A 57671-nucleotide genomic window follows, 5' to 3' on the forward strand; every position below is an offset into this window, starting at 1 on the left:
AAAACGTATCATGATTTATCATTTGTATTCGAGAAAAGAAAATGGACTCCTTCTTAAATTCCTAATTGTAAAAATTAGACATGCGGAAAGTCAGTAACATATTGAAAAACAGGGATTATATTACATTCTAATGTCAGTTTCTTTAAGAAGTTGACTTATAATACAAAGTTGTTATATTTCCCTTCCTAAAAGCGGGATGAAAGGAAAAATATGAAGGGATACAATGTTATAATTCTCAATATTTGTTATAATTACCCAATAATGAAAGAAGATAGATAAATAATTTTTATTTCGTTAGAAGGAAGAGTGAATAAAACGATGGCCATTCTTACAGGAAAGCTAGTTATAATTTCATTGTTTTTAGTCATTGTTACAGCCATTGAAACGTTAGCTTACTCCACTCGGTTATCCGGGGCGAGAATCGGACTGATTGCTTCAGCTCTGTCCCTGTTCAGCACGATGATTATCGTGTCCAGATTTTCTACGATGTTTCAGCAGGCGCTGACAGGAAAGCTGCTCTCAGCCGCCCCGGCTGCTCACAAGCTGGAATTCATTGAGAGTCAGTATCGTGTATTGATTGGTGTGACATCGTTAGGCGTATTGATTGGCATCTTTTTGTTTCCTACTTTCATCGCTATTTTTTCCCGGGCGATTATTCAGCTGGTGGATGAAAAAGGGTCAATGGTCAGCTTGGCAAGAAAGTGGTGCAATATAAGAGGATTGAAAAAGGCTATCCGCTATCTGCGTCTGCCGCGACTGTCTTATTTGGAGGGCATTACGCTGCGCAATTTTCCGAAAAGGATGTTTTGTATCAACATCGCCATTACGGCGGTGTATACAGTAGGTGTTTTATCTTCTCTTTATGCCTCTTTGCTGACGCCGGAAAATGCTGCGGCCGCTATTATGTCTTCCGGGATCATTAATGGCATGGCGACAATTTTGCTGACTTTGTTTATCGATCCGAAAGCATCTGTATTGGCAGACCGCGTCGTTAGAAAAGAACAGCGTTATGCCAATCTGAAAAGCTACTCCGTGGCAATGATAGGATCTAAATTTGTAGGAACAGTGGTCGCACAGCTTATTTTTATCCCGTGTGCGTATTATGTAGCCTGGTTTTCTGAATGGCTTTGAAAGCGGAGAAGACGGCTGATTTCCGGAAAAGGAGCTTGCTTTTATGCCGGTAATTGAACATCAATTATGGATTAAGGCCCCAATCGAGGTCTGCTTTGACTTGGCAAGACATGTAGATATTCATGCTCAAACAGTATCAAAAACAAAGGAACGAGCGGTTGGAGGAGTAACGGAAGGGCTGTTGGAAGCGGGCGACACGGTAACATGGGAGGCGGTGCATTTCGGCATTAGGCAAAGGCTGACAGCCCAAATAACAGAGATGCAAAAGCCTTATCGGTTTGTTGACATTATGGTGAAAGGGGCGTTTCGTTCGTTCACGCATGTTCATGAGTTTAGAGAAGAGACCGGAGGCACAGTGATGATCGACCGGTTTGACTACCGTGCACCGTTCGGTCTGCTTGGTGTAATCGCCGATAAATGGTTTTTAGAAAATTATATGAGACAGTTTATTGCTTCGAAGGCCATCGAGTTAAAAAAGATAGCGGAAGCTTAAAGGCTGGTGAAGAGGATAAAGAGTAGAGGGGGCTGCAGGATGAGAAAACGGATGTTTCATAGTTGGTGGCTTCTATTGTTTATGTGGGTGCTTGCCGGATGCAATGCCGATCAAAGGCAAGGCTTCTTATTTAAAGGAGAAGGGGACAACTGGCAGACAGAGATATATACCGGCCAGACAACAGAGTCCCCGGAAAAAGGGAAGGACCCCTACATGCATGTAAAATTTAAAGGCAGCCACCCTAAAGAAGTAAAAGAGTTAATGTATGAGGCAGAAGCAGAGGAAGGGGCTTTTAGTGCAGGGGACATCGTTTTAGACGAACAAGGAGAGGAATCTCTTTCTGCGGAGGGCATTAAGCAAATCGGGGCCTCAGCAGCAGATCAATTAACAGTCACTATTAGCTGGGTGGAACAGGGCAAAGAACAGCAAGAAGTGATCGTGTTGGAGAAACAAGCCGCGCCTAATTGAACAAACAGAGATGAAGAGGATCATTTTTATGAAACATGGGTAGGAGAAAAGCAAGATTTGAAAAAGTGGACAACAGCGGCTGGAATAAAGGAAGGATGCGGGCTGCACACCTTAAAGAGAAAGTGAAGATTTTTCTGGTGACTAGTGGGTGAACATCACACAAGCGAAAATAAACAGGCTGGATAAATGATAAAAGAGCAAGGATAGTAAGGAACGCATGGTTCCTCACTATCCTTTTTGGTTGCCGCCCTTACTTATTTTTCAACCTGCCGGCCAAGGAAATCGCAAACGGATGGAACTTATAAAATCTCAGCCAATTTCTTGATCCCTTGCTCAATCTCATCCAAGCTGGGTTCTCCATATCCGAGCATAATCTGATGGGCTGGTTTTTGGCGTTCATACAAAACAGAAACCCGATCCAGCAGGATGCCGTGTTGCTCCGCTTTGGCTATGACAGCATCTTCTGTCAGACCATTTGGCAGCTCCAGCACAACATGTAATCCGGCCTCTTCTCCTTTCACTTGAAAGTCCGGCCCTAAATAGCTTTTTATGCTCTCCAACAGGCGGGCTCGTTTCTTGCGGTAAAGCACCCGCATTTTGGCGACATGCTTACTATATAAATCTTCCCTCATAAATTCCGCTAACGTTTGTTGATCTACTTTAGAAACCGTCGATTTCGAGTGCTTATTAAATTCCTCAAAGGGCTGAACGAAGTGAACGGGCAATACGATGTAGCTGATCCTTAAAGAAGGGATTAGCGTTTTAGAGAATGTGCCAAAATAAATCACATGCTGAAGGCGGTCAAGATTGGCCAATGTTGGAATGGGATGACCGGTATAGCGGAATTCTGAATCATAATCGTCTTCTATGATCACGCTTTGATTCTGTTTAGCCCAGTTCAGCAGCTCGATCCTTCTTTGAATGGGCATTATTTGTCCATTTGGGAACTGATGTGCCGGGGTGGTATAAAGACAGCTTAAAGGACATTCCGGCACTTGGCACCCGTTTTCATCTATGGGTATAAGCTGGTAGGGGCGTTCAAGCTGCTGAAGGATGGACTTCGCCCTGATAAAGCCCGGCTCTTCCATCCCCATTGTTCCGTTCTTGAAAAACAATATACAATTCATGAACTGTTGTTGAAAGCCGCTAAAGATAAATATTTGCTGTTCACTGCAGCTTAATCCTCTGGCCGTCGCCAAATATTGAGCAATGGCACGGCGCAGAGACTCCTCCCCTTGCCATGGAGCATTTTGAGGGGAGAGACACTTTAGTGTTTCGCGATAAATGGGCAGCCACTGCTTATAGGGAAAGCTTTGAGCATCTACTTGTCCATTTTTAAAGTTATAGGCAGGTATAAATGCTTGTTGCTTGGCCGGCAGCTCTCCGGTGAGGGATTCCTTTTCATGCCATTCCTCTAAAAGAGCAGCCACAAAATAACCTTGTCTCTCTATTGAGTAAATATATCCTTCACTGGCCAATTGATCGTATGCTTGCTGAACAGTGATGACACTTACATTTAATTGAGCAGCTAATGTTCTTTTCGCAGGCAGCTGTGTATCTGTTTGAAGAGTGCCTATGAGAATCTCCTGCCGGATGCTTTCATAAATTTGAATGAACTTGGGCTTTCCAGCAGAAAAGCGTACTTCTAATTCCATGTTTATACTCCTTGGTATTATAAATTTGGGCATTTCTGATACTATTCATAGTATCAGAAATCGTCTTAAATAGTCACAAGGAGGGAGACAAATGAAGAAATTAGAACATACCATCGTTTCACTTATGCCGCTGGAATGGGAACATATAGACGGAATTCATGCCGCTGCTCAACACGCGAATATCTGGAAGCATATGTCCGTTGACTTAACATCTAAAGAAGCCTGCCGCCAGTATGTGAAGGATGCCCTAAAAAAACGTGAGCAGGGCACGGATTTTGCCTTTGTTGTTTTTCATCATGAAACAAAGCAAATCATTGGCTGCACCTGGTTTTTAGATCTTCAACCGGTTCATAAACGGGTAGAGATCGGCTCAACATGGCTGAACCCAGATTATTGGCGCACGCCTGTTAACACACACTGTAAGTGGCTGCTGTTACAATACTGCTTTGAAGAACGGGGTTATCACCGCGTCCAAATTAAAACGGGGCATTTAAATGAACGTTCCCAGCGAGCGATTGAACGCATCGGCGGTGTAAAGGAAGGGGTTTTGCGCAACCATATGATTCAGCGGAATGGCAGCATCCGCCACACAGTTGTATACAGTATCACACGAGAAGATTGGCCGAAAATCAAGCGGCTGTTTCTGGAGCAGTTGTTATAAATAAAAGCTTGTTTCTGAAAAGGCGGCGCTTGCTGAATAGATGATGTACATGAAAACAGCCTAAATAAAAGCGGCACACCTGTCCTTAAATAGTAGATAGATGTGCCGCTTTTATCTATTAATGACACGGGCTATTAGTTCGTCAGGCCGCTGTCCGATCGTCCAATTAGATAAGAGCTGTACGCTTAAAAAATTTTAACTATCACTAGGCTGCGTCGATTCTATCGACTTTATAATAGGAGAGATAGCCGATGAACAGCCCGAATAAACAAAGGGCGACCGGTACGCCGATGAACTGAAACAAACTAACTTGGCTGTTTCCGTCAGAAACCGTTGAGTTGATCACAAGTCCAATTAAAACAGCGGAAGTGATAGTCGCAGAAGTCGATTTCTTTCTCATGCCGAAAAACAAAGGAATAAAGCTGATTCCTGCAACCATAAAGGCGCTGATTAGAACAGATGGAGCTGTAGCGATCATGTCGCTGGCATGGACAGGCGCATCAAAAAAATGAATCATTGGGTTCAAGAAGAAAATCAATAAGCTGAGGACCAATGTGGCCAATAAGATGCTGAAGAAACAAAATATAAAGACCACCGCTAATTTGGCTTTCATGATTTTCTTGCGCTCAATTGGATAGCTAAACAGCAGCTGCATCGTCTTGCTTCTGTATTCATCGATCACTAAGCGTGATAACAGAACAGCAGAAAAGATAATGAAGGTGACTCGAATTAAAATATTCGTTAACAACATAAGGTCGTCATAATTTGAAAACATTTCCTCATTTTCTGCTTTCGCCCCCCATGCCATTAAGCCAACAGCTGCAAAAATTCCTGCAATACAAAAGAACAATCCTTTAAAATACCTCGACAGTTGGTGCTTTTTCCACTCTAATTTCATTAATTTCAGCACGGATTCTCACTCCATTTAACAAATTTGGGGTAAGTGGACGGCACGTTTAGAGCGGAAGCCCGTTCTCTATCCCTGTCCACTGTATGTATTGATTATACGGAACAAACCTCTCCTTTTTCTTACACAAACCTTAAAAATTTCTTAAGCGAAACCATTTGCCAGCTGACTGCTGCACTAGTCAGTGAATGAAGAGGCTTCTAATGATCATTAGCCTTTGGCTCATTTTCTCTTCTGTAGGTCCTTCGAACAATGAATAATCTTTCTTTTGTAATATTTTACTATTTTTTCCAAAAATGCAGTTTAATAGATGTTGATGAAGGTAACTGTAGTAGATCCTGCTAATTTTGATTCTTTCTTCTAGTAAGAGTGAGGATTCAGGATTAAACATTTTAGAATGGAATAAAGACTTACAAATCAAACATCAAAAAAACTTAAAATTTCCCTATGTAGAGGCCTTTGTGAGAAATAATAAGTTATATATCATTGGTTCATTAGATCATGGAAGCGGCAATTCAGGCACAATAGGCGAATTTGATATTAAAAAAGATTATAAAAAAGTAGCGCAATTAATGATACCTTATGCTAAAAACAGGGATTTATGGATTGCCGGTGGGGAAATGCTGCCCAAAGATTTCTAATCAACTTGTTTTCCCGCAGGGCTTAGGGGCGGTTTTCGCTATGTATATAAAAAAGCGATTGGCGATTGAAGTACAGCCTGTGCATGGGAACAGTTGATTTCTAGCAACAGCGTGTCAGTCGCCCGCTGGTTCTTGTTTTAAAATTGATGCAGGTATGCTTGCTTTGGCAGGGGGCGGGAATTCCCTGGATTATGATGAGCCTGAAGAGGCAGGCTATTCTTTTCAATTAAACAAAACTGAGAAAGGGGTTCGGATCAGGTTGTCCAAACCCCTCTTATTGACCAGCTGAGAGATCCTTTTTTCATGAAAGGAGATCTTTTTTGGCTGCAAATAGGCTAGGGTCTTTTTTGATCAGCCCGTTCAGCCATGCCTGACACGCCGGCAAAGTAGCTTGAATGATTTTTCCCAAGAAAAAAGCGATAATAATCGTGCCAATGCCGACTGGTCCCCCCAGCAGCCAGCCTAAAATAAAGACGGTGATCTCCATGCCATTTCGCACATAGGCAATGCTCCAGCCGGTTTTCTCAACGATCAGTAGCATTAAACTGTCCCGCGGTCCCGCTCCGAGATCAGCAGACACATATAAACTGATGCCGAAGCCTAATATAAAAACGCCAGCCATGAAAAATACTAGCTGCACTAAAAATGTTTCTGGCGCCGGCAGCAGCGCATTGAAGAGATCAATAAAGAGACCGAGCAAAAGCATATTCACAATAGCCCCAATTTTCGGCGGCGTCTTTGTCCCTATCCATGTCGAAAGAATAATGATGACGCCGGCAAGGATGGACCAAGTGCCGATCGTTAATCCCAGCTGCTTGTATAATCCGTAATGAAACACGTCCCAAGGTCCGATGCCCAGCACTTTTCCTTTAATTGTTAAAGAGATGCCAAAAGCCAGTACAATCAAACCCAAAATAAAAAAAGTCCACCGCAAGCGATATTCCCGGCGCATACGCACCCTCCATTCCTATCAAACTGCTTAGTTAGTATTCTGAAATAACGTCCCCATCCACTTTAGCATAGACCATTCATTAGTTTAAGAAGTTTTTTAAGAAGGCCCATTTGCATTGTGAACGCGGTCCGGCCCGTTCAGTGCTTTTTTGCTTTAGAGATCAGGGGAGACGCAACAGCCCCTGGATTGGTTGGCTGCTTATTTGCCTAAAATGACATGAAGAATATTCCTTTATAAACACACATTGACATTTGAAGAATTTTCAGTATATTATGAACGAAGTCGACTTAGCGTCTTATTAGCGACACCTTATTTTCAGGGGAGGAACATGAATGGAACAACGAGCAACCACTTTACAGGTCAATGAGGAAAGGAAAAAGAGAATACCGCATACCTATGCCATTATTTTTACCATTATTATTCTCGCAGCGATTGCTACTTACCTCATTCCGGCGGGACAGTTTGAAAGAGTAGAACAGGGCGAGCAAACGGTTGTGGTGCCGGGCAGCTACGAAAAGGTAGACAGTGATCCTGTCAGCTTTTTTGAAATCTTCAAGTCTATTCCTGAAGGGATGACAAAAGGTTCAACGATTATCTTTTATATCTTTTTGGTAGGAGGGGCCTTTGGAATTCTTCGGGAAACCGGAACCATTGAGGCAGGAATACATAAAGCCGTTGTTAAATTAGAAAACAATGAAAAATTGCTGATTCCGATCACGATGATTTTATTTTCGTTTGCCGGAGCTACAACGGGGATGGCAGAGGAAAGCATTATCTTCGTTCCGATCGGCATCGCCATTGCCAGAGCATTGGGCTACGATGCCATTACGGGGACAGCCATGATCAGCTTGGGAGCTGCGAGCGGTTTTATCGGCGGAATGATGAATCCCTTTACAGTCGGCGTAGCCCAATCCATTGCTGAAGTCAAAATGTTCAGCGGGATCGGCTTCCGTTTTTGCGTGTACTTATTCGTTTTATCTTTGGCTATTTTTTATGTGATGCGCTATGCGGCCAAGGTGAAAAAAGATCCGGCGCAGAGTCTAGTTTATGACATTGAATTAAAAGAAAAAGAGAGAAAGAGCCATCGTGCAGGCGAAGAATTTCAAGATTTTACGATGCGTCATGGGCTTGTGCTGCTCATTCTTGTTTCAGGGCTTGCCTTTAACATGTATGGGGTATTCAAGCTGAAATGGTATATTCCTGAGTTAACCGCCTCTTTTCTTATTATTGGATTTGCTTCAGGGATAGCGGGCGGCCTTCGCCTGAACCGGATGTTTGATTCTTTTGTGGACGGCATGAAGCTTGTGGCGTTTGGCGCGCTCATTGTCGGGTTTGCCCGGGCTATTTTAGTTGTATTAGAAAACGGGCTGATTATTGATACGATTATTCAATCTTTATCGTCCCTCATCGGTTCGCTTCCGGATGCATTGAACGCTGTGGGGATGTTTGTGGTGCAAGTGGTGATTAATTTCTTCATCCCGTCTGGAAGCGGCCAGGCAGCTACAACCATGCCGATTATGACGCCGCTTGCCGATTTGTTAGGCATCGAACGCCAGGTGGCTGTCCTTGCGTTTCAGTATGGGGATGGCATTACCAATTCGATTATTCCGACATCTGCCGCCTTAATGGGCTACTTGGCTGTCGCCGGCATTCCTTATGAGCGCTGGGTTAAATTTATTTGGAAGCTGATTGCCGGATGGCTGCTGATAGCGGCTATCGCGCTTATCGCCGCTGTGATCATTGGCGTGAAGTAAACTATAAGCAGCCGGCGGGCTGTTCAAAGAAAGCACAAAATGACAGGATGGCTCCCAAAAGTTTAGATAGGATACAAGTACGGGAGGATGATTTGATGGGATGGATAGAGTCGATACAAAAGGCCATTGAATATATTGAGGATCATATAACAGACGACCTGTCCATTGAACAAATTGCCAAAGAGGCGAATGCGTCTGTGTTTCATTTTCAGCGAACGTTTTCGATCCTGACAAATATGTCTATTGGGGAATATAGTCGAAAAAGGCGCTTAACCCTGGCCGCTAAAGAATTGCAAGACAGCGGGATTAAAGTGATCGATATTGCATTAAAGTATGGCTACGACACACCGGAAGCGTTCGCGAAAGCTTTTCGCAAGCAGCATGGCATTGCACCGAGCGATGTCCGGAAAGGAAACGTATCCCTCAAATCATACAACCGCCTAACGATTCAAGTGACTTTGAAGGGAGTGGATCCGATGAAGTACAAACTGATTGAAAAAGAAAGCTTTCAAGTGGCTGGTGTGAAGCGGACGTATTCAACCGCCATTAATGAGCAAAACAAGCTCATTCCCCGATTTTGGGAGGATGTGCATGCAGACGGCACAAATGATCGATTGGCCGCAGTGACGAACGGGGAGATAGAAGGGATTCTCGGTGTTTGTGTGGCGGGGAAAGAGGCGGATTGCAGCCAGATGATTGATTATTGGATTGCCGCATCGTTTCAAGGAGACGCGCCGGAAGGCTTAGATATCCTGAATATCCCTGCTTCGAAATGGGCGGTGTTTGAAGTGCATGGTCCGATGCCAGCCGCCATGCAGAATGCTTGGAAACAGATTTTCTCGGAATGGTTTCCATCTCATTCCTATAGGCATGCGGGAACGCCCGAGTTTGAATATTATCCGCATGAAGATCCTTATCAGCCTGACGCCTATTCAGAGATCTGGATTCCGATTAAGTAATACAAAACACCAGTGCGGCTTTCGCACTGGTGTTTTATGGTTTGATGTTTTCTTCTCTGAAGAGTTCCGTATAAGCAGCAGGGAAATGATCGATTAGTTGCCCGGACTCCTGCTTTTGTTTAGGCAAACGAATGGCGGATGTAAAGGTTGAAAATATACCCTCCGATTGAGGCGACACTGAAAGTGAGCACAGCGATGGCTAATAATGCCTCATTCCTTCCCTTGTGCGTTAATCCGAAAATAAGGGCTGTTACCATTCCCGACAGGAAAAGCATCATCCAATAAGGACTAAACGGAGCTCCAAGATCGAGGATGAAAGAGGAGAGGAAGAAAGCTTCCGTTAATAAAAACAGAAGCAAAATCACTTTTTTCATGTCAGCACCTTCTTCTTTTTGTTAAACATGAAATCAATAGTAATTCTGAAATATAAAAAGTCTCATGAGCGGCGGCTTTGTATTTCCATAGGTTGAAAATTTTTAGCGGCTGCAGGCAAGTTCTTTTTTGACATAGGTGCGAAAGGCAGGGTCTGTTAAGAGTTTCAGCTGGAAGCCGTTTATATTGCGAGACAGCTTGGCTTGTTCAAGCGGCGTCAAGCCATCGGCAAAAAAAGCAAGCTCGGTTTGATTGTTTTGCTTATCGGTTGCATACATAGCCATCGTCAAAACAAAAGCGGTAGATCCTCCTTTTTGCCCCGCATGACAGAGCCATTTCTGATGATCTGGATTCTTCATTAATTGTTCCATCACAGGGTCCAGGCAGCGATGGACTTGCTGATCGAAAAATGTTTTTTTGTTTAATTTTTCCATGATGGATACATAGTCTGCCGTCGTTGAACGTGGAAGACGGTCGGACCAAACCTTTTGAAATTCCCTATCCAAGAGGTTTCTTGTTCGCTCTTTTTCCTTTTCGATTGGGGGGCGGTCCAGCCATTTCTGGTGGATTTGGAGTGCCCGCTGGCGATATTCAGTGATATCCATCTTTTTCATAGCGTGCAATGCTTCTTCTTTGGACAAGCCTTGCTCAGCCATCAATTGAGCAGGCACGAAGAGAGCACTGACGATGGGATAAAGCGGCTCATGACGGGAAAGCGTTAAGCTTTCAAGAACCTTGTTAATTACTGGCAGGCCGAGCGCGTTCATTAAATATTCGGTATTTGCATTGGAGCTGTAGGCGATCATTCCTTTGGCTACTTCACATAAAGGAACGCTGTCCCTTTCGTTTTCCTTTGTCCATTGGGCCATCCATGCTTCATGGGCGCCGCCGTCTGTTTTCGGCACATAAAACCTTTCTAGTTCCGCGAACGGCACTTGCTGCTGCGGATCAATCTTTCCCTTTGCCGCTTGCTGGGCATAGGCGATAGCTACAATAATTTTCACTGTGCTGGCTAAAGGAAGCGGCTGATGAACATTTACAGCGGCCCACTCTTCCTGATTGCGCCTGATGAATAAGGAAATCATTCTTGTTTTTGATTTCTCTTTCGTCAGTTGTACAATGTATGCGGGGTCTAGCGCGTTCCTTTCTCTATGAAACATCCACACACCAGCAGCAGCTATTCCGCCTAAAATCATGATGATACCTAGGGAGATCCATAATACAGCCTTCAAGTTAACACTTCCTTATTTTCACTTATCTGTGCGTACGCTTGAAAAGCTGGAAGGTTTCATTTCGTGTAATTTTTTTCAATTTTTGTTATAATTTATCGATAAACCAATATAGGGGGCGGTGTATTTGGCGCGAGCGATTATTTTTGATATGGATGGCACGCTATTTCAAACCGATAAGATTCTTGAACATTCGTTAGAGGCAACCTTTGGTGAGCTGCGAAGCAAAGGCTTGTGGACAGGAAAAGCACCCATTGAAACATACCGTGACAAGATGGGAGCCTCTTTGCCGGAGGTTTGGCAAGCTTTATTGCCCCACCATGCAGATAGTGTGAGGGCTCAAGCGAATGACGTTTTTCATGAACGGTTGATTGAAAGCATTTTAGCAGGGGAGGGGGCTCTTTATCCCCATGTAAAGGAGACGTTTGAGCAAATTTCTCAACAATTTGCCTTGTATATTGCCAGCAATGGACAGACCGAGTATTTAGCGGCTATCGTCCGTTATTACGGCCTAGACCGCTGGATCCAGCGCACGTACAGTATACAAGAAATCAACAGCGGAAATAAGTCGGCATTAGTGGGAAAGATCAAACAAAATCACGGAATCACAGAAGGAATGGTAGTAGGCGACCGGTTATCTGATATTCAGGCGGCGAAGGACAATGGTTTTATATCCATCGGCTGCCGGTTTGATTTTGCCCAAGAGCAAGAATTGGCGCAGGCCGATTTCATTATTGAAGACCTTTCTGAATTAGTAAGCTATTTGCGGTCTTGTTCCTCGCTGTCCATATAACGAAAAGGAGCGGGCACAGTCCGCTCCTTTTCGCTAATTTTGTTCCTTCATTTTCTTAAGTATGTCAATATTAGCCTTTAAGACATTTACCTTGTCTTCTCCAAACAGACCCAGTGTGCGCGACTCTGTATGGTTCTTTACAATTTTGTTTACCTCTTCGATAGAAAGGCTGCTTGCTTTGGCGACACGATGGATTTGAATGCCGGCGGCTTTTAGGCTGATGTGAGGATCTAGCCCGGAGCCGGAGGCGGTCAGTAAATCGGCCGGAATGTCTTGACGCTTGACTGTTGGATTGGCGGTTAAAAAGGACTCGATATCCGCTTCGATTCTTTTTTTCAATTCCGGATTAGACGGCGCATAGTTAAAGGTTCCGGAGCTGACGCCGCTGTAGCGGACTTCTCCGTTTGCATCCGCGACGGCATCCTGTTGTGTATAGATATTATAATTGATGGCGGATACACGGCCGGTGAAATAGTAGGGAGCCGTGAAAGCTTGCCCTACTTTCTCCGAGCCAACCGCTTTTTCCTCTACTTTGATCAGGCTGCCATTTGCCTTGTAAGGAAATAACCCTTGAGCCAAGCCCGTGACTGCAAAAGGGTAAAGCAGACCGCATAAAACAAACATGATACATGATACTCCGAGCGCCTGTTTGCCGTTTCTGAACCATTCTTTCATCATTCACTTTTCCTCCTATAAACCAATCATGGGTAAAATGGGACTCAGGATCATATCAATCAGCTTAATCCCGATAAAAGGCGTGATCATGCCGCCAAGCCCGTAAATAAGCAAGTTTTTGTTTAATAGCTTAGACGCGCTCATTGGCTCGTAGTTAACCCCTTTTATGGCAACTGGGATGAGCAGCGGAATAATCACCGCATTAAAAAGCAAGGCAGCGAGGATCGCGCTCGTTGGCGAAGCGAGATTCATGACATTTAAGGCAGCCATTTCCGGTATAGCAGCCATGAGCATGGCCGGAATAATAGCAAAGTACTTAGCGACATCATTAGAGATGCTAAAGGTGGTTAAAGCCCCGCGTGTCATGAGCAGCTTCTTTCCTATTTCTACGATCTCTATGATTTTTGTTGGGTTTGAGTCTAAGTCAACCATATTCGCTGCTTCCTTCGCCGCATTTGTTCCGGAGTTCATTGCCAGTCCGACATTGGCTTGGGCAAGAGCAGGCGCATCATTTGTGCCATCACCCGTCATGGCCACAATTTTTCCAAGTGCTTGTTCTTCTTTGATGACCTGAATCTTGTCTTCTGGCTTGCTCTCTGCAATAAAGCCGTCCACGCCTGCCTCTTTAGCAATGGCCGCTGCTGTCAGCGGGTTATCACCTGTGCACATAATTGTTTTGATGCCCATGGCGCGAAGCTGCTCAAACCGCTCTTTTAATCCTGACTTTACTACGTCCTTCAAATAAATAACTCCTAAGATCCGGCTGTTTTTGGCCACTACTAAAGGAGTGCCTCCAGCCGAGGATACTTGATGGACGAGCTTTTCTAAGTCCTCAGGGAGTGGATAGCCTGCTTTCAGGCTCTCATTTTTGATCGTATCGTAAGCGCCTTTGCGAACAGTGGTGCCATCCGGCATAGTCAATCCGCTCATCCGTGTCTGAGCGGTAAAAGGAATGTGCTCGCTGGACTGAATGATCGTTTCTTTATCGGAAGCATCGACGCCTAATTTCTGTGCAAGGGACAGGATCGATTTCCCTTCCGGCGTGTCATCTGTCAAAGAGCTCAGCCAGGCTGCCCGTATCAGCTCTTTCTGATGAACATGCTGAACAGGGAAAAACTCAGAGGCCATGCGGTTCCCATAGGTGATCGTCCCGGTTTTATCCAAAATAAGGGTATCGACATCCCCGCAGGCCTCTACTGCTCTGCCAGACATAGCAATCACATTAAATTGTGTGACACGGTCCATTCCTGCAATGCCGATTGCTGACAACAAACCGCCGATCGTTGTCGGAATTAAGCAGACCGTCAGTGCAATGAAGGTAGCGATTGGAATATGCACCTTTAAGAAAATAGTCATTGGATACAGGGTAACGACGACCAGTACAAAGACAATAGTTAAGCTTACTAGCAAGGTGTTCAGCGCAATTTCGTTCGGTGTTTTTTTGCGGCTGGCGCCTTCAATTAATGAAATCATTTTGTCTAAGAATGATTCACCAGGCAAGGACGTGATTTTAATCTTCAGCCAATCGCTTGTTACGGTCGTTCCGCCTGTGACCGAAGAAAAATCACCTCCGCGTTCTTTCACGACAGGGGCCGATTCGCCGGTGATGGCCGATTCGTCGACTGTCGCAATGCCGTCAACTACTTCGCCGTCATTCGGAATCACTTCGCCGGCATAAACAAGAACGATCTCTCCCTTTGTCAGTTCATGAGCTTCCTTCATCACCTCTGATCCGTCAGCGAGCAGAACACGTGCCTGTGTGACCGTTTTTGTTTTCTTTAGCGTTTGGACTTGCGCTTTTCCCCGCCCTTCCGCAATGGACTCGGCAAAATTAGAAAATAAAATGGTCACAAAGAGGATAGCGGCGACAATAGCGTTATAAAGCCGGTCATGCGGCCCGGCTTCAGTCCCCAGTATAGTCGGAGAAACTGTCAGCAGCAGAACGAGCAGAAAGCCGATTTCCACAACGAACATGACCGGGTTTTTCATCATATATAAAGGATTGAGTTTTTTGGCAGCCCCGAGGATAGAGCCTTTCATCATGTCCATCGTAATGAAACTTTTTTTCGGTGTGGTTTCCATCATTGCGTCTCCTTATCATCTATGTATTTGCAAATGCTCGGTAATGGGCCCGAGTGCCAAAGCCGGCAAAAATGTTAGCGCTCCGATGAGAAGCACAATGGCTGCGAGCAGGAAGGAAAACATGGCATTATCTGTTTTCAGCGTGCCGGTTGAATCACTGTGCCACATCTTTTTAGCCAGCAGTGAAGCAACGGCCAGCTGAATAATAATGGGCAAATAGCGTCCAAAGAACATAGCGAGCCCTGTTGTGATATTCCAAAAGTAGGAGTTATCACTTAATCCTTCAAATCCGGAGCCGTTATTGGCCGAGGCGGAAGCATATTCATACAACACCTGTGATAAGCCGTGGGCGCCCGGATTTGTGATTCCTCCGCTTCCAGCTGCTGTGGCGACGGCCAGTGCCGAGAATAACAGGATAATCGCCGGATGTATCAAGATGCAGAGAGCAATTAACTTCATTTCTTTTTCTTCAATCTTTTTCCCTAAAAATTGAGGCGTCCGGCCGATCATCAAACAAGCGATGAAAATAGTTAGCAATACATACATCATCATGTTCATCAACCCGACACCTTTGCCGCCAAATACAACATTCAGCATCATATTGAACATGGCCACAAGTCCGCCGACCGGTGTTAAGGTATCGTGCATATTATTGACTGAGCCGGTTGTAAAAGCGGTTGTTACGGCGGTAAACAGAACAGATTGAGGAATGCCAAAGCGCATTTCCTTTCCTTCCATACTGCCAAGTTCCTGGTTGATTCCCAAGCTGTCAATGATGGGATTGCCTGCCTGTTCAGCAGCGTAAATGACAGTTAAGCCAATGAGAAACAAAGCCGCCATAGCAGAGAAAATAGCGAGTCCTTGCTTTCCGAACAGTGTGTTCTTTTTCCTGCGGGCAGCCATTAAGCTGAAGGCGACCACGCAGGCACCCGGAAGCAGCATCATCGATAAGATTTCTATGATGTTGGAAATGGCCGTCGGGTTTTCAAAAGGAGTCGTCGAATTGGCTCCGTTAAATCCCCCGCCATTTGTTCCCACGTGTTTAATGGATTCAAGTGAAGCAACAGGTCCTAAGGCAATATCCTGCATTTTTCCTTCTATTGTTTCTACTGTTTGATTGCCGCTTAGCGTTTGCGGCGAGCCTTGCGAAACGAGCAGCAGGGCAACGCCAACAGACAGGGGCATTAAGACGCGAGTGATGACACGCACAAAGTCCACAAAAAAGTTCCCAATCGTATCTGTCTTCGCCACGAGGCGGCGGCAAAACGCCATGCATGCGGCATAGCCTGTCGCAGCGGAAGTAAACATCATAAAGGTAATGACGAGCATTTGAGATAAGTAGCTGAGCCCTGATTCGCCGCTGTAGTGCTGCAGGTTTGTATTGGTCATAAAAGAGATAATCGTGTTGAACGACAAGGTTGCTTCCATATTGCCGATCCCATTCGGATTTAAAAACAAGACAGACTGGATACGCAAGAGAACATAGCCAACGAAGATCATACATGCATTGGAAAGAATAAGCGCGAGCACATATTGCTTCCCGGTCATATTTTCTTGTTTGATACCGCTGATTTTATAAATGAGGCGATCCGCTTTATCTAAGACCGGATCAAGAAAGGTCTTTTGATGCATGGTCACCCGAAAGAGATAATGTCCCGCAAGAATAACAAGCGGTAAATAGATTGCTAGAATAATGGCTATTTGCCACATACTGCGTCCCTCCTAAACGTGCCTTAGTAGTTTTCTGGATGCAAGAGCGCATGCCCTAGATAACCGAATAACAATACAATGAAAATGCTTGCCGCGATCCACATAAGAATTCCTCCTTGTTTAGTTGTCTAAGCGATTACACCATGCTGCCAGCAAATAAAGACTGGCAAAGCTGACAATGAGCAAGCCGATCATATAAATATCCATCAACGGAATCCTTCCTTTCTTTCATTGGATGCTCCTATCATACGCGGATTGAAATTAAAGCAGTGTTAGAAAACGGCCGTTTGCATTAAGAAACGATAAAGACCAAAATCTTTACGCTTTCTTAATGCAGGATGGAGATATAATAGAAAAGAGGTGAGAAATTATGGAAGATCAGCGCCCCAGTCCGGAAGTGTTTTTAGCAAAGATGGAAGCAGAGCAAGAGGCAGCGGCCGGCAAGTTAAAGATATTCCTCGGTTATGCAGCCGGCGTAGGGAAGACGTATGCGATGCTAGATGCTGCCCATCAAGCCAAGCAATTGGGCAAGGATGTAGTCGTCGGCTATATAGAACGGCACCCGCGCCCGGAAACGCTAGCGCTGCTTGAAGGGTTGGAACAAATACCTGCCAAGAGCATTGAGTACAAAGGAAAGATTTTTCAAGAACTGGATATTGACAAGGTCATCGAGCGGCAGCCTGAGATCGTTTTGATTGATGAATTGGCCCATACGAATGTGCCGGTTATGCGGCATTTAAAGCGCTTTGGCGATGTCGAGGAGTTGCTGGCAAAAGGGATGGATGTGTACACGACTGTTAATATTCAGCATATTGAAAGCCTCCATGATGTAGTGGAGGACATTACCGGAATAAAAGTGCGGGAGCGGATTCCCGACTATGTGATTGATCAGGCGTCACAAATAAAGCTGGTGGATATTGAACCGGATGAGTTAATCCAGCGATTAAAAGAGGGCAAGGTGTACCCGCCAAAGCAAGCTGAAAAAGCGATAGACTCGTTTTTCCGCAAACAGAACCTGGTGGCTCTGCGGGAAATTGCCTTGCGCCGGACCGCAGATACCGTATATTACAAAACCGCAAAGGAATCGTTCAAGCAGAACGTGCAAATAGAAGAGCATCTATTAGTCGGTTTGAGCAGTTCCCCGACGAATGCCAAAGTGATTCGGACAGCAGCCAGGCTTGCTCAAGCTTTGCATGGGAAATTTACAGCTTTGTACGTGCAAAGAGCAGAAAAAGGAGAGGCAAGCCCAGCGGACGTTGAACGGCTGCAGCAGCACATGAAATTAAGCGAACAGTTAGGCGGGCATGTCGTGATTGTGCAGGAGGAGGATGTCGCGGCTGCACTTGCCAGCTATGCGCACATTAGCGGTGTCACGAAGCTCGTCATCGGCAGAACGGCTATAAAAAGGAAATGGTGGCAGCCAAGCTCTAAAATAAGCCAGCGCTTGAATGAATATGCGCCGAGCCTGGCGATACATATCGTTCCTGATCAAGAAAATGAGCCGATTTATTTGCCGGAGATGAAGGCTCATCTTTACTTTGAATGGATGGATGGACTAAAGATGCTTGCCGTATTCAGCTTGGCTTCGCTAATGGGACTGTTTTTCTTTCAGATGGGCTACAGCGAAGCCAATATTATCACGATCTACATTCTCGGTGTGCTTATCCTGGCGATTTGGTCATCCGGCTGGATGATGAGCATTATTAGTTCAGCTGCAGCGGTGCTGTTGTTTAATTTTCTATTTACGGAGCCGCGCCTCTCATTCGAGGCTTACCACCGGGATTATCCCATCACTTTTTTTATTATGTTTCTATCAGGCATCATTACAAGCAGCTTAACAAAAAGAATAAAAGAGCAGGCCGCTGCGGCCATTCGCAAATCTTACCGGACGGAAGTGCTGCTGGAGACCAATCGCAAGCTGCACCATGCTAAATCAATAGATGAGATCATTACCCAAGGTGTCTCTCAAATTGTTAAACTAGTGGAGAAGCCCGTGAATTTTTTTGAAATCGATCACCGGCTGATCGCCAAGTCTCTCTTTTTTCGGACAGATACTTTATCAAACAGCGAAAATAGAGCAATCGAAGGGCTCTTTGGCAATGCCAATGAATTAGGGGTAGTCAATTGGGTGGCTAACAACAAGCGGATAGCTGGTGTATCAACGGACATCTTTCCCGAAGCCGGTGCCTACTATTTGCCGGTCATCTCCGGCGGGGAAGTAAAGGGAGTGATTGGCATTGCCCTTTCTAAACATGATCCGTTGCCTGCCTTTGAGCGGCATGTGCTTCATGCGGTCATTAACGATTTTTCATTGGCTTTTGACAAGTGGTATTTGCAAAAGCTGCATGCTCAAGTAGTCAGAGAGGCGGAACTGCAACAGATGAGGGCCAACTTGCTGCGGGCGATCTCTCATGATTTGCGTACGCCCCTGACGAGCATTTCCGGCAATGCCGATATCTTGCTGACCAATACGGAACAAATTCCAGAAGGGGATAAAATACGGCTCTATCAAGATATTTACAGCAATTCTAAATGGCTTGTGCAAATGGTGGAAAATTTGCTGGCCGTATCAAAGCTGGATGACGGGCAATTGGCGATTGAGCTGCAGCCGGAGCTAGTCGAGGATATTGTCCAGGAAGCCCTTTTGCATGTTGTCCGCTTAAATAACACCCATAACATTTCTTATCAGGCGGAGCCGGAATTATTGCTGGCACTGATGGATGCGCGGCTGATTATTCAGGTGCTGATCAATATTATTGATAATGCGCTTACCTACACGCCAGCCGGCAGCGATATTTCTATTGTCGCAAAGGAGGCCGGAGATGCGGTGCTTTTTAGCATTAGCGATAACGGGCCGGGAATTGAAGACAGCTTGAAGGCAAAGCTGTTTGAGCCTTTCACAACAGGAAAAGCTCAGCGGAGCGACAGCCGGAGAGGATTAGGCCTGGGCTTAGCGCTGTGCCAAACGATTTTGCATTTACATGGAAGCGAACTGACGGTGTCTGATAATAAGCCGCAGGGAACCACCTTTAGTTTTTCGCTCAAAAAAGGGATGGTAGCGATTTAATGAACAAGCGCATTCTTGTAGTAGAAGATGATGTAGCCATTGGCAACTTAATTAAAATGACATTAACAACGCAGCAATATGAATTCGATATCGCTGAAGATGGCACGGCAGCTTTGAGAAAGTGTTTATCGATGAAGCCGGATGTCATTATCCTGGATTTGGGGCTGCCCGATATGGACGGAGTGGATTTTATAGAGAAAGTCCGCAGCTGGGCGCAGACTCCCATTATCGTTGTCAGCGCGCGCGGGGAAGAACGCGATAAAATCCAGGCACTTGATGCCGGTGCGGATGATTATGTGACAAAGCCTTTTAGTGTGGATGAGCTGCTTGCCCGGATTCGTGTGGCGTTAAGACGAAGCGCAAACGATCCTCGCCCGGACCAGGAGCAGCCGGTGTTTGTCAACGGCGGCTTAGAAATTCATTATTTGGCCAATACAGTCTTTGTCAACGGCAAGGAAGTACATGTCACGCCGATCGAGTATAAGCTGTTAGTCGTGTTATCCAAGCATGTCGGCAAGGTGCTCACCCATAACTTTCTCTTAAAGGAAGTATGGCAAAACGCTCTTCCGTCAGACGTCCCAAGCTTGCGCGTGTTTATGGCCACACTCCGCAAGAAAATTGAAGACAATCCTTCCGAGCCAACATACATTCAAACGCACGTACGTGTCGGCTACCGGATGCTGCGGCAGGAGAGCGGGGAGTAAAGGGGAGGTCCCTCTAGCCAAGAAGGCAGGCTAGAGGGACGTTTTTGTAGAAAGAAGACGAATTTATATGGTTTGTATCACTATTTTTAATATGGTGCTTGAAAACTGAACCCAATTAATTTATCATCCTCTTTTTATTTTTTTAGAAAAGTACACTTTTGCACATGCTTGTCAAATCTACGGAATATCAACCCCACTTATTTTTTCATTACTTCTTGCACTGCTTCCGCAAGACCAAGAAACCTTGTCCTGACTGGCTTCATTTTTAAAAGGTTGTTTAAGCCAATTGTCTTTTGATTCCCTTTTTCTTGATTAATTTGCTCAGTCGCAAGGACAAAAAACTCCCATTGGTCCAGGTTTAGCGGATTTACCACACTTCGATCCTGTTCACTCAACAAACAAAAAACATACACATCTGCATTTCTCTTTATTTCTGCAGCATATGTATTCGTGCTGGCTTCCCACCCCTTTGCAGGAGCAATGCCAAAGCTGATGGCCGAGTTTTTTGCCTGCTGCCATGACTGTACATAAGCGGCTGACTTCACTTCAATTTTGATGCCTTCTGGTGTTATAAGGTCAAACATATCCCATTCAATTCTCGTTTTATTGGTTGCCTTTACAGCTCTGGCTACAATAAACTCTGCAAGTTTTCCACGAAGCGCATTACTCAAGAGATCCGATTGGTTCCACTGCCAAAATTCCAAAAGGCGTATATCTGTCTCGGTATTCTTAAGAAGAAACCGTTCTTCACCAGTTTTTTTCATTTTTGGTTACAACCGCAAAAGTCACTTTATTATTATACAACCAAGTAGAAATAGGCATTGATAAACTGTCTCCTTTTCAATTCCAGTGTATCGAGAAATTGTCCCACCCCTTGAAATAGGTTTAAAACCGTCCTACGGCAAGCATTGCGAGTAAACTATATTTTTAATTAATGTAAAATTAACTACTGTGAAATATTGAAAATCTGCGCATATATTTCAGGGAATGGACCATTTCGATCCAGGTTATCCAGCTGACGTATATAGCCAAGCATTTGCTGAAGCATATTACTGGAATAACCAATAACATTACGCAGCTCTTTTGTTGTTATTTGTGGGTGCTGCATTCTTGTCTTCATAATCAATTGCATTTGTTCAATATCGTATTTTGCCTTAAACTGCATAAAAGCTGATAAATAGTCACTGAGTGAAATCTGTTCAATTATGTCAGATCCACCCCATTGGTAAATGGTGATTTGACGCTGAAATTTCTGAAGGTTTTGTTCAAGATTTAAAAAACGATAAAGGAGTTCACTTTTCACAATATCCTTTTTACTTTTGTCTAAATACGATTGTTCAATTATGTAAACAACTAATCCTAAAAACATATCGATCATTTGAATTTCAATTGATTGATGGGACTCCTTTGATTTCACCTCCTGAACCTGGTATTGCCTTTGACGATACAGGGAATGTGCATTCATCTGTTCCCTTACCTTTGAATAAACGCGCATGGATCCATATTCAGGACTGTGGTCGAGCTAAATATTCACTTTATCATGGAGGAAATCCTGTTCCCTCGTTAAACCGTAAAAAAGCCGCTCAGGAATTTTCACATAAAACAGTTTGCGCAATTCTTTTATGGAGAGATTGCGTTTTTTTGCTAAGGTTAATGCCTGTTCGTTATTAACAATAAATAGATTGATCGGAATGTCTAAATTAATAAAGAAATGTAAAACTGATAGTGCTGCATTGATATTCCGATCATTCTTATATTCAGTAAAATGAAATTCGCTTTTTTTACCGAAACGACTGTAAATTTTATTTACTCCCATTACAAGTTCACGTTGCTGTATCACATCGCAGCCATATGCCCCGTAATAGGAATAGGTTTTTTCATTATCTAATTTATTGGATTCATCGAAAAAGATGGAGTAGCTCATCAAAACGCCTCGTTTGACTAATTTTTTTAAAGTATGTATAATGAATAGTACAATAAACATATACTAACTATCCCCATTCACCTTTTTGAGAGGGGATGCGATAGAGAGATCTCGTCAGTCACCTTTTTGATTGGCGAGATTTTTCATTTACATTATATCATGTCGAACTTTATAAATCGTACTACGTCAAACATTAAGTTCCTTCGCTATTCAACTGTACTGCCCCTTACATACCTAATTATCCGAAATTGCTCTCCCTTAAGTCACTTTCTTTTTTTATCCTATCAATAACCTCCCTTTTAGATATACAGATTTCGATATAAGTTTTGATATAAAAAATCCTCAAATTCTAAGGGATTTCCACTACAATTTTGCCCCTCTCAAAAACCATGGACATATAGAACAACTTCATCGTGAATTTGTGTTTGAGCCAACAAGTGAGTTAAATAAAAAAGATTAAAAAATTTATACAAAGCTGCGCATGAATGTTGTGCAAATAAATACTGGAGAAGTAAGGAAAGAGGTGGTTTTTCTAGGTTGTTTCACATAAATTACAAAGAAGCATCAGCAAAGAACTCTTTGCTGATGCTTTTTAATGATTATTCTTGCGAAAGAAAGTTAAATTTTTCTTCAGGGATATCTTCAATATTTAAAGAAAGATTATGTGTTTTTAAGATAGATTGAAGCAAAGGAAAAATATCATTTAAGTTATTTTTATTTGAAAAATCAGGAACAACTTCAATAACAAAATTCCAACGACAGTCTTGTTTATCCTCCAAGAATCCAGCAGCTGCTGTATATAATTCGTCATGCGTTTCTTGATCAATTTCTTCTGCAGAAATAATAACTGCTTTTATAAAATTGTCATTTCCGAATTCATCAGCTGAGATTCCTTCAATGTCTTTCAAATGAGGAAAATCATTGATTGTACTGGGACGCTTGTAATCAATCAGTACTAAACAGTACTTAGGAGAAATTAAGTATCCATCTCTTAAAAAATATGCTTCTACTGTTTTTAAATTTAATATTCTGTTCAGATGAAAATTTTTCATTATAGACCTCTGTGATATGTGACTTATACAAAATTAACGTTTTTTTCTAGGTGGTTTTTTATTACTCTTATCTTTTGATTTTTGTAGCGAAAGTCCTTTTTGATATAGTTTAGTCGCTCTTACTTTTTTTGCAAGCTTAGGGTTTATACAATCATCAAAAGTCTGTCCATGACTTGGAGTACCATCAACATTTTCCACTGCTATTTCAGCTTTTTTATCATAGATATGAACATGATATTTTCCTCCCCCAACAGGGTCATCAAGACGTATTCTCCACCCTTTGGATATGTGGTCAATATTTTCCCATCTACTTGAAGCTGATGCTTTGTTTTCTTTAAATGTTGATTCAAATCCAAATCCACTAAACAATACAGCAAATACCAAAGTTAATACTAACAATTTTTTTCTCAATTTAAAACTCCTTTTTATTGATTTATTATGTACCAACAACAATTATAATATAGAAAAAAATTCAAATTAACCCTTTTTATACAAGGTTAATATTGGTAAAATTATAATTTTAATGAAAATAAGTGGGAATGATTGGATGGAAAAGCAGAGGGCAATCGCTCAGCATTTATTCGTGAAGTTGTTTGAAATGTGCTGGGTAATGAGTCGAAATGGGTCAATAATGCCTGTCTTGTTTATGCCATTAAAGGCTTAGAAAATTTAGAGTACCGTCCCGAAGAAATTCAAAAAATTATTCGAGCAATCGGACGCACCTTTGATATGACGAGTGGTTCAGAAGCCGGGCAAAAATATTTAAAATCACCATACTAAAATATTAAAGACACAAGAAAATATCTTGTGTCCTTTTTGGTTTTCCTCTTCATTTTGTCGTATATCGGGGGTTGCCCCAACACTGCCCGACCCTTGCAATTTAAAAAGACTCTTGGTGTGTATTGAAGTGAAAAGTATGCGTGATTTTATGCAACCGAAAGATCCAAGAAGCTGATAGGAGGGGGGAAATGATGTATAAAAACAGTATAGAGAATGTTTCAACATAAAAGCCGTAAACGCTGATTTAATCATGTTTACGGCTTTTGAATGTGCTCTCAAACTTTTATTTAGCGACTATTCAATAATTTCGGTTGCCAATGAAACGGTACAGCTGTGTTATGATTTTTAGCCCATTCTAAAAAGTCATCTATATGTCTAATTCCAAATTCCAATACGGCTTGATAAATAAAAATAGATGAGTATTTTTCGTTAAGTTCAAGTAATGCTTCTTTAATATCGAGAATGGCTCTTCTAGATTCTTCCGTTAAATTTTCTTTCATAAAGGGTACTAAATCCTTTGAGAGTGCGCCACTTCGTTCAGATGAAAATAACCACATATCAATATTCCACTCAATTTCATCGGCTTTATAAATCAGTTTAAAATAATGTCCATTAAAATCCGTACCCGTATAATCTCTATATTTTAGTTCAATGACGTTCTTGTGTTGTGTAAGTAATGCTAATTCATTCATGATCGTTTGAGGGTTCGGTAATTCACTAAACGTTTCTAAATCAATATCCGGAGTTACAATCAAATCATAGGCAGCGGCACCTGCTATAAAGCAGTTGCCTACAGTATCCCATCTCTCTATCAATTTTAATTCATTTAATATTTTCTCTGCTTGCTGTTTTCTTTTAGCTGCTCTTTCTAAACTATTCATTTATTCAAATTCCTTCTAAATATGATTGACATATCAGAATACGAAATGTTTGCATAAAAAGCAAGCTTAATTTTAAAAAAGCACCGAAGCGGGGTGAACTGTGCCCCCATTTACGGACAGTTTAAAAAGCGCCTAAGCGGCTAATAAGTGGTCCCGGTATTGTACCGGGGTCATTTTATTTAAGCCCCATTGATAACGGTAATGATTATATTCTTCGATTACTCGATTTACTTCTTGCTTAACTTCCTTCAAATTTTCAAGTGATTTATATTCTGCTAAATCTTTAAAATGTCCAAAGAAGCTCTCCATTGGTGCATTATCCCAACAGTTTCCCTTTCGGGACATTGATTGAGTTAAGCCAAGCCTTTTCACTTTGCTTTGGAATAGAGGATGCGTATAGTGCATCCCTTGGTCGGAATGCAACATGGCTTCTGGATGAAACTGATTGCCAACAGCTGCCTTTAACTTTTTCAATGTTTCATAGACAATATCCATCTCTAAAGACGTGGCAAGATGGTACGCAAGTATTTCCCTTGTAGCCCCGTCCTTTACGCAGGATAAGTATGCTTTTCGGCCCTTTCCATAATAGAGATAGGTAATGTCAGTAAGCAGGACCTTCCCTGGTTCTTCCTGATTGAATTCACGATTAAGAAGATTCGGGCAGGTTCGATGTTCCTGTGTTGCCTTGGCCATTTTGCGATATGGATTGGCATTCCTCACCTTGGTTACAAGATTATATTTTGCCATCAAACGTCTAATTTTCTTGTGGTTCATTACAGCTGAATAATCATTTTGCATGATCATTTTAACCTGGAGCGCACCTACTTTTTCTTTTTTGCTTTTGAATATTTCTTGGATGATGACTATATTCAATTCATCCTGCTCGTCACGTTGTGCCCGTAATGGTGCAGCCTTAAGCCAATCATAGTAGCCACTTCGACTGACACCTGCCAGTTCGCAAAGGTAGGAAACAGCTTTATTCAACTGGTGTATTCTTATCGTTTTCTCGATCAAGGAAAACTTCTCAGCTGCCGTTAAAATCGTTTCTTCTTCAACGCCTGCCTTTCTAGCTCTTCCAGCTTTTTTAGGAAGTCATTCTCTGCCTCAAGGAATTTAATTCTTGATTCAGCTTTTTGTAATTTCTCTTCCACAGAAATTCCCTTCGAAGAAGGACGTCCTGTACTTCCTTTGCCTCTGCGTTCCGTAAGGAAACCTTCCTCCCCAAACCTTTCATAAGACTCCCTCCAACGCTTAAGACAACGTTTGGGTTGTTCCTTACCGATCATGTCTAGGTCAAAGCCTTGTTCAATAAAGATTTGCGAGGGTGTTTTTCCGGCTTTGTAATCCACAACTGCTTTAAGTTTAAACACAGGACTATATGAAATTGACCTTTCAGAAGCACTCAGTACATTAGGGTTCTTCTCAAGCTCTTTAATTTGGAATTCATTATAAATATTCTTACTCATGATAATCCTCCGCCCATATTCATTAAATCTATTGAAACACAAAAAACCCCGGATAGGGGCACTTTTTTATCAGTGTCCGCTATCCGGGGTATAGTTCAGGGTGTGGGAATGTTTTTATTTTAGAAAAAGTGGCTGGTGGCCAGGGACAACAAGCGGTTGAAAAGCCGAATGGAGAAAATTCTCCCTATGAATCTCGCTAAAGAAAACCAGAAGTTGGCCAGTCAGCTGAATGGGACTTTAAAGAACTTGAAGGAAAAAGAAAGGGGATTTACTCATATTCGTTTGAGTAAGTCCCTTTGTTTTTTATAGAAAGGTATTTCAGTACGAAATCATTTTAGAGGTAGAACGAGAGGGCGAGCTTGTGAAAGTGGTTGTGTTTAAATATTACTAATTTGGTATAATGTGGTTAAGTTATACCGAATTAGTAATAAAAAGGGAGGGGTTTTTTGAAAACAAACAAAATATTTACAATAAATACTGCCGAAGCGCTGTTGCTTGTTTCTACTTTTTTCTTGTTTCTCTACATCTATGATAACTACACGTATTTTGGTTTTTTTGAGGATCTATATAGGCTAGTGTTTCCTGTTGTCTTGCTTTATTTCATGCCTTTGACCACTCTTTATCTTTTTTTGCAATCTTATATCCGTCGTTTAAAAGCGCATAGGCAGAATTAAATCATCAAATGAAGAAGTTTCCAATGAGGTTCGGGTCTCCGCTAAAAGAGAAAATCACTGGGAGCGAATTTGAAAAGGCTTATAAGCATGAGATAAACAAAGAGAAATGGAGCGATAATATGGAAACACCAGAGAATTATACCACTAAACTCGATTACGATAAGACGTTTAAAATTGAAATCTTAAATGAGTTTGCTAATGGGGTCTATAGTCGTTTGTTAAGCTTTGTTTTGAATAATGGGATGGATCGACAGGATAAAAACAATCCATATAACGTCTTGTTAGACCAGTTTGTTGAAATGCTAGATATAAATTTATTTAAAATGTCATTTGAAGAATTAGAAGTGTTAGAAGGTTACTGGAAGCACATGAATAAATATATTCGAGAAATTACAAAGTAATTTCAAATAAAAGGAGTTAAAGCACTAAAAAATATATTGTTTAGTGGACTTTTAGTGCTCTTTGTAAGGTTTTTATTTGATTCAATTACTGGCGACAAAAATTCCGCAGTTGACGAGAAAGCCACAACCTTCGATGAATAATGGAGGATTCCCTATAGGTTTTTTGTAAGAGTTAAGAATAAAGTTATATACAAAAGGAAGTGCTTTTAAATTGAAAAAATCTCTCTGTTTGCCATCTTAATCATTATACTTGTGCTAAGCGCATGTTCAGCTAAGCCTCCGCATATTACAAAAGAGGCTGTGGCAAAAAACGCAAAAGAAAACCTTACAAAAGAAGAGGTAACAGAAGCATTTGGTGAACTAAAAACAATTACAAATGATGCAAAATACGAACTTTGGTTTTATGACGGTGAACAAACAAATGAAAGCCCTGAAATTGTAGAATTCGATCCAGATTTCGGCCATTAGGTTTTTTTCTATTGCTGGTTTACTGTTAGGAGGAATTATACAAAATTTTGGTGATATTAGAAGTATATTTTTTTCAGTGGCCTATCAATAATGATAGTGGGCTTTATCTACTTAATAACTGAGGGAAAGAGCACAAAAAGGTCTCCATTCGAAAGAGAGGGTATACGTCTTGAAAAAGAATAATATAAATGACAACGATATCATTTTGGAGGACTTACAGCCTTCTCATGCTATCCATCTTTACGAAATGATGCAGGATGACAGAATTTATACCTATATTCCAGAAAATGCCCCAGCAGCAGTAGAAACGTTGAAAGAGAAATATAAAATGTTTAGTAAGGGCTCTTTAAGAAAAGAAGAAGTCTGGCTAAATTATGCGATTTATTTGTCTAGCGAAAAATTATATATAGGGACACTTCAGGCTACTGTTCAGTTAGATAAAAGAATTATTTCGATAGCGTACATTTTAGACCCAAAAAAATGGGGAGCTGGCTATGCAAAAAAAGCTCTGTCCATCATGCTGCAAAATTCGAAGGAGCAATTTGGTCATTTTGATTATTACGCTTACATTGATACTCGTAATGAACGCTCGATAAACCTTGTTAAAAGTTTGGGTTTCAAATGTGTTGAGTATATAGAAAATGCGGATTATTTTAAGGGGAGTTCAAGCAACGAGTTTGTTTATGCAAAAATAAGTAATAAATAATATTTGCAAGGTGTCTATTCTATTATTGTACTCGTTAACTTATTTACTAGCATTATTTTTCTCTATTTAAATCTGAAAAGTGCAGGGCTCTTCCGAAATGGATATGGGTGGGCACGGATTGCATGCTAGTATTGGGGAATACATGAAGTTTATCCGGATGATCCTAAATGACGGTGCCGGTATTCTAAAAACAGAAACAGTCGCAAAAATATCCCAGAACGGGCTTGGAAATAAGAAGGGGGCGGCTGGGTACATCTGACCCTTCACTAACTAACGCTGGATGATTTATTAGCACAAGCGAAGAGAGAAATTTCACAGCACGAGATGAAGCACTAGGAGAAATCGTGCAGAGCTGCTTGGATATCATAAATACATTCTTGTCTTAACATGAGCGACCTGATTATAGATCAATGTCTTAGCACAAATTCGAGGATGTCCGCGGGTCACAGAAAAGCCAGGGAGAGCGATGAACTCTTGCCTTCTCCTGTCTTATATGATTCTTCGTACAAGAAAAAAGAGAAGTGAGGAGCTCACTTCTCTTTGCTGTGATTATTCGTTCGGAAACCAGCCTACTGGTTCAACTGCCAGGTTCACATTGATCTGCTTGATTTCCTGGAAGTCATCTAAACCGTAAGTTCCAAGGCTGCGGCCGATCCCGCTTTGCTTATATCCGCCCCAAGGAGCTTCTACATAAGTAGGGTGATAGGAGTTCACCCAAGTGATTCCGGCGCGGACTTTCTTGATAACCCGCATGGCTTTTGCCCCGTCACCGGAGAATACACCGCCGGCCAGGCCATATACTGTGTCATTTGCCAATTTGATGGCTTCTGCTTCATCTTTAAACTTTTGAATGGTCACGACTGGCCCGAAAATTTCTTCTTGAACGACCCGCATATCAGACGTAACATTTGTGAACACGGTCGGCTCAATGAAGAAGCCTTGATCTAAGCCATTTTCTGTTAAACGGCGGCCGCCGCATGCCAGGGTAGCCCCTTCCTCTTTGCCGATTTCGATGTATTTTAAAATGGTGTTCATTTGATGCTCGCTGTTAATGGCGCCCACTTGGGACGTTTCGTCCAGCCCCGGTCCCACTTTAATTTGTTTAGCCCGTTCCACATAGCGTTCTACGAACTTATCATAAATGCTTTCCTCCACCAAAATGCGGCTTCCGGATGAGCATACTTGGCCGGCGCCGAAGAAGATGCCGAATAAAGCATAGTCTACCGCTGTTTCAAAGTCTGCGTCAGCGAAAATAATGTTTGGAGACTTTCCGCCGAGTTCCAGGGAAACTTTCTTTAAGTTTCCTGCAGATGCCCGCATAATTTCACGCCCGACCTCTGTGCTTCCTGTGAAAGATACAAGGTCAACGTCCACGCTTTCCGCTATAGTCTGGCCAACGACGGAGCCTTTCCCCATGACAAGGTTGACAACTCCTTTTGGAACGCCGACTTCTTCAATGATTTCCACTAATTTCATGGCAGTAATTGGAGTAGCTTCCGCCGGCTTATACACGATAGTATTCCCTGCAGCCAGCGCCGGCGCAATTTTCCATACGCTCATTAACAAGGGGAAATTCCAAGGAACAATAAGGCCCGCGACCCCGACCGGTTCTTTCACAACCATCGCCTGTACATCTTCAGGCACTTGGTATGTCTCGCCATCAGGAGTCATAATCAAACCGGCGTAATAACGGAAGCATGTAGCGGCATCGCTGATATCGAACTCGGCTTCCGCTTTCAACTTCCCGTTGTCCATTACCTCTAATTTAACGAGTTCATCAAAGTTCTCTTCAATTTTATCCGCGATTTTATTCAGGTATTTAGCCCGCTCGTGGGTAGTTAAATCAGACCACACGCCGCTTTCAAATGCAGCCTTCGCCACAGCGATCGCTTCTTCTGTTTCTTCCTTTGTTGCTCGTGGGGCTGTAGCGATAATTTCTTGGTTTGCAGGATTGATTACTTTATTTAGATCCGAGTTTTGAGAATCTCTCCACTCGCCGTTAATGTACATTTTTAATTCCATTGCCTGTGTTTGCACTGTCATATTTGATCCACCTCATAAGTTATAGTTTTAAAACCAATTTTTCTTCCTTGGCTCTTGAGCAGCATGTCAATATCATCTTCTTTTGTTCTCTTTCTTCATCGCTGAAAAAGATATCCCGGTGATCGACTTCTCCTTCCACAACATCAACCTCGCACTGCCCGCATCCGCCGGCTTTGCATGAGTACGGAGCTTCGATGCCTGCATCCAGGAGTGCTTCCAGCAGTGTTTGTTCAGGGTTCACTTCGATTACTTTATTGTGGTTAATCACTTCTACTAAAAATGGATTGTTTTCTCCGGATGCAGCGGCGAACAATTCAAAATGGATGGATTTTTCCGGGTATCCATAGGATAGGGCGGCCTCTTTATATTCAGAAACCATAGCAACCGGGCCGCAGAAGTACACGTGGCTGCCGATTCTCTGATTCTTCATCGTTTCGGGTGTCATGCGCTGCGGCTCATCGCTTCTTGAAAAGTAGAAAGTGCATTTGCCCGGATATTTTTCATGTAAGTAATCATGATAAGCACATGCTTCCTTTGTTCGTGCCGCATAATGAAGCTCAAATGTTTTCCCTTGGGCTTCGAGTTCCTCCATCATTGTCAGGAATGGCGTAATGCCGATCCCGGCCGCATAAAACACGTGGTGTTTAGCATGAAATCCTAGCGTAAAATGATTTTTCGGGAAACTGCTTATCACCTTGTCGCCGACTTTTATATGGTCATGCCAATAAGCAGATCCTCCCCTTGAATGTGGGTCCCGGTTGATCGATATAGCATAATGCGTGCGGTCAGTTGGATGGCTGACGAGCGAGTACTCCCGTTCGAGGATGTTATCTCCCAGGTCGACATAGGTGGTAATATGCGCGCCGCCTGTAAATGCCGGCAATAATTTCTGATCTGAAGGGTACAGATAAAAGCGTTTAACACTTTCAGTTATTTGCTCGATCTTTCCTACGTACATTTCTATGTTTCCGATGACTCTCATAACCTTCACCTCGGTCCTTTCTTCATTGTGAGTACTATCCAGTTAATTAGGGATAAATGGGTATCCTATATAGCCTTTGCGAACTTTAGAGAAAAACGGGCCAACTTCCATGTAAGCATCGCAGCGGGCGCACTGGACTTCATCGCCGTCGCTGATTTCACTGGTGTGATAGCATTTCATGCAGTAAATGTAGCGCCTCTTAGGGCCATATATAACGGTCTGGATTTCATCTTCTGTAAATCCTGCTTCGGTGGCTTCGGCAAAAACAGTGGCCGCGTGATCCCAGTTTGAAGCGATGTACAGGTGAGTGCCCATCTTCTGGCTGTAGAGCAGGGTGCGCAGGTCTTGAAGCTTGATAGCATCTTCAATTTCAAATGGCTCATAGTCCAGTTCTTCTTGTGAGTGTGCGGTTAAAGCTTGTTTCACATCGCCGGCGGCTTTTTGATCGTAAATAATGAGGTGCTTTTTTCTTTTATCATTAAAGGAAAGCTTTTCTTTAATTGTTTCCGATTGGTCATACAACACTGGGCTATTATACAAAGTGCTTCTCCCTTTCTACTTGGTTTTTTACTTCACTTTCATACTGTTCATCAAGTTTTCAAGATACTCTACAGACTGAGGCAGGAAAGGCGCCATCCCTTTGTACTCCGCCATATAATCTGGAATATCCGCGAGGTTGAAATAAGTGGTCTCCAGCCATTCCGGTCTCAGCACCAAGTCTTCTAATGGGAGAAATTGTGTGTCTAAGACAAATAAAATGGCATTGCTTCGCGGCATACGGATGAACCATTGCTCTTCTACCCGAAGATGAACCAGCTTTCCGGCATTTTCCGCTGTTACTTTATCTCTTTCAGGTCCCCAGATATCCATCGTTTCATAATTGACATCCCAGCGGTCTGCCATGAGGTTCCAGTTTACCCGCGTTCTTGGCGCACCCGGCTCAATGGTCAGCAGGAACTTTCTGATTCTGTCAGTGAGTTCCACACCGTCCCGGCTGACAAACGGCACCGGCCCGTGTATTTCATTAAAGGACATGCCAAGATTCCAGTTTGGCGAGAACAACGCCGCAAAGGATTCCTGGGCGACTTCTAAGTAGAAGTTGTCGTCTCGGTTGACCATTAACATAAAGTCATTATGGAAATGACGGCCAATCATATCATAAGGCTCCAGTGAAAGGCTGGATTCATCGCCGAAAATGAAGGTTTCGGTTTCTCCAAGGATATGATTCGTGAATGTCCATTGATCGCCGTCTTTTTCCACGCTGAAATGCTCAGGATATTTGTTTATGGACAGATCGATTAACAGCTCCACAAACTCCCATTGCATTTCCATTGTGTGCGGGAAGGACTGGTAGCGGACTTCCGGCTGTTCTTCCAGCATCTCCCGCTTCCGTTTGATTTGCACTTTGTACTCAGGCGTGATTTTCATAAAGTTTACTTTGTCTTCACTCAAAGCCACTAAGTCATTGGAATAACGGTAGGTCTTATTTTTAAAATTCGTAAATGGAAATGTAAACAGATCAAGATTAGTTGATTTAAACATCTGATTCTCTCCTTTTTAAGTAAAAGTAACTTGTTGCTATTAGCTTCCTGTATCTTTTAACAGGTGATGCGGAAATGCCTGTTCTGCCTCAAAGTCAAGCTTCAGCTCGCTTTTCAGTTCGAATATTCTGGAAATTAATTTCAGATATTCCACCTTTTTTTCAGGAGTCTCTTCCTGCGAAGCAATCTCTTTCAGCATAAGAATCGGCTGGCGGATGAGTTGATTGGAAATCATTTCTGTGTATTTCAAAATAACCTGCTTTTCTTTTTCAGAGAGGCCGGGGGATTTATTTTGAATGTGCTTTATTGCCTCCGCCTTGATACCAGAAGCTTTTTCTTGCAGTTCTTGGATAAGGGGCGTAACAGGCAATGTTTTTCTCCACGCATGAAATTCATTTACTTCATTTGCTATTAGCTGCTTGATCTTATTTGCCTCTCTTAACCGTTGCTGCCGGTTGGAAGCAATGATGTCATTTAAATGATCCAGGTCATATAAATGAACATTGTCCAGTTCGCCAATTTTGGGATCTATGTTTCTTGGAACCCCGAGATCAATGAAAGTAAGAGGACGTTCTTTTCTTTTTCCTGCAAGGTTGATTACATCTGCTTTGTTCAGCAGATAATCCGCTTTATCGATAGAGCAAATGACTACATCAACTTGCTCCAGCAGCTGCAAGCACTGATCCAAAGGGGCAGCGTTCCCATTATGGACAGCGGCTAATTCTTCCGCTTTATTTAATGTGCGGTTTGTAAAAAACAGCTGGCTGCATCCTGCTTCCTTTAAGTGCCTGGCAGCTAACTTGTTCATCGTTCCTGCGCCAATGAGCAGGGCTTTTTTCCGCTCTAATGGAGGAGTTTTCTGCTTCAGCATTTGAATCGCTGCATAGCTGATGGAAACCGCTTGCTTTCCTACGGCTGTTTGCGTATGCGCTCTTTTTCCAATCGTTATCGCCTGCTGAAAAAGACGGTTGAACAGCCGGCCGGTGTGACCGCTCTCTTGGCTGTCGAAAAATGCCCGTTTAACCTGCCCGAGGATTTGCGCTTCCCCTATAACTAAGGAGTCTAGACCGCAAATGACGCTAAATAAATGAGCAACAGCCTCATCATTGGCTTTCACATAAACTGCTTTTTCGGCTGTGTGATAGTGTTTGGTCACTTTTTTCAGCAGCTTTTCTTTTACTAGCTTTGCTGCCAAACAAAGATTGTCTGCAGCTGCATAAATCTCTGTCCGGTTACATGTACTGAGAACCAAGCATTCTTTAATGACGGGATTAGAGATTAATTGAAGTTCCATCTCCTTCTTTTCGCGCATGTCAAAGTGCGTCTGTTCCCTGATGGTCAGGGGAGCCCGCTCATGATTTAACCCAATTGCCAAGATAGTCAAAGTATCCCTCCTTCCAATAATTTTTGTGAAATCGTTTTCTTGATTCAGTAGTTGCAATATCCGTGCCAAGCGTTATTTTCGAAGAATGCCAGGCTGCATCAGGATAAGTGAGCTTTGCATTCGCCTGGATGATTTCAATTTGGAAATTTTATTTCAAAAGTAAATTTTCCGGATTAAACAGCGTCGTTGCTTTTGGACGGCAAAGAAGTGCTGGTCACGCTTAGATCGGCATCATACGAAAAGATGTACTTGGCTGAAACGTAATAGCATATCCCTGCCGCAAAGTATGCCGGAATCCCAGCGGACATATAGTAGAACAAGCTGCTCGACGTATCAGCTACCGGATTGTACAAGCTCCAATACACCACCGTGCCAATGATAAAGCTTACAATGGCGGATGGGTTCACTCCTCGCCAGTAATAATAGCTTCCGTTTGTATCGTAAAGATCCCGGATGGAAATCTTCTGTTTTTTTACGAAGAAAAAGTCAGCAATGACGATTCCTCCAAATATCGCCATGATATAGGAAATCACAGTGATGAAAGATCCGAACGCATCGTAAAAAGAAGCGCTTAACAATAACAGGACAGTCGGTATCGCCGTTGCCATGGCCGCCGTCCAGGATTTCTTTGGAAACACGGTTTTAAAGCTGATTGCTTGTGAATACATCAGGAAGGTTCCTGCCGTGATATTTCCAAGGGTAAGCAGCAAAAGGCCGATAATGCCAATCCATGTGCCGCCGATCGCGAACATCCAATCAGTTGGATCTAAGGAGGCCACTACTAGTGCCGCCAGGGCTCCCAATATTACAGCGACATTCACGATAATCCCGTAGCTGAAGAATCCGGCTTTAAACGCGGACTTTTCACTCTTGGCCAGCCTGCTGTATTGGCCGAGATAAGGAAGCCAGGAGAACCCAAGCCCGATATTGATTTCTAACGCTGTAATAAGTGAGCGGGAATGCTCATCATAAGGTTCAGGCGGCGATAAAGAGAATATTTTATCCAGTCCTTGCCCGAGCATTAAAAGGGCGATGAGACCTAAAGTCATCAATAAAATCGCTGGAACGCCTATTAAATTGAATTTGCGCATGACTAGCGGTCCTTGAAAAGTGATCAAAAAGACAATGGCAAAGATGATGATGGCAAAGAAAGGCGCTCCGGTTGTCCTAGTTGTGAAAAATTCCGGCAGGCCCGCCACAGAAGCAATCTTGACCAATGCTTGTCCCGCCATAAAGAAGGCAATGGACATGTAGCCGATCGTAAGGAACATGAAGATAAAATAAAAGATATTTGAGCCTAAGTAACCCAGCGCACTGCGGAAACCGATGAAAGTATCCACGCCGTACCTGGAAAAAAGAAGAATGATCGGCGCAATTAACAGGAAAGGCAAGGCATTTCCAAACAAAATGGACGCGATGGCTTCTTGCGCGCTGAGCATCATCCCCGTATATCCGCCTACAAGTATGCAGATACAAGAAATGCCGATTCCCACTTGAATGAGAACCAAATCCCAAAAGCCAAACACGCGGTCACTTTTTTGTGCAGGCAGAAAGCCAAAGGCTACATCTTTTGAAATAGCGGAATTGTTTTTACTCATTTTAACCTCCGGGTATTTTTATTTAGCAGGTGACGGGCATTTCACCTGGCTATAGAGCATTAAGGCTTTAGAAAATAACAAACAGCAAGAATACTGAAATTGCCCCGATTATCGCCAATTCGGGAATGGTATGGCTGATTCTCATTTTGTCAGCATTGGCTTCTTCTTGCTCGTAGCTTTGAATCCGGTCATGCAGGTCGGTATACAAACTCTTTACAAATGTATCTGCAGATGCCATATTTTTTTCAATCATGCTTTCTTTTTTCAACAGAACTTCCCCCTCTTTACAATGATTAGAATATTGAGATTTATTTTAATATTGCAACTTCCGTGCCGTCTGAAAACCCTTACAAAACAGCTTTCTACAAAAAACGCATTTCCATTTATGAAATTTTCATTTAAAATTGAAATACCCTTGGGGGATAAAATGGGGGGAAGGTGTTGATTTACGTGCATACTGTCCTTACTGATGTGTTACAGTCAACTCTTTTGAGGATATATGATGAATTGATAATCACGGATGAGCACGGATTTATAATTGAAAATTTCGGAAAATTTCTAAAAATTAAAGAAAACACATGTGATTTGGCCGGCATGAACTTATTCGAGATTGGGAAAACAACTTTTTATAATGAAACATCCCTGGACGAGCTGGTGAATGAAGAGAAAAGGTCGATTATCCAAACGACTTGGAATAACCAAAGAATCCTGATCACTTATTATCCGGCGCATGAACTGGACGGCAAAAAATATTGCACATGGGGACTTAAAGCTCTTTCGAGAAGCGACAGTATTTTAATGGAAAACGTTGTGGAAGATAAAATTGATTTTTCTAAATCGCTCCCGAAAGACATTTCCAGGCTGTTTATTGTGAAGAGCCAAAAAATGATGGATGTTTTGAGCACGGTTGAAATGGCCGCAAAAGTTTCGTCCTCGGTTCTTTTGCTGGGGGAATCCGGAGTGGGCAAGGAAGTCATAGCACGGGCCATTCACGATCTCGGCATTCGAAAAAGCAAGCCGTTTATCGCCGTGAACTGCGGAGCCATTCCTGAAAACCTGCTGGAAAGCGAACTGTTTGGCTATGAGGAAGGGGCCTTTAGCGGTGCAAGGAAGAGCGGCGCGCTGGGCAAGTTTGAACTGGCGAATAAAGGAGTTCTTTTTCTCGATGAAATCGGCGAGATGCCGATCAATCTCCAGGTGAAATTGCTGAGGGTTCTGCAGGAAAGGGAAGTCACCCGTTTGGGAAGCTCGGATACCGTCAAACTTGATATCCAAATTATTGCGGCTACCAATAAGGATATTAAAAGCCTGGTGAATAAAGGGAAATTCAGGGAAGATCTCTACTATCGCCTCAATGTGATTCCTATAAAGATTCCCGCATTGAGGGAAAGAATTGAAGAACTCCCTTATTTAATTAGCTTCTTTTTGCATAAATACAATGGTCTGTATGACAGGGCTATTCAAATTAATCAAGATGCCATTGATTTGATGTCGATCTATGAATGGCCGGGAAACATCAGGCAGCTTGAAAATGTGATTGAGAGAATGGTTGTGACAAGCAAAGAGGCGATAGTAGATGCTTCTGCGGTTCAGGAATTTTTCCCGCTTGAGCAAGAGGCTGCGCAAGCATCGCCGCCCATATTTAATCACCTGATGCCGCTTCAAGAAGCGATGGATCTCGTGGAAGAACAATTAATCAATATGGCTATGGAAAAATACAAGTCGATTAAATTGGCAGCCAAGGTACTCGATGTCAGCCAGCCTACAATGAGCAGAAAGTATAAGAAGATTTTGGCGAAACTGTCGGAACAGACCGCAGTCCCGTCTGCAAAAAGAGATATCCTCGAAAATCAGCTGAATACCCGGCTGCGCTCCGTGGCCATAGCTACAGCGGCCATCATACAGCCGGAAGAAGTTAGCGAATTAAAGAGGGAACCTTCTTTCTCCAATCCGATCTTTCAAAAGCTGCAGAGCCAGCTGACGATGATCAGAAAACAGGCAGGGGGCATTAAATGGGCTTTCATTTTCGATATGGTTGACAATAAAATGTTTAGGACGCTGGCTGCGGACAAAGACTTTACCATGCAGCCTGGGCAATTATACGAAGGAACGCCGGAATTTGCAAAAGTAGCTGCCGATGCAGTGAAGGGACGGGTCGGAGTAACCAAGCTATATAGAGATATCTATGGCGAATGGAAAACAAGCCTCGCGCCAGTGATAGACGCTACAGGCAAAGTCATTGCGCTGATTGGCTATGACTACAGCAAAGAGTACATTGATTCTGAATTAGGCAAGATGGGAAGAGTCCTGAAAATTAATATTTGATAAAAAAGCCATCGGTTCGTTGAGCGGACCTCCACTCCCTTTTATAGCGCACAGGAACCGCTCAATGAACCGTGTGGTGTTAAGGACAAGAATGGATGGATCGGGCGGCATTTGTGCCCTCCTTATAGCCTATTTTACAATATATAACATTAAAGGGTTTCTCTGCTTAACGTTTTTGTTTTGATAACGATGCAGGTTTGCAGATGAGCAGATAACGAGTGGATGAGTCTTCTGTATAGGGCTTTATAGTAATGTACGATATATAAAAATCAAAAGGATGATGATTCATGATACTAGAAGCTGCCATGCTTCAGGTAAAGCAAGGAAGAGAAAGTGAATTTGAGAAAACGTTCAAGCAAGCTTCTGCCATTATTTCATCAATGAAGGGGTATGTGAACCATACTCTTCATAAATGTATGGAAGCACAGGGAAAGTATCTGCTTTTAGTCAATTGGGAAACGTTAGAAGACCATACCGTGGGATTTAGGCAATCTCAGGATTATCAAGAGTGGAAACGGCTATTGCATCATTTTTATGACCCATTTCCAGTGGTGGAGCATTTTGAACATGTCGATCTGGCGGAGAGATCGGTATAAATTCATTTTCATGCTTGGAGGTTGGGAGGAAGAGCACCGGGGACAGATCAGAAAACGTTCGATGGTATGGTGAGGCTAAGAAGGTACTTTCAAGCCATATCTTGTTAGAGGTCCCATACAAAGTTCATTGTCAAAAGCTACATAATAACCATTATGTAGCTTTTGTTTATGGATAGGTCGGTTGCTTCCCACTCCAGGCGCTTCGCTTTCCTCGGGGCGGGCGGTGAGCCTCCTCGGCGCTAAGGCTCCTGCGGGGTCTCACCTGTCCCGCAGGTCCCGCTGGAGTCTTCACACCTTCCATTCCAATCAACCGAAGTATAAAAAGAGGACAGCCATATGGCTATAGCGGTTTGAAAATGGAATCATCCTGCCGTTATCAAGCGGCTGAATGAAACATCATCTGTGCTTTTTATTTTGTATGTGGATAGGTCGGTTGCTTTCCACTCCAGGCGTTTCGCTTTCCGCGGGGCGGGCGGTGAGCCTCCTCGGCGCCAAGGCTCCTGCGGGGTCTCACCTGTCCCGCAGGTCCCGCCGGAGTCTTCACGCCTTCCATTCCAATCAACCAAGTGCACAAAAAGAGGACAGTTGTATAAAGAACTTGAGGTGAGGAAGAGGCTTCCCAAACACCATCCTATGCAACGGGACCAAATGGATAGGGTTGCTCTAGATCAGCTTGTGCCAGGGAATTATCTGGTTCGTCAAATGGAGCAGACGATAGGGAGCTTGGAGAAGTTGTCGATGCTTTCTTTCGCTGCGATGATTCTCAAGTAAATGGCCAACTGGACTTGGCAGAACCCGAAAGTGGCCTGAATCATCGACTTGGAGAGGCCTGTCTTTCTCGCGAATGACTGGAAAGTTATCTAAAAAACGAAAAGCGGTTCGGGCTGCTTTCATTCCGAACCACGTTTGTCTTGCGTGATATCTTTTGAAGCTACCTATGGCACTATCATCTTTGCCGCTGTTAGCCTCTTAGCTTCTTGGTTTTTCATCCCCCCAGAAGTTCCACTTGAAGTCTTGGTGTTTCATATAGTATTCCATTGCCGCGTTGAGCCATGATTGTTCAGCTTCTGTGAATGGAGATGGTGATATATTCTCCAATTCCTCGATATCCGGTTCTAATTCCGCTACATTAAGATCGGCTAGTGTTTGAATTAAATCCTCGCCAAGAAACTCAAGAGAGGCTTCAAGATAGGTTTGAATCATTTCTTGTACTTCTGGGTCCTCTGCAGGCTTGCCGTAGAGCTGCTTTACTTCCTTAGCCAATTGAATAAAGGTCTGATCCAGTGTGATTTTTTCCTCTTCGGTTTTCTTTGACAGCCCCTCCATCACATCCGACAGCTGGTGCTGTTCCATCCATTCTTTTTGGATGTTTTCTGTTTGCATGCCATGAATGAGACTGAATAAGATGGCGCTATCCACTTCTCCTTCTTCTTCTAACAGTCTAATCACTCTTTTAATGGCAGCCATTGATTGGTCAATCCGCTCTTTTTCTTTTTCTAGCGCTTGGAAGTGAAAGGTTAACGTTTCGTTGAGATCAACGGTAAAACGCGGTTCGTGCATCAAATGAATAATCTCATTTAAACTGTATCCAAGGAACTTTAAGCTGATAATTTTCTGTAAGGTGAGAATATCCTGATGGGTGTAAATGCGGTGTCCAGACGATGGATGTTTTTCTGGCTGCAGAAGGCCAATTTCATCATAATAATGCAACGTACGAATAGAGATCCCCGTTTTTTCCGAAAATTCTCCAACGGAATACTTGTTTTGTTCTTGCATCGCGATTCCTCCCTAAAAAGTATATATTCACTATAAAGCCTTACGTAGCTGGAGGTGCAAGAGAAAATTTTGAAGAGACGCCAAGAAGAGCCATCAACTTGCTGTTTGATGTCACTTAATCCGGTTTGGGTGAACGATCAAGTTTACTACAAAGAATCAAGATTTCTTTCTTTAAACGTTGTTTTCTTTTTTTCTTCATTTGTTGATAGATTTTTAAGGTTGATAAAAACAAACATATGTTCTATAATCAAAATCAGGAACAAATGTTTGTTTTTGTAAAAAATAAAATCTGACTGATTAAAAAGGAGCTCAAGCATGAACCTGTACGCAATAAATAGCATCCGAACGAATAACTTTGAGGATGAGCAAATGATGAGCAAGATTCAAACGATGTGGGAAGAGGCTTTTCGCCAACTGGGAAAGTATCGGGGAAATGTATATGGACTTTATTATGACTACCAGAGTAATTACAGGGGGGACTATTCATTAAGCGTCGCCATTGAAGAAGATCGCGGGGGAGCCCGGTTTCATTTGCCGAATCACGATAGATATGAAGTGTTTAAGGTGGATACCGCCGATGAACAGGGGCTGCTGAAGGCGTGGAGCAAGATATGGGATCAGGAAGAAGCCGGTTTATTAAAAAGAACTTATTCATGCGACTTTGAAAAATATTATCCTGCCGGGGAAGTTGAAATTTACATCGCGATTCACTAAGGAGAAATGTTCAAGCTCAGACACTTTTGGCTGCAGAAGACAAACAGCTGTTGAAAAAACGAAGGCACTTGGTGAAGTGCCTTCGCAAACTGGTGCAAGACCGTAAATAAGGTGTCAGAAGTACCTTTTTTGTCTAGGCTCCTGCTTTTCCGCGCTCAGCGGCAAGTGATGCCTTGCCTCGCTTCAGGCTGGTGGCAACAATGCTGAACAAGACAAGGGAAGCGCCAAGAATTTCTGTTTCATTCATCACTTCTTTCATAAATAAAAAGCCGAATAAAGCGGCAAAGACAGGCTCCATGGAAAAGATCAGCCCCGTTTTCGTCGAAGAAGTGTATTTTTGGGCAACCGTTTGAATAATGAAGCCGAAGGCACTGCATACAATGCTTAGCATTAAGATGGCGATCCAGCCTTCCGCAGAAGCGGGCAAGGAGGGCGTTTCAAGCATCAGCGAAAATACAAAGCCGAGTAAACCCGCCACTCCTAACTGGATGATCCCTACATTTAAGGGATCCGCCTTTTGGGCCGCTTGTTCAACCAGAATAATATGTAAAGCATAGAAAAACGCCGCCGCTGCACATAATAGATCTCCGGTCAAAATACGGAAGGGCGGTTGAATCGTAAGCAGGCCAATGCCTGTTAAGGCCAGCAATGTACTAGCCATCAGCTTGGCGTCCAGCTTGTTTTTGAGCATAAAGGAATGAAGAAGCGGAACGAAGATGACCGTTAAGCTGACTAAAAAGCCTGCATTAGAAGCAGATGTTGTTCTTAAACCGTAAGTAAGCATCGTAAAGACAAGAAACAAGACGCTCCCCAAAAGCAGGCCAAACTTTAACGCTTCCCGATCCATCAAGCGCAAGCGCCGGTGAAAGAAAGCGGCTGACAGCAGAAAAGCCAAGCCAAACCGCAGGGCGATGACATTGAATTCGGAAAGGGAAGCTAACCCCATCTTCATAAAAAGATAGGATGATCCCCAGCAAAGCGTAACAAATAGCATTAATAAATCTGCCTTAAATGCATTCATTCCACTCCCCTCCTTTCAGTAAATTCAGTATACTAAGCTTAGATATACAAGTAAAACGAATGTTTCTTATGAGAAACATGAGAAAAACTAATATAAAGAGGGGGCATTTATGAGCATCAGCAAATATAAGGTATTGATGAAAGTGATTCACTATGGGAGTCTGACAAAAGCTGCGGAAGTGATGGGTTATACACAATCAGGGGTTAGCCATATCATCAACAGCCTGGAAGAGGAGTTTGGGTTCCTGCTTATCCGGCGCGGCCGTTCCGGAATTAAATTGACTAGAAACGGTGAACAAGTGGTAAGAACGATAAGAGAAATATTGAAATGGAATGAGCATTTGGAACAGGAGATCGCGGCCATTCATGGAATGGAAGCCGGAACGGTTTATGTCGGCACCTTCACAAGTGTTTCCGTACATTGGCTGCCGGCCATTATTAAGCGCTTTCAGCAGGACTTTCCAAGGATCACGATCCATTTGGCCGAAGGAGATTATCGCCAAATGGAGGAGTGGATTATGAGCGGCGAGGTTGATTGCGGATTTGTGTCCCTTCCAACCTGCAGCAAAATTGAAGCCATCCCGCTGCAGCAGGATCAAATGCTCATTTTGCTTCCTCCTGAGCACCCGTTAAGCACCTGCCCCGTGATCGATCTGTCGGAGATCAAAGATGAGCCGTTTATCATGCCGCGCAAAGGCTCCGACGATGATATCAATCGCGTTCTCACAAAAGCTGCCATCAAGCCGGACATTAAATTTACGGCAGGCGATGACTACGCCATTATGGCAATGGTCGAAATGGGGCTGGGCATCAGCATCCTTCCCGAACTCGTCCTCCGGGGACAACAACGCAACATTCATCTGAAAGAGATAGACGAGCCTATTTTCCGCTCCCTCGGAATTGCGGTGAGCTCTATGAAAAATATTTCCCCGGCTACTAAGAAGTTTCTAATGTATGTGCAGGACTTTCTTAAAGATGGATAGGGTATTTTCTTATTTTTATAATCCCTGCAGTGGCATCATTCTAAGTAGAACCTAAATGAGAAAACTGTTAACAATACTTTGAACAGACTCTAACCAGCGCTTCGCTTTGTGGGGTGACGCCGGCTCTAGTCAAGCGCGGGCAGAACTCGCCGCTCCGTTTTTAAAATAAATACCAGTTTATTGATAGTATGTAATATTATTCATAATGATATATCCTTTTTGCTGGTGATATGGTAACTTAAAAAGAGTTTGTAAGTAGTCTAACTGATAAGGATGGAGGGGTACTTTTGAAAAAAGTTTTTAGTATGCTCATAGCTTGTTGTTTATTTTTCACTAGTTCTATAGCTGCTTCAGCTGCATTTAAAGATGTGGGCAATACCTATTGGGCAAAAGATGAAATTACATACTTAACGGGCAAGAAAGTTATTAATGGGTTTTACGATGCTTCCTTTCGCCCGCAGGCACCTGTAACGCGCATACAAGCAATGATTTTACTGGCCAATGCATTAAAATTAGACCTATCAAACCGCCCGGATCCTGGGTTCAAAGATTTATCCGCGATGAGTAGCGGCTATAAACATACTGCGGCTATTATGGACGAAGGACTTTTTCCAAAAAGCACTTATTTGAAACCTAATGAGCCTATGACACGCCAATTAATGGCAAGGATGATCGCTTCGGCTTTTAAACTGAAAGCTTCCAAGAATATGAGCTTTAAAGATGTACCATCAAGCCATTGGGCCCGCCCGTACATTTCTGCCTTAGCAGAGCACAATATTACTGTAGGCTATCCAGATGGGACATTTAAGCCAGATGCAACGCTTACCCGGGCTCAGTTTTCTGTCTTTCTGGCAAAAGCATTGAGTGATGACTTCAAAACTTTTACCCTTTACAGCACTAGTTTTAATTATCAACTTGAATTGCCTAATTACATAAAGACTAAAGTGACCGTTGAGGAGGAGAAAAAGAAAGATGGAGTCCTGTCGACGCACTTTTATTATAACAACACTACACATCTTGGCTTTGAGCCTTACCTTGCCTCTATTCACATCATCCCGGCATCAAAATGGGATTTTTATCAATCGGCACCCTATGATTTAATCAAAAAGTATAATAACTACTATTACTGTTATCAAAGCGTTGGCGAACACCCATACTATGAATATAATCAACTTGGATCGCGTGAGGCAAAAACATTTGAGCGTATCCAGTATAGATTAACAAATGCTATCTACAGTTTTAAACCGAAAAATTAATCGATATCGGTATGAAAGACAGCTTAAATTTTTAAATGGCTTTATAGTTGTTTTTTAGTTTGGCGAAAAGATTTTGATCAAAAATCAAACAATTTTTATTTTAACCTCGCTGAAAAATTAAGGCGAGGTTATTTGTATTTGGGGTTTTCACATTAATCTACCTGTCTGATCATTTGACAGGCAGAACGTGTTTCCCAAAAAGCTGTTTTCTTGATTGATGAAAAGTAAGGAATGTCGCTTTACTTTTAACGTTGTTCTGCGGCAGCCGGGTCAGTTCCCAGCCGTTTGTTTCAGATGAAAGCCAAATTTCTCCATAATAAGCCCTCATTACCCCTTCTTCTAAGCAGAGAGTGTTTCTTCCGTTTGCTTTTTTTCACCGTCATTGAGGTTGTCTCATTAGCTTAGTCTGCAGGCGCCCAGAAATCTCAGATATACATTTGTGTCTATAAACATTTGTTGAAAATTATGAATGAATGCTTTGAGGTTGGCACGAGTCCTGCATGATGCAGAAGGAAGGGAAGGCGGCAGTATGCAAGCCGTTCAATGACTGACCCTTAGAAGCCGTAGTCATTAAGCATGTTATTATTTACTTAGGGGGAGATAGGATGCATTTCAACCATCTGTTTACAACGATTGATGTTCATGTGGCAGGAGAACCGCTGCGCATCATTACCGGGGGATTGCCGGAGATCCAAGGGAAAACTCAGCTGGAGAGGCGAGCATATTGCATGGAGCACTTAGACCATATTCGGAAAATATTAATGCATGAGCCGCGCGGCCATTACGATATGTATGGGTGCATCATGACCCCTCCGGCTAATCCCGGTTCTGATTTCGGTGTGTTGTTTATGCACAATGAAGGCTGGAGTACGATGTGCGGCCACGGTGTCATTGCGGCGGTGACAATGGCCATTGAGACGGGAATATATCAGGCAGAAGGCGGCAGCCGAAAGTTTACCATTGACTGCCCATGTGGTCCTGTCACTGCGTATGCTGAATGTGAGGGCACCGCGGTCAAATCAGTAGCGTTCGAAAACGTGCCTTCTTTTGTTTACAGAAAAGAGGTGCCGATTCAAATCGATGGCTATGAGTTTACAGCGGACCTTTCTTACGGAGGTGCCTTTTATGCCGTGGTCGATAGCAAAGAGGTCGATTTGAGGGTATCCTCTGCCGATTTAGGAGCTTTAAAAATATGGGGAGACAAAATTAAGCGTTACATCGAAAGTCAAATAGACGTGAAGCACCCATATGAAGAAATTCATGGAATGTACGGCGTTATTTTTTCTGATGAACCGAAAAGTGAAACGGCTGATCTGCGCAATGTAACTATTTTTGCCGATCAGCAGGTGGACCGTTCACCGTGCGGTTCAGGAACTGCGGCGAGGATAGCCGCTCTTTATGAACGGGGCGCACTGGCGGCCGGGGAAAGGTTTGTTCATGAAAGCATCACGGACGGGCAATTCGTCGGAGAAGTATGCTCAGTAACGAAGATTGGCGAGTATCAAGCGGTCATTCCAAAGATTGCAGGGGAAGCGTTCATTACAGGGTTTCATCAATTCGTTATTGATCCCCGTGACCGGCTCAATAACGGCTTTTTATTAGCTTAACTGCTTCTTCAGCAAGATAAACCAAGAGCCCCAGTACAACATTGAAATAAAAAGGAGAATCAACCATGTTAATCATACGTGCACACGAGCAAAAAACTTTAATAGATATGAAGGAATTGATTGAACACGCAGCGATGGCGTTAAAGGAATTTTCATCCGGAAGGACCGTCACGCCTATCCGTGCCGCTCTTCCTTTCAACGATGGTCAAAATACAGCATTGGTCATGCCGTCCGCAGCGGATGCGGCGGGCAGTATGGGAGTAAAAGTAGTAACGGTAGCCCCGAATAATAAAAAGCTGGGAAAACAGACGATAACAGGCACGGTGATCCTGTTGGATTTTAGGACGGGAGAACCGGTTGCCCTCTTGGAGGGTTCTTACTTAACGATGTGCAGAACCGGCGCTTTGTCCGGGGTGGCAACAAAGTACTTATCCCGCCCCGATTCAAACAAACTTTCCATTATTGGCACAGGAGGACAGGCAAAAGGGCTTGTTGAAGCGATGATCGCTGTCCGTGACATTGAAGAAGTGTCCCTTTACAACCGCTCAGAGCAAAAGGTGCATGAGCTAGCTGAATATATTAGACACTCATTTCATAAACATGTTCACGTTTACACAAAGGCTGATGAAGCAGTAAAGAATGCAGATATTATCGTGACAGCGACAAATTCTTCAACACCCGTTTTTTCCGAACGTTTACAGCCAGGTGTTCATGTGAATGCTGTCGGTTCCTTTCGGCCAACGATGCAGGAGCTGCCGTCTCATGCGATTTCTTCTGCCCATAAGGTCGTGGTGGAATCAAGAGAAGCGGCGTTAGAAGAAACAGGGGACTTGCAAATCCCGATACAAGAAGGAATATTTAAGGCGGGTGATATTTACGGAGAACTGGGAGAAATCATCGGTGGAGAACTGAAGGGAAGGGAAACGGAGGAAGAGATCACCGTCTTTGAATCTGTCGGTCTAGCGGTAGCAGATATCATAGTAGCTAAGTATATCTATGAAAAAGCGCTGCAAAAAAAGGTCGGAACGCTTATAGACCTGTAAAGGAAAATAGCTGCTGAAAGGCTAAAAGCAGTGGATCACTTCGCTACCATGACGGAGTGATCCTATTTTTATCATCTGCTATCCAGGTGCTCACCCCCGGTGGCCAATGGAGGTGAGCGCTTGTTTTAGCCGATCTTTTCCCCAGGCTGAACAGAAGTTCCTTCATGGGCTTTCCACTGTTCATTCATCTGGCTTCGGCCCAGCTCAATGTCAGGATGAAACTGGATAGCCGCTTGCTGGCGGATCGTCCGGACATGTTCGATGGCTTGCTCAAGCTGGCGGCCACTTGCAGCGGCCTGTTTTCCAGCCTGTTTAGCGATAGAAAGACCGGCTGCAGTGCCTTGGGCCATTGCCACCTTGCCGCTTTCAATGCCGGTAATATTCCCGGCAACAAACAGCCCAGGAAGCGGGGTGGCCATCGTTTCGGAATGGCGGGGGACATGACCGCCAAGTTCAGGGATATATTCAAAGGGACATCCAGCCACGGCGGCGAGTTCTGCCAGCGGATACAAACCGCCTGCGATGCAGACAAAATCGGCTTCATACAGGCGATCTGTGCCTGGAATGACGTGTCCGTATGCATCAATATCAACGGTCCGCACCCCTTCCACTTGTTCTGTGCCGATGATTTCTACTGCCGCTTTTCGAAGCTGCAGCGGCGTTCCGTTAATTTTCAAGCCGTTCTTAGGGTAGAAACGTGTACCTATGTTTCGGATGGTTTCATTTTTCATCAACCGGCTGCCGAAGCGCAGGAGAGCGGATGGGGCCAGGTGTGCGGCGTTCAAAAGTGAGCGGATGACTGCTTCCGGCTCCCCTGCCTGCCGGCTGACGGCGTTTTTCTCAGGCAGTACCACCCGGTCCACTTTTATTCCTGCCAGCTGCAGCTCGTTCAAAATGGCAAAAGCTAAAATATTTGCGCCGATAATGATGCCTTTTCTTCCCGCTTGAACCCGATGGACATTTGTCATGACTTGAGCGGCCCCGATGGACATAACACCCGGCAAGGTCCAGCCCGGCACCGGGATCGGGTATTCGGCCGCCCCGGTGGCTATTAACACAAAAGGGGCTTCCAGCACGCCTTCGTTTGTATAGACTTTCCATCCGGCTTCAGCTGTTTCTATATTATAGACAGAGACACCGCAGCGGATATTGATTCCTAAAGCATGCGCTTCGTGCTGGAGCTTCTCGGCTTCTTTGATCCCGTTCCACCATTCACCTGACGGCTCCTGGTGCAGCTGTCCCAGGAGCCTGCCGCCAGGGCGGATAAATTCATCGACAACCGTCACCCTCAAGCCCGTGCCGGCTGCGGCAATGGCCCCAGCTAGTCCAGCCGGTCCGCTGCCGATAACAATCAAGTCTGTCATTGCAATCCCTCCGTTTTCTTCAGCGGCGTCGGGTGCCGGCGCCCGCTTTCGATCGCCATGCCTTCTTCCACCTTTGTTAAGCAGGCCCGTACGTTAGGCTGATGATTGACTGTTACCCGGCATTCCATGCAGTGCCCGATGTTGCAATAAATGCCTCGGGGAGTGCCGCTTTCCTCATGAACACGCAGCTGCCGGATGCCGTTAGCCAGCAAAGCTGCGGCAACTGTTTCGTGCTCATAAGCCTCATAGCTTTTCCCGTTAAACTGAAAGGACACTTTTTTCAGGCTGTCCAGCTTTCCTAAAATCGCGTGATCGATAATTCTAGTCATGACGCCCACCTACTGTTCCGAAAGATACCGGTCGGATCGGAGGCTGATATTTCAATGGAATGACCGCCTTGTTTTCGTCCGGAATGAACGAGTCCATAATGGCATCAAGGGCGATCCGGCAGGTGCGGCCGCCGCAAAACCCCATGCCTGCTCGTGTCCGGAGCTTTAATTCCCGCGCTGAGCATGTATGCTGCCGGGCGGTCGATTGCAGCTGTTCGTAAGTGACTTCTTCACAGCGGCAAATAATAAGCTGTTTGTTTTCTATCATGGTTTCTCCTCCTCCAGATGCTGATACAAAAAAATATGCAACAATCATACCAACTGGGGAGGAAAGTGATTAATTCATGCCAAGGCGTTTCAGGCGATTATACAATGTCGCCCTTGTGATCCCAAGTTTTTCGGCGCACTCTAATTTATTGCCATTTGAAAGGCGCAGCGCCCGCTCAAGCACTTTTTTCTCGTGCCGCTCCATTTCATATTGGAGCGGAAGGATCGTCTCATCGATCTCTTCCGTCCTGTCCGCTACCTGCTCCTGAAGATGGGTGCTTTCATAAAAAGGCAAATACTCTTTTTTGATCACTCCATCTGTCGCAAATACAACAAGCCGCTCCATAACATTGCGCAGCTCGCGGATGTTTCCGGGCCAATCATGCTGGAAAAGCGCCTGCATCACTTCAGGAGACAGCTGCTGAATCGGCCGCTGATAACGGACAGAAAATTCATTCAGGAAATGGTGCATCAATTCAACGATGTCTTCTTTGCGCTCCCGCAAAGGCGGGATGTGCAGGCTGACTACATTTAGGCGGTAATAAAGGTCTTCGCGAAACTCTCCCTTCTTAATAAGTGCAGGCAAATCCTGATTCGTAGCGGCAAGCAGGCGAAAATCAGCCTTGCATTCTTTCTCGCCGCCCACACGGTAATACGTCCGTTCCTGCAATACACGCAAAAGCTTTACTTGCATATCGAGCGGCATTTCTCCTGCCTCATCTAAAAACAACGTCCCTCCTTTGGCGAGTTCAATCTTTCCTTTTTTTCCTTTGTGGTCGGCTCCCGAGAAAGCGCCGCGTTCATAGCCAAACAGTTCACTTTCGAACAGCGAAGCAGGAATAGCGCCGCAGTTGATAGAGATAAAGGGAGCATCCGGAGATTCGCTCGCTTCGTGAATGGCCTTGGCAAATACCTCTTTCCCTACACCGCTCTCTCCCAAGATCAGCACAGTGGATTTCACGCTGCACACCTTTTTAGCCAGCTGAACGGTTTGCTGGAGGGAGGCGCTGTTGCCTTTAATCGCCTGAAATGGATCGGTTGAATGCTTGTATTTAGCCACTTCTTGTTCAAGCCTGTGCACTTCAGTAGACATCGTGAACAATTTGTCGTTGAGCATGACTTGATTGGTCACATCTGTTTCAGATACAACGGCGCCAATGATGCGGTTATTGTAGAGAACGGGGTTGGAATTGATTAAAACAAATAAGTCAGCGCGCGGCTGGTGAAAATGGCTGTTGATTCTTTTTCCTTCATATAACGTATGCAGGATTTCCAACTTATTCGGCTCAAAAAACTGAGTAATCGGCTGTCCAAGAACCTCCGCTTCCGTTAAGGAGAAAATTCGCTCCGCTCCCTTTGTCCACGTGCGTACCCGTTTCTCGCGGTCAATGACGGTAACGGAGGCATCGGTGGTTTGGATCACTGTTTGGTAAAACGCTTGAAGGTGCTGATAGGCCGCATAAAGGCATTCCATCAATTGGGGAGCAGTAATGGAGCCGCTGACAACCCCGTTTTTTTCCAGGACAGCCACGGCCGGCGCTTTCTGAAAAGCGGAAAGGACCTGTTCTACCGAAGCATCGGCATCCACCGTTTCACATAGTATCGGCGTTTGGCCGTGATCCAAGTAAAATGTTCCGCGCTGTTTATATATTTTGTTTTTAGCCACTGTGCTTTTCGCCGGTTCGCTTTCGATCAGTTCTTTAATGGATTGAATAGAAAAGAGCATCGCCTTCTTCTCCTTGTCTAATTTTTTGGACACTGTAAAAAATATTATACAATAAATGTTTAAATATTTTAAATATTCTTTTTTGGAGGCCGCGGGATGAACTATCTTCATTGGCACGTTCGTTGCATGAAGGAAGAGGAGGACTGGAAAAGGGGGCAGTGGGATGAAGCATTGTGACATAGCAGTTATCGGCGGCGGCATTATTGGCTGCTCCATCGCTTATTACGCTTCAAAGTACGGCAGAGATGTCACGGTCATCGAGAAAGGAGAATTTGTTAGCGGTACTTCTTCACGCTGTGACGGCAATATTCTTGCCATTGACAAGGATCCAGGCTTTGACAGCCAGATGTCTTTATTCAGCCAGCACTTGGTCGATGAACTCAGCAGGGAATTAGAGGAGCCTTTTGAATACAGGGCACCGGGCAGCATTCTTGTTTGCGAAACAGAAGAGGAGATGGAGGCGGCACAGCAATGGGTCGATCGCCAAAAAGCAGCAGGTTTGCCGTTTCGCATGCTGGATAGGCAGGATATCCGGGAGGAGTCTCCCTATTTTGCTGATGACTTGCTGGGAGGGCTGGAATGCGCTACGGATTCAACCGTCAATCCTTACTTGCTGGCATTTGGTCTTTTGGAAGCGGCCAGGAAATACGGAGCGAAGGCATACAAGCATACAGAGGTAAAAAGCATGAACAGGGAGCAGAACGGCACCTTCCGCATTGAAACAACAAAGGGGGCATTTACGGCTAATCATGTGGTGAATGCGGCTGGCGTATGGGCTCCTTTTATCGGCTCGATGCTCGATTTATCCATTCCAATTGCTCCGAGAAAAGGGCATATTATTGTTGCTTCAAGACAACAGCCGGTCGGCGGCCGCAAGGTAATGGAATTTGGCTATTTAATTTCTAAGTTTGGCGGTGTGCGCCACGTCGATCCTCTCACTGAAAAATACGGGGTGGCTCTCGTATTTGAACCAACAGAAAGCCAAAACTTCCTGATAGGCAGCAGCCGCGAGTTTGTGGGATTCCATACGAAAGTGAGCGACGAAGTAATCCGGTGTATTGCCAACCGGGCGATTCGGTTTTATCCGAAGATGGCAGATATGATGGTCATCCGCTCTTATGCGGGTCTGCGTCCGTGGACAGAAGATCATTTGCCGATCGTGTCCCGGGTCGATGAACTGCCGAATTTTTACATTGCAGCAGGGCATGAGGGCGATGGGATCAGCCTGGCAGCGGTAACAGGGAAAATCATTGAAGAGCTGATTAATGAAAAAGAGCCCTCGATTCCGGTAGATCCTTTGCGTTATGACCGTTTTGCAGAAAGGGTGTTAAGCAGATGAAAGCACAAAAAGTTTTTACCACTATCGATACGCATACCGGCGGCAATCCGACGAGAACCGTCATTAGCGGCTTGCCTAAGCTGGAAGGGGCAACGATGTCTGAAAAAATGCTTTATATGAAAAAGGAGCATGACTGGATTCGCAAGCTGCTGATGAACGAACCCCGGGGGCATGATGTGATGTCAGGGGCGTTAATTACAGAGCCGTGTCATCCGGATGCGGATATTGGGGTGATCTATATTGAAACCGGCGGATATTTGCCTATGTGCGGGCATGATACGATCGGCGTCTGCACAGCGTTAGTAGAAGCGGGGCTTATTCCAGTGAAAGAGCCTGTTACCTCCTTGAAGCTTGATACACCAGCCGGGCTTGTAGAGGCTGAAATCACTGTGGAAAACGGCAAAGCGAAGGAGGTTTCCTTTTGCAATGTGCCTGCTTTTTGGTTAAAGAGTGTATCTGTTGACGTGGCAGGCATCGGGCAAGTGCAGGCAGATATCGCATATGGAGGCAACTTTTACGCTATTATCGAAGCGGCATCAGTCGGCTTGGAGCTCGTTCCCGATCAGGCTTCCCTGATTATTGAAAGAGCAATCAGCATTCGCAATGAGATTAATCAGCAAACAGAGATTGTCCATCCCCATCATCCTTTTATTCGGGGACTAACGCATGTGGAGTTTTACGGTGAACCGACTCATGACCGGGCGGACGTCAAAAATACAGTCGTTGTGCCTCCCGGAGGAATTGACCGTTCCCCATGCGGCACCGGCACGTCAGCAAAGCTTGCTGTGATGTATAAGAAAAAAGAAATCGGAATCAATGAGCCTTTTGTTCATGAAAGCATCGTCGGCTCCTTGTTCCGCGGCGTGATTGTACAAACAGCAGACGCAGGACAAGTAGAAACAGTGGAGACAAGAATTTCCGGCTCTGCCTGGCTGATGGGAATGAACCGGTTTTTCTATAATGAACAAGATCCGTTAAGAGAAGGGTTCTTGCTGATTCCGCCAATGAGTGAACATGAGACGGAGGAGATGGTATGAAGGTTCAATCATTGTATTCGACGGTCGATGTCCATGTAGCAGGAGAAGCATTTCGTATCATTCAAGTACCGCCGCTCGTAAGGTATCAAAGCTTGAAGGAGTTGTACGAGAGACTTCCTGACACCTTCAAGAAGGAGCGGGAATTGCTGTTAAATGAACCGCGCGGATTTGCCGGGCTGACGGGCTGTCTCGTTCTGCCGCCCATCGATCCCCGGGCAGACGCGTCTGTGCTGTTCTTTACCCATACAGAGAGTCAGCCCGTTCACTATGGAGGGGCAGCAGCGGTAATCACCGCGCTGCTAGAAGGCGGTTTTCTCTCTCCTCGAGTGTCCAGCCAGTATCAATTAGAAACTGTTTCGGGCCTCATTGGTCTTTCTGCTGCAATGAAAGAAGGAGAAGTAGTGTCTGTTCAGCTGGAGAGCGGACCCTGCCGGATCATAGAGAAGGTTTCCGGCTGCGCGCCAGCCTTTTCTCTCATCGAATCGGAAGGAGTCTATGCTCTCCTTTCAAAAGAAGAGGCAGCCGTTGAAATGGACCTGGCCGAACTAACGGAATGGAAGAAGTGGGGACAGAAAACTCTTCAAATGATATCCGGCCAATGGGAAGTGGATGGCGTCATTGTGCTTGATGAATCGGAGGCGTCCAACGGGAAAATAAAAAGCATTACTTTTCGCAAAGATGGAATGATTGTTCGGTCGCCAGGATTTGATGCGACAGCTGCCTGCTGCGCCTTTTTGCTCGCTGAAAACAAAATGTCTTCCAGCCAGACGCTAGTGAATGAAAGCATATTCGGCAGCTTGATCGAAGCATGGCCGGGAGAGGAAACAGAAGAAGGGCACCGATGCAAGCTTTCAAGCCGCGGCTTCATTACGGGCACACATACCGCTATCCTAGATCCAACTGACCCTTTGCCGTCCGGCTTTTTATTGAAGTAGGTGCGAGCGGCCGGCTGTAACCGCTTACCTTAAAACATAGGAGGGGTCCCATGGCTCATCAAAAAAGATTGCCCAATTTACTGGAGGTTACTTTTGTTTTAACCAGCTTCATCGTTATTATGTACGTATTTGTCGCGCAAATCGGCCTGCCTATTCAATTGGCGCTCTTTGTTTCCTGGTTTGTCATTATGCTGGTCGGCTTAAAAATTGGTTACAGCTATTTCGATATGCAGCAAGGAATATTGAAAGGGATTAACAACGGACTAGAAGCCGTGTTAGTACTCGTTACAGTAGGGGCATTAATTGGCACATGGATCGCCGGAGGGGTAGTGCCGAGCATCATTTATTACGGCCTTACGATCATCAATCCCACGATCTTTTTGTTTGCCGCTTTTGCGATTTGTACCGTGACCTCCCTTGCGACCGGCACATCCTTTGGAACAGCAGGCACGGCCGGCATTGCCATGATGGGGATTGGCCACAGCTTCGGCATTCCCATGGCCCTCGTAGCCGGAGCTGTCATATCGGGCGCTTATGTGGGCGATAAACTATCTCCGTTATCGGATACGACGGTAATGACCGCTTCCTTGTCGAAGGTAAATTTAATTGATCATATTAAATCGATGCTGTATGTCAGTACGCCGGCTTGGATCATTACCGGGATCTTATTTTTACTGACAGGCTTCTTTTATGTGAATGGCAATGGGGACCTGAGCCGGGCAGAGGCAACCATGGCCGCCCTGCAAGATCACTTCCGCATTTCGTGGTATATGCTCGTTCCTGCAGCCCTTGTTATTTTGCTGCTTGCTTTAAAAAAGCCATCTATCCCCACGATCGCTTTTGGAGCATTGCTCGGCTCGGTCTGGGCTTATTTGTTCCAGGGAATGCCGCTGCTTGAAGCGGTTCGAAGCTCCTATAGCGGGTTTTCTATCGAGTCGGGCGTCGAATTTATCGATAACTTATTGAACCGGGGCGGCATTGTTTCCATGCTGGAAGTCATCGTTTTGATTATTTTTGCTCTTGGAGTCGGCGGCTTAATGGAGCAGATTGGCATTTTACAAGTTATTTGCAACAAAATGCTTGCCTGGGCGGATAATGCGGGGAAAGTGACGCTTTCCACTGTTCTCGCAGGATTTTTCGGCAACTTTTTTGGAGGGGCCGCTTACGTATCCATCATTACGGCCAGCAAAATTACCGAGAAAAACTATGACCGGCTCGGCATTGACCGCAGAGTGCTGTCAAGGAATACAGAAGGCGGCGGAACGGTCACGACTCCGATGGTGCCATGGAGTGACGGAGGTGTGTACATGGCGACCGTACTTGGCGTTTCGACGCTGTCTTATCTGCCGTTTTTATGGTTTAACTTTCTGGCCGTAGGCATCACGCTTCTGTATGGATTTACGAACAAATTTATTTGGTATACCAATGCTGAAGGAGCAGCTAACCGGCCGGCAGCGAAAGCAAAGCTGACCAATGAAAAAACATCTTAACCAACATTTAAAGGAGGACACAATTATGACAGCTATTAGAGGCGCATATCCAGTATTAATTACCCCGATGACGGAAGCACAGGAGATTGATTGGGAAGGGGTAAAAAGCAATGTTCAGTACTTTATTGATCAGGGAGTTGCCGGCCTTGTCATCAATGGCAGCACCGGGGAATTTGTCAGTCTGACCAAGGAAGAAAAGTTCCAAATGGTCGAAATGGTACTGAAGGAAGTGGATGGGCGCATTCCGGTGATCGTCGGAACAGCGGCAGAAACGACGAGAGAAACGATTGAATATACAAAGCAGGCGGAAGCTCATGGTGCCGCGGCTGCTTTAATTATCAATTCCTATTACTGCAAGCCGAAGGAAGAAGAGATTTTCTTCCATTTTAAAGAGATATCGGATGCGGTCAACTTGCCGATTATGTTGTACAACAACCCTTTTACATCAGGAGTCGATATGAGCACCGAGCTGATGCTCCGCATTGGGAAAGAGTGTGAGCGGGTGACGCATATTAAGGAGTCCAGCGGCGACATTCGGAAAGTGCGGGACTTGGCGAGACAAGGAGAAGCGGAGGTGTTTTGCGGGGCAGAGGAGCTCGTTATGGAATCTTACTTAGTTGGGGCAACCGGATGGATTTCTGTAGCCGGAAATATTGTGCCGAAGCTTGTGACGGAGATGTTTAACCATATGCAGCAAGGAGAGATTGAGCAGGCGTGGGCCATCAACGACCGGATTCTGCCGCTTTGTGAGTTCCTTGAAGGATCGGGAAAATACGTCCAGATTGTTAAGCGGGCCATGGAGTTAAACGGCCAGGCTGGCGGTCCGTCCCGCTACCCTCGCCTTGGCTTGACAGCGGCAGAAGAACAAAGGCTAAAAGATATTCTGTCCCATTTAAATACGGTGCCGCAAGTTTAATAGATTGCCGGACTGCAAGAATGATCCTATGAAAACGTATTAAAGGGGGAACCAATAGATGTTAACTGCAGGAATTCAATTAAAGGCGAAGGTGAAGGACTTTTTAGAAAGGCCGGTCCACTTGTTTATTGACGGAAAGTATGTACCGGCTGCCGGCGGTCAGACATTTGAAACGATCAACCCAGCCACAGAGGACGTGCTGGCTGTTGTTAGTGAAGCGCGCGAGGAAGATGTAGATGCAGCGGTGCAAGCGGCGCGCCGGGCCTTTGAGTCTGGGGCGTGGCCGGCACTAAGCACAGCTGAGCGCGCCCACCTCATATATAAACTGGCTGATTTAATTGATGAAAATAAAGAAGAGTTGGCGCAGCTGGAAGCACTGGATAACGGGAAACCTTACAAGGTGGCGCTTGAAGACGATATTCCCGCCACTGTCGAGCACTTTCGCTATTATGCCGGCTGGGCAACAAAAGTGCTTGGCCAGACTATTCCAATCTCAAGCGATTATTTGAATTATACGCGTCATGAACCTATTGGGGTCGTCGGCCAGGTGATTCCGTGGAACTATCCGCTTGTTATGGCTGCCTGGAAAATGGGTGCCGCTTTGGCAACCGGGTGCACCATCGTTTTGAAACCAGCCGAACAAACGCCGCTGTCTCTTTTATATACAGCCCAATTGTTTCATGAAGCGGGTTTCCCGCCAGGTGTAGTCAACTTTGTTCCCGGGTTTGGCCCGACGGCGGGGGCAGCCGTTATTCGTCATCCTGATATTGAAAAAGTGGCGTTTACCGGATCAAC

The 57671-nt window shown here is 44.3% G+C and carries 55 protein-coding genes (1 of these 55 running past the window's edge); 27 read left to right on the top strand and 28 right to left on the bottom strand.

Annotation, left to right across the window (positions count from 1 at the left end; genetic code table 11):
• Window positions 1–318: 318 nt before the first annotated feature.
• From B1A98_RS15060 to B1A98_RS15070, 3 genes are read left to right on the top strand one after another with little or no spacing between them, the layout of a single operon-like run.
• A complete protein-coding gene (locus tag B1A98_RS15060; protein WP_041098849.1) occupies window positions 319–1131 on the top strand; it encodes a lipid II flippase Amj family protein in 813 nt (270 codons plus the stop codon).
• 43 nt (window positions 1132–1174) lie between these two features.
• Window positions 1175–1624: an SRPBCC family protein gene (locus tag B1A98_RS15065; protein WP_063386174.1), complete on the top strand. Its 450-nt coding sequence runs from the start codon at window positions 1175–1177 to the stop codon at window positions 1622–1624.
• Between the two features lie 39 nt (window positions 1625–1663).
• Window positions 1664–2092, top strand: coding sequence for a hypothetical protein (locus B1A98_RS15070; RefSeq protein WP_063386173.1), 429 nt, complete (start codon window positions 1664–1666; stop codon window positions 2090–2092).
• 299 nt (window positions 2093–2391) lie between these two features.
• Here the strand turns inward: B1A98_RS15070 and pdxR are convergent, their stop codons facing one another.
• A complete protein-coding gene (gene pdxR, locus B1A98_RS15075; RefSeq protein WP_063386172.1) occupies window positions 2392–3747 on the bottom strand; it encodes a MocR-like pyridoxine biosynthesis transcription factor PdxR in 1356 nt (451 codons plus the stop codon).
• 91 nt (window positions 3748–3838) lie between these two features.
• Here pdxR and B1A98_RS15080 point away from each other — a divergent pair, with 91 nt between their 5' ends.
• Complete coding sequence (locus B1A98_RS15080) at window positions 3839–4408, top strand: GNAT family N-acetyltransferase (RefSeq protein ID WP_063386171.1); 570 nt, start codon at window positions 3839–3841, stop codon at window positions 4406–4408.
• Window positions 4409–4613: 205 nt separating this feature from the next.
• On the opposite strand, the gene B1A98_RS15085 is transcribed toward B1A98_RS15080, so the two are convergent.
• Window positions 4614–5318 carry an ABC transporter permease gene (locus B1A98_RS15085; protein ID WP_063386170.1) on the bottom strand — a complete coding sequence of 235 codons (705 nt, stop codon included), beginning with the start codon at window positions 5316–5318 and terminating at the stop codon, window positions 4614–4616.
• 458 nt (window positions 5319–5776) lie between these two features.
• Between B1A98_RS15085 and B1A98_RS20285 the strand changes: the two genes are divergently transcribed.
• Window positions 5777–5956 carry a hypothetical protein gene (locus B1A98_RS20285; RefSeq protein WP_125474397.1) on the top strand — a complete coding sequence of 60 codons (180 nt, stop codon included), beginning with the start codon at window positions 5777–5779 and terminating at the stop codon, window positions 5954–5956.
• A gap of 301 nt (window positions 5957–6257) precedes the next feature.
• Here B1A98_RS20285 and B1A98_RS15095 read toward each other — a convergent pair whose 3' ends face one another.
• Complete coding sequence (locus B1A98_RS15095) at window positions 6258–6908, bottom strand: YczE/YyaS/YitT family protein (RefSeq protein ID WP_041114149.1); 651 nt, start codon at window positions 6906–6908, stop codon at window positions 6258–6260.
• A gap of 332 nt (window positions 6909–7240) precedes the next feature.
• Between B1A98_RS15095 and B1A98_RS15100 the strand changes: the two genes are divergently transcribed.
• Complete coding sequence (locus B1A98_RS15100) at window positions 7241–8662, top strand: YfcC family protein (RefSeq protein WP_041098834.1); 1422 nt, start codon at window positions 7241–7243, stop codon at window positions 8660–8662.
• Window positions 8663–8757: 95 nt separating this feature from the next.
• Window positions 8758–9621 (top strand): AraC family transcriptional regulator, encoded by an 864-nt coding sequence (locus B1A98_RS15105; protein ID WP_063386168.1) that lies wholly within the window; start codon window positions 8758–8760, stop codon window positions 9619–9621.
• A gap of 119 nt (window positions 9622–9740) precedes the next feature.
• Here the strand turns inward: B1A98_RS15105 and B1A98_RS15110 are convergent, their stop codons facing one another.
• On the bottom strand, window positions 9741–9995 hold the full coding sequence (locus B1A98_RS15110; RefSeq protein ID WP_063386167.1) for a hypothetical protein: 255 nt from the start codon (window positions 9993–9995) through the stop codon (window positions 9741–9743).
• Between the two features lie 102 nt (window positions 9996–10097).
• On the bottom strand, window positions 10098–11225 hold the full coding sequence (locus tag B1A98_RS15115; RefSeq protein WP_063386166.1) for a serine hydrolase: 1128 nt from the start codon (window positions 11223–11225) through the stop codon (window positions 10098–10100).
• Between the two features lie 118 nt (window positions 11226–11343).
• Between B1A98_RS15115 and B1A98_RS15120 the strand changes: the two genes are divergently transcribed.
• Window positions 11344–12015 (top strand): HAD family hydrolase, encoded by a 672-nt coding sequence (locus B1A98_RS15120; protein ID WP_370511075.1) that lies wholly within the window; start codon window positions 11344–11346, stop codon window positions 12013–12015.
• 33 nt (window positions 12016–12048) lie between these two features.
• Here B1A98_RS15120 and kdpC read toward each other — a convergent pair whose 3' ends face one another.
• From kdpC to kdpA, 3 genes are read right to left on the bottom strand one after another with little or no spacing between them, the layout of a single operon-like run.
• The gene (gene kdpC / locus B1A98_RS15125; RefSeq protein WP_063386178.1) at window positions 12049–12690 is read right to left on the bottom strand and encodes a potassium-transporting ATPase subunit KdpC; all 642 of its coding nucleotides are present in this window, start codon (window positions 12688–12690) and stop codon (window positions 12049–12051) included.
• Window positions 12691–12705: 15 nt separating this feature from the next.
• A complete protein-coding gene (kdpB, locus tag B1A98_RS15130; protein WP_063386165.1) occupies window positions 12706–14772 on the bottom strand; it encodes a potassium-transporting ATPase subunit KdpB in 2067 nt (688 codons plus the stop codon).
• A gap of 15 nt (window positions 14773–14787) precedes the next feature.
• Window positions 14788–16482 carry a potassium-transporting ATPase subunit KdpA gene (gene kdpA / locus B1A98_RS15135; RefSeq protein WP_041114143.1) on the bottom strand — a complete coding sequence of 565 codons (1695 nt, stop codon included), beginning with the start codon at window positions 16480–16482 and terminating at the stop codon, window positions 14788–14790.
• A gap of 370 nt (window positions 16483–16852) precedes the next feature.
• Between kdpA and B1A98_RS15140 the strand changes: the two genes are divergently transcribed.
• Together B1A98_RS15140 and B1A98_RS15145 are read left to right on the top strand one after the other, a co-directional pair.
• Window positions 16853–19549, top strand: coding sequence for a sensor histidine kinase (locus tag B1A98_RS15140; protein ID WP_063386164.1), 2697 nt, complete (start codon window positions 16853–16855; stop codon window positions 19547–19549).
• The gene (locus tag B1A98_RS15145; protein WP_041098818.1) at window positions 19549–20253 is read left to right on the top strand and encodes a response regulator transcription factor; all 705 of its coding nucleotides are present in this window, start codon (window positions 19549–19551) and stop codon (window positions 20251–20253) included. Before B1A98_RS15140 ends, B1A98_RS15145 begins: the two co-directional genes overlap by 1 nt.
• Window positions 20254–20450: 197 nt before the next feature.
• Here B1A98_RS15145 and B1A98_RS15150 read toward each other — a convergent pair whose 3' ends face one another.
• The 5 genes from B1A98_RS15150 to B1A98_RS15170 all read right to left on the bottom strand — a co-directional run bounded on the left by B1A98_RS15150 (window position 20451) and on the right by B1A98_RS15170 (window position 23640).
• Complete coding sequence (locus tag B1A98_RS15150; protein ID WP_041114141.1) at window positions 20451–21017, bottom strand: hypothetical protein; 567 nt, start codon at window positions 21015–21017, stop codon at window positions 20451–20453.
• A gap of 182 nt (window positions 21018–21199) precedes the next feature.
• Complete coding sequence (locus B1A98_RS15155) at window positions 21200–21718, bottom strand: hypothetical protein (protein WP_052477362.1); 519 nt, start codon at window positions 21716–21718, stop codon at window positions 21200–21202.
• Between the two features lie 57 nt (window positions 21719–21775).
• A complete protein-coding gene (locus tag B1A98_RS15160) occupies window positions 21776–22177 on the bottom strand; it encodes a hypothetical protein (RefSeq protein WP_082821857.1) in 402 nt (133 codons plus the stop codon).
• A gap of 599 nt (window positions 22178–22776) precedes the next feature.
• Entirely contained in the window at window positions 22777–23229 is a 453-nt protein-coding gene (locus B1A98_RS15165) for a hypothetical protein (RefSeq protein ID WP_041098814.1), read from the bottom strand.
• Between the two features lie 33 nt (window positions 23230–23262).
• Window positions 23263–23640, bottom strand: coding sequence for a hypothetical protein (locus B1A98_RS15170; protein ID WP_052475214.1), 378 nt, complete (start codon window positions 23638–23640; stop codon window positions 23263–23265).
• A 189-nt stretch (window positions 23641–23829) separates the two neighbouring features.
• Here B1A98_RS15170 and B1A98_RS15175 point away from each other — a divergent pair, with 189 nt between their 5' ends.
• Window positions 23830–24009, top strand: a complete 180-nt coding sequence (locus B1A98_RS15175) for a hypothetical protein (RefSeq protein WP_041114140.1) — start codon at window positions 23830–23832, stop codon at window positions 24007–24009.
• A gap of 287 nt (window positions 24010–24296) precedes the next feature.
• On the opposite strand, the gene B1A98_RS15180 is transcribed toward B1A98_RS15175, so the two are convergent.
• Together B1A98_RS15180 and B1A98_RS15185 are read right to left on the bottom strand one after the other, a co-directional pair.
• The gene (locus B1A98_RS15180) at window positions 24297–24890 is read right to left on the bottom strand and encodes a hypothetical protein (RefSeq protein ID WP_052477360.1); all 594 of its coding nucleotides are present in this window, start codon (window positions 24888–24890) and stop codon (window positions 24297–24299) included.
• A gap of 132 nt (window positions 24891–25022) precedes the next feature.
• Window positions 25023–26356 (bottom strand): IS3 family transposase gene (locus B1A98_RS15185; RefSeq protein WP_087903777.1). Its coding sequence is split into 2 segments (ribosomal slippage): window positions 25023–25984 and window positions 25984–26356, totalling 1335 coding nucleotides; the frame shifts between segments, so codons are not numbered across the junction.
• Between the two features lie 697 nt (window positions 26357–27053).
• On the opposite strand from B1A98_RS15185, the gene B1A98_RS15195 reads away from it, so the two are divergent.
• The 3 genes from B1A98_RS15195 to B1A98_RS15200 all read left to right on the top strand — a co-directional run bounded on the left by B1A98_RS15195 (window position 27054) and on the right by B1A98_RS15200 (window position 28605).
• Window positions 27054–27431: a hypothetical protein gene (locus B1A98_RS15195; RefSeq protein WP_231557204.1), complete on the top strand. Its 378-nt coding sequence runs from the start codon at window positions 27054–27056 to the stop codon at window positions 27429–27431.
• Window positions 27432–27731: 300 nt separating this feature from the next.
• Window positions 27732–27899 (top strand): hypothetical protein, encoded by a 168-nt coding sequence (locus B1A98_RS20535; RefSeq protein WP_156141486.1) that lies wholly within the window; start codon window positions 27732–27734, stop codon window positions 27897–27899.
• Window positions 27900–28068: 169 nt separating this feature from the next.
• Window positions 28069–28605: a GNAT family N-acetyltransferase gene (locus B1A98_RS15200; RefSeq protein ID WP_041114137.1), complete on the top strand. Its 537-nt coding sequence runs from the start codon at window positions 28069–28071 to the stop codon at window positions 28603–28605.
• Between the two features lie 549 nt (window positions 28606–29154).
• On the opposite strand, the gene B1A98_RS15210 is transcribed toward B1A98_RS15200, so the two are convergent.
• The 7 genes from B1A98_RS15210 to B1A98_RS15240 all read right to left on the bottom strand — a co-directional run bounded on the left by B1A98_RS15210 (window position 29155) and on the right by B1A98_RS15240 (window position 36421).
• Window positions 29155–30648, bottom strand: a complete 1494-nt coding sequence (locus B1A98_RS15210) for an aldehyde dehydrogenase family protein (RefSeq protein ID WP_052475213.1) — start codon at window positions 30646–30648, stop codon at window positions 29155–29157.
• Window positions 30649–30667: 19 nt separating this feature from the next.
• Entirely contained in the window at window positions 30668–31630 is a 963-nt protein-coding gene (locus tag B1A98_RS15215) for a PDR/VanB family oxidoreductase (RefSeq protein WP_041114136.1), read from the bottom strand.
• Window positions 31631–31672: 42 nt separating this feature from the next.
• The gene (locus B1A98_RS15220) at window positions 31673–32170 is read right to left on the bottom strand and encodes a hypothetical protein (RefSeq protein WP_041098802.1); all 498 of its coding nucleotides are present in this window, start codon (window positions 32168–32170) and stop codon (window positions 31673–31675) included.
• A gap of 27 nt (window positions 32171–32197) precedes the next feature.
• A complete protein-coding gene (locus tag B1A98_RS15225) occupies window positions 32198–33172 on the bottom strand; it encodes a heme-dependent oxidative N-demethylase family protein (RefSeq protein WP_041114134.1) in 975 nt (324 codons plus the stop codon).
• 39 nt (window positions 33173–33211) lie between these two features.
• The gene (gene hemA, locus B1A98_RS15230; RefSeq protein ID WP_052477359.1) at window positions 33212–34555 is read right to left on the bottom strand and encodes a glutamyl-tRNA reductase; all 1344 of its coding nucleotides are present in this window, start codon (window positions 34553–34555) and stop codon (window positions 33212–33214) included.
• Window positions 34556–34728: 173 nt separating this feature from the next.
• Complete coding sequence (locus B1A98_RS15235) at window positions 34729–36153, bottom strand: purine-cytosine permease family protein (RefSeq protein ID WP_041098798.1); 1425 nt, start codon at window positions 36151–36153, stop codon at window positions 34729–34731.
• Between the two features lie 67 nt (window positions 36154–36220).
• On the bottom strand, window positions 36221–36421 hold the full coding sequence (locus B1A98_RS15240) for a hypothetical protein (RefSeq protein ID WP_041098796.1): 201 nt from the start codon (window positions 36419–36421) through the stop codon (window positions 36221–36223).
• Between the two features lie 182 nt (window positions 36422–36603).
• Here B1A98_RS15240 and B1A98_RS15245 point away from each other — a divergent pair, with 182 nt between their 5' ends.
• Both B1A98_RS15245 and B1A98_RS15250 read left to right on the top strand, forming a co-directional pair.
• A complete protein-coding gene (locus B1A98_RS15245; protein ID WP_231557208.1) occupies window positions 36604–38478 on the top strand; it encodes a sigma-54 interaction domain-containing protein in 1875 nt (624 codons plus the stop codon).
• Window positions 38479–38765: 287 nt separating this feature from the next.
• Window positions 38766–39074, top strand: a complete 309-nt coding sequence (locus B1A98_RS15250) for an antibiotic biosynthesis monooxygenase family protein (RefSeq protein WP_041114133.1) — start codon at window positions 38766–38768, stop codon at window positions 39072–39074.
• Window positions 39075–40043: 969 nt separating this feature from the next.
• On the opposite strand, the gene B1A98_RS15260 is transcribed toward B1A98_RS15250, so the two are convergent.
• A complete protein-coding gene (locus tag B1A98_RS15260) occupies window positions 40044–40850 on the bottom strand; it encodes a MerR family transcriptional regulator (protein WP_052475210.1) in 807 nt (268 codons plus the stop codon).
• A 315-nt stretch (window positions 40851–41165) separates the two neighbouring features.
• Between B1A98_RS15260 and B1A98_RS15265 the strand changes: the two genes are divergently transcribed.
• Window positions 41166–41564: a GyrI-like domain-containing protein gene (locus B1A98_RS15265; RefSeq protein WP_041098791.1), complete on the top strand. Its 399-nt coding sequence runs from the start codon at window positions 41166–41168 to the stop codon at window positions 41562–41564.
• A 133-nt stretch (window positions 41565–41697) separates the two neighbouring features.
• On the opposite strand, the gene B1A98_RS15270 is transcribed toward B1A98_RS15265, so the two are convergent.
• The gene (locus tag B1A98_RS15270; protein ID WP_041114132.1) at window positions 41698–42585 is read right to left on the bottom strand and encodes a DMT family transporter; all 888 of its coding nucleotides are present in this window, start codon (window positions 42583–42585) and stop codon (window positions 41698–41700) included.
• 109 nt (window positions 42586–42694) lie between these two features.
• On the opposite strand from B1A98_RS15270, the gene B1A98_RS15275 reads away from it, so the two are divergent.
• The 4 genes from B1A98_RS15275 to B1A98_RS15290 all read left to right on the top strand — a co-directional run bounded on the left by B1A98_RS15275 (window position 42695) and on the right by B1A98_RS15290 (window position 47473).
• Window positions 42695–43567, top strand: coding sequence for a LysR family transcriptional regulator (locus B1A98_RS15275; protein ID WP_041114131.1), 873 nt, complete (start codon window positions 42695–42697; stop codon window positions 43565–43567).
• Between the two features lie 287 nt (window positions 43568–43854).
• On the top strand, window positions 43855–44823 hold the full coding sequence (locus tag B1A98_RS15280) for an S-layer homology domain-containing protein (protein ID WP_052477357.1): 969 nt from the start codon (window positions 43855–43857) through the stop codon (window positions 44821–44823).
• A gap of 605 nt (window positions 44824–45428) precedes the next feature.
• A complete protein-coding gene (locus B1A98_RS15285; RefSeq protein ID WP_041114130.1) occupies window positions 45429–46430 on the top strand; it encodes a proline racemase family protein in 1002 nt (333 codons plus the stop codon).
• Between the two features lie 65 nt (window positions 46431–46495).
• The gene (locus B1A98_RS15290) at window positions 46496–47473 is read left to right on the top strand and encodes an ornithine cyclodeaminase family protein (RefSeq protein ID WP_063386163.1); all 978 of its coding nucleotides are present in this window, start codon (window positions 46496–46498) and stop codon (window positions 47471–47473) included.
• A 125-nt stretch (window positions 47474–47598) separates the two neighbouring features.
• On the opposite strand, the gene B1A98_RS15295 is transcribed toward B1A98_RS15290, so the two are convergent.
• From B1A98_RS15295 to B1A98_RS15310, 4 genes are all read right to left on the bottom strand, one after another.
• A complete protein-coding gene (locus tag B1A98_RS15295; RefSeq protein ID WP_063386162.1) occupies window positions 47599–48837 on the bottom strand; it encodes an NAD(P)/FAD-dependent oxidoreductase in 1239 nt (412 codons plus the stop codon).
• Complete coding sequence (locus tag B1A98_RS15300) at window positions 48834–49166, bottom strand: (2Fe-2S)-binding protein (protein WP_063386161.1); 333 nt, start codon at window positions 49164–49166, stop codon at window positions 48834–48836. The genes B1A98_RS15295 and B1A98_RS15300 overlap by 4 nt, the downstream gene beginning before the upstream one ends.
• A complete protein-coding gene (locus B1A98_RS15305) occupies window positions 49159–49434 on the bottom strand; it encodes a (2Fe-2S)-binding protein (protein WP_041114126.1) in 276 nt (91 codons plus the stop codon). The genes B1A98_RS15300 and B1A98_RS15305 overlap by 8 nt, the downstream gene beginning before the upstream one ends.
• Before the next feature lie 69 nt (window positions 49435–49503).
• On the bottom strand, window positions 49504–51159 hold the full coding sequence (locus tag B1A98_RS15310) for a sigma-54 interaction domain-containing protein (protein WP_063386160.1): 1656 nt from the start codon (window positions 51157–51159) through the stop codon (window positions 49504–49506).
• Window positions 51160–51322: 163 nt separating this feature from the next.
• Between B1A98_RS15310 and B1A98_RS15315 the strand changes: the two genes are divergently transcribed.
• The 6 genes in view from B1A98_RS15315 to B1A98_RS15340 are tightly spaced (at most 58 nt apart) and all read left to right on the top strand, a layout consistent with a single transcriptional unit that may run on beyond the window.
• Window positions 51323–52498 carry an NAD(P)/FAD-dependent oxidoreductase gene (locus tag B1A98_RS15315; protein WP_041114124.1) on the top strand — a complete coding sequence of 392 codons (1176 nt, stop codon included), beginning with the start codon at window positions 51323–51325 and terminating at the stop codon, window positions 52496–52498.
• The gene (locus tag B1A98_RS15320) at window positions 52495–53535 is read left to right on the top strand and encodes a proline racemase family protein (protein WP_041114123.1); all 1041 of its coding nucleotides are present in this window, start codon (window positions 52495–52497) and stop codon (window positions 53533–53535) included. The genes B1A98_RS15315 and B1A98_RS15320 overlap by 4 nt, the downstream gene beginning before the upstream one ends.
• A complete protein-coding gene (locus tag B1A98_RS15325) occupies window positions 53532–54470 on the top strand; it encodes a proline racemase family protein (protein WP_041114122.1) in 939 nt (312 codons plus the stop codon). Before B1A98_RS15320 ends, B1A98_RS15325 begins: the two co-directional genes overlap by 4 nt.
• Before the next feature lie 50 nt (window positions 54471–54520).
• Window positions 54521–55960, top strand: coding sequence for a Na+/H+ antiporter NhaC (nhaC, locus tag B1A98_RS15330; RefSeq protein ID WP_041114121.1), 1440 nt, complete (start codon window positions 54521–54523; stop codon window positions 55958–55960).
• A gap of 25 nt (window positions 55961–55985) precedes the next feature.
• Window positions 55986–56876, top strand: coding sequence for a 4-hydroxy-tetrahydrodipicolinate synthase (dapA, locus tag B1A98_RS15335; RefSeq protein WP_063386159.1), 891 nt, complete (start codon window positions 55986–55988; stop codon window positions 56874–56876).
• A 58-nt stretch (window positions 56877–56934) separates the two neighbouring features.
• Window positions 56935–57671 carry the 5' portion of an aldehyde dehydrogenase family protein gene (locus tag B1A98_RS15340; RefSeq protein WP_041114119.1) on the top strand. It continues 748 nt past the right edge of the window, so only the first 737 of its 1485 coding nucleotides appear in the window; the start codon lies at window positions 56935–56937; its stop codon lies beyond the right edge, outside the window.

The sequence above is a fragment of the Pseudobacillus badius genome, assembly GCF_002189605.1.
Lineage (GTDB): Bacteria > Bacillota > Bacilli > Bacillales > Domibacillaceae > Pseudobacillus > Pseudobacillus badius.

Excerpts from the sequence above, each read along its gene's own strand:
- B1A98_RS15060 (WP_041098849.1), top strand. The coding sequence starts at position 319 with ATGGCCATTCTTACAGGAAAGCTAGTTATAATTTCATTGTTTTTAGTC.
- B1A98_RS15065 (WP_063386174.1), top strand. The coding sequence starts at position 1,175 with ATGCCGGTAATTGAACATCAATTATGGATTAAGGCCCCAATCGAGGTC.
- B1A98_RS15070 (WP_063386173.1), top strand. The coding sequence starts at position 1,664 with ATGAGAAAACGGATGTTTCATAGTTGGTGGCTTCTATTGTTTATGTGG.
- pdxR (WP_063386172.1), bottom strand. The coding sequence starts at position 3,747 with ATGGAATTAGAAGTACGCTTTTCTGCTGGAAAGCCCAAGTTCATTCAA.
- B1A98_RS15080 (WP_063386171.1), top strand. The coding sequence starts at position 3,839 with ATGAAGAAATTAGAACATACCATCGTTTCACTTATGCCGCTGGAATGG.
- B1A98_RS15095 (WP_041114149.1), bottom strand. The coding sequence starts at position 6,908 with ATGCGCCGGGAATATCGCTTGCGGTGGACTTTTTTTATTTTGGGTTTG.
- B1A98_RS15100 (WP_041098834.1), top strand. The coding sequence starts at position 7,241 with ATGGAACAACGAGCAACCACTTTACAGGTCAATGAGGAAAGGAAAAAG.
- B1A98_RS15105 (WP_063386168.1), top strand. The coding sequence starts at position 8,758 with ATGGGATGGATAGAGTCGATACAAAAGGCCATTGAATATATTGAGGAT.
- B1A98_RS15110 (WP_063386167.1), bottom strand. The coding sequence starts at position 9,995 with ATGAAAAAAGTGATTTTGCTTCTGTTTTTATTAACGGAAGCTTTCTTC.
- kdpC (WP_063386178.1), bottom strand. The coding sequence starts at position 12,690 with ATGAAAGAATGGTTCAGAAACGGCAAACAGGCGCTCGGAGTATCATGT.
- kdpB (WP_063386165.1), bottom strand. The coding sequence starts at position 14,772 with ATGGAAACCACACCGAAAAAAAGTTTCATTACGATGGACATGATGAAA.
- kdpA (WP_041114143.1), bottom strand. The coding sequence starts at position 16,482 with ATGTGGCAAATAGCCATTATTCTAGCAATCTATTTACCGCTTGTTATT.
- B1A98_RS15140 (WP_063386164.1), top strand. The coding sequence starts at position 16,853 with ATGGAAGATCAGCGCCCCAGTCCGGAAGTGTTTTTAGCAAAGATGGAA.
- B1A98_RS15145 (WP_041098818.1), top strand. The coding sequence starts at position 19,549 with ATGAACAAGCGCATTCTTGTAGTAGAAGATGATGTAGCCATTGGCAAC.
- B1A98_RS15150 (WP_041114141.1), bottom strand. The coding sequence starts at position 21,017 with ATGAAAAAAACTGGTGAAGAACGGTTTCTTCTTAAGAATACCGAGACA.
- B1A98_RS15155 (WP_052477362.1), bottom strand. The coding sequence starts at position 21,718 with ATGAATGCACATTCCCTGTATCGTCAAAGGCAATACCAGGTTCAGGAG.
- B1A98_RS15160 (WP_082821857.1), bottom strand. The coding sequence starts at position 22,177 with ATGAGCTACTCCATCTTTTTCGATGAATCCAATAAATTAGATAATGAA.
- B1A98_RS15165 (WP_041098814.1), bottom strand. The coding sequence starts at position 23,229 with ATGAAAAATTTTCATCTGAACAGAATATTAAATTTAAAAACAGTAGAA.
- B1A98_RS15180 (WP_052477360.1), bottom strand. The coding sequence starts at position 24,890 with ATGAATAGTTTAGAAAGAGCAGCTAAAAGAAAACAGCAAGCAGAGAAA.
- B1A98_RS15195 (WP_231557204.1), top strand. The coding sequence starts at position 27,054 with ATGAGGTTCGGGTCTCCGCTAAAAGAGAAAATCACTGGGAGCGAATTT.
- B1A98_RS15210 (WP_052475213.1), bottom strand. The coding sequence starts at position 30,648 with ATGACAGTGCAAACACAGGCAATGGAATTAAAAATGTACATTAACGGC.
- B1A98_RS15215 (WP_041114136.1), bottom strand. The coding sequence starts at position 31,630 with ATGAGAGTCATCGGAAACATAGAAATGTACGTAGGAAAGATCGAGCAA.
- B1A98_RS15225 (WP_041114134.1), bottom strand. The coding sequence starts at position 33,172 with ATGTTTAAATCAACTAATCTTGATCTGTTTACATTTCCATTTACGAAT.
- B1A98_RS15235 (WP_041098798.1), bottom strand. The coding sequence starts at position 36,153 with ATGAGTAAAAACAATTCCGCTATTTCAAAAGATGTAGCCTTTGGCTTT.
- B1A98_RS15250 (WP_041114133.1), top strand. The coding sequence starts at position 38,766 with ATGATACTAGAAGCTGCCATGCTTCAGGTAAAGCAAGGAAGAGAAAGT.
- B1A98_RS15260 (WP_052475210.1), bottom strand. The coding sequence starts at position 40,850 with ATGCAAGAACAAAACAAGTATTCCGTTGGAGAATTTTCGGAAAAAACG.
- B1A98_RS15265 (WP_041098791.1), top strand. The coding sequence starts at position 41,166 with ATGAACCTGTACGCAATAAATAGCATCCGAACGAATAACTTTGAGGAT.
- B1A98_RS15270 (WP_041114132.1), bottom strand. The coding sequence starts at position 42,585 with ATGAATGCATTTAAGGCAGATTTATTAATGCTATTTGTTACGCTTTGC.
- B1A98_RS15275 (WP_041114131.1), top strand. The coding sequence starts at position 42,695 with ATGAGCATCAGCAAATATAAGGTATTGATGAAAGTGATTCACTATGGG.
- B1A98_RS15285 (WP_041114130.1), top strand. The coding sequence starts at position 45,429 with ATGCATTTCAACCATCTGTTTACAACGATTGATGTTCATGTGGCAGGA.
- B1A98_RS15290 (WP_063386163.1), top strand. The coding sequence starts at position 46,496 with ATGTTAATCATACGTGCACACGAGCAAAAAACTTTAATAGATATGAAG.
- B1A98_RS15295 (WP_063386162.1), bottom strand. The coding sequence starts at position 48,837 with ATGACAGACTTGATTGTTATCGGCAGCGGACCGGCTGGACTAGCTGGG.
- B1A98_RS15300 (WP_063386161.1), bottom strand. The coding sequence starts at position 49,166 with ATGACTAGAATTATCGATCACGCGATTTTAGGAAAGCTGGACAGCCTG.
- B1A98_RS15305 (WP_041114126.1), bottom strand. The coding sequence starts at position 49,434 with ATGATAGAAAACAAACAGCTTATTATTTGCCGCTGTGAAGAAGTCACT.
- B1A98_RS15310 (WP_063386160.1), bottom strand. The coding sequence starts at position 51,159 with ATGCTCTTTTCTATTCAATCCATTAAAGAACTGATCGAAAGCGAACCG.
- B1A98_RS15315 (WP_041114124.1), top strand. The coding sequence starts at position 51,323 with ATGAAGCATTGTGACATAGCAGTTATCGGCGGCGGCATTATTGGCTGC.
- B1A98_RS15320 (WP_041114123.1), top strand. The coding sequence starts at position 52,495 with ATGAAAGCACAAAAAGTTTTTACCACTATCGATACGCATACCGGCGGC.
- B1A98_RS15325 (WP_041114122.1), top strand. The coding sequence starts at position 53,532 with ATGAAGGTTCAATCATTGTATTCGACGGTCGATGTCCATGTAGCAGGA.
- nhaC (WP_041114121.1), top strand. The coding sequence starts at position 54,521 with ATGGCTCATCAAAAAAGATTGCCCAATTTACTGGAGGTTACTTTTGTT.
- dapA (WP_063386159.1), top strand. The coding sequence starts at position 55,986 with ATGACAGCTATTAGAGGCGCATATCCAGTATTAATTACCCCGATGACG.